General features: G+C 55.4%; 53 protein-coding genes (1 of these 53 running past the window's edge). 24 read left to right on the top strand and 29 right to left on the bottom strand.

Annotation, left to right across the window (positions count from 1 at the left end; genetic code table 11):
- The 8 genes from HZB34_08660 to HZB34_08625 all read right to left on the bottom strand — a co-directional run.
- Positions 1 to 454, bottom strand: partial view of a glycosyltransferase gene (locus HZB34_08660; protein MBI5316028.1) — the 5' portion only. The gene continues 83 nt to the left of window position 1, outside the view; only the first 454 of its 537 coding nucleotides appear in the window; the start codon lies at positions 452 to 454; its stop codon lies off the left edge, out of view.
- A 135-nt stretch (positions 455 to 589) separates the two neighbouring features.
- Positions 590 to 1,075 carry a hypothetical protein gene (locus HZB34_08655; protein MBI5316027.1) on the bottom strand — a complete coding sequence of 162 codons (486 nt, stop codon included), beginning with the start codon at positions 1,073 to 1,075 and terminating at the stop codon, positions 590 to 592.
- A 166-nt stretch (positions 1,076 to 1,241) separates the two neighbouring features.
- Positions 1,242 to 2,405 (bottom strand): glycosyltransferase family 4 protein, encoded by a 1,164-nt coding sequence (locus HZB34_08650; GenBank protein MBI5316026.1) that lies wholly within the window; start codon positions 2,403 to 2,405, stop codon positions 1,242 to 1,244.
- Between the two features lie 35 nt (positions 2,406 to 2,440).
- Entirely contained in the window at positions 2,441 to 3,835 is a 1,395-nt protein-coding gene (locus HZB34_08645) for a polysaccharide biosynthesis C-terminal domain-containing protein (GenBank protein MBI5316025.1), read from the bottom strand.
- Between the two features lie 92 nt (positions 3,836 to 3,927).
- Positions 3,928 to 6,222 carry a polysaccharide biosynthesis tyrosine autokinase gene (locus HZB34_08640; protein MBI5316024.1) on the bottom strand — a complete coding sequence of 765 codons (2,295 nt, stop codon included), beginning with the start codon at positions 6,220 to 6,222 and terminating at the stop codon, positions 3,928 to 3,930.
- A 211-nt stretch (positions 6,223 to 6,433) separates the two neighbouring features.
- Complete coding sequence (locus HZB34_08635) at positions 6,434 to 7,846, bottom strand: outer membrane beta-barrel protein (GenBank protein ID MBI5316023.1); 1,413 nt, start codon at positions 7,844 to 7,846, stop codon at positions 6,434 to 6,436.
- A gap of 156 nt (positions 7,847 to 8,002) precedes the next feature.
- Complete coding sequence (locus HZB34_08630) at positions 8,003 to 8,338, bottom strand: transposase (GenBank protein ID MBI5316022.1); 336 nt, start codon at positions 8,336 to 8,338, stop codon at positions 8,003 to 8,005.
- Between the two features lie 151 nt (positions 8,339 to 8,489).
- Positions 8,490 to 9,197, bottom strand: coding sequence for a UpxY family transcription antiterminator (locus tag HZB34_08625; protein MBI5316021.1), 708 nt, complete (start codon positions 9,195 to 9,197; stop codon positions 8,490 to 8,492).
- 588 nt (positions 9,198 to 9,785) lie between these two features.
- On the opposite strand from HZB34_08625, the gene HZB34_08620 reads away from it, so the two are divergent.
- The 5 genes from HZB34_08620 (at position 9,786) to HZB34_08600 (ending at position 14,102) form a co-directional block, all read left to right on the top strand.
- Positions 9,786 to 10,418, top strand: a complete 633-nt coding sequence (locus HZB34_08620) for a response regulator transcription factor (protein MBI5316020.1) — start codon at positions 9,786 to 9,788, stop codon at positions 10,416 to 10,418.
- A 135-nt stretch (positions 10,419 to 10,553) separates the two neighbouring features.
- Complete coding sequence (locus HZB34_08615; GenBank protein ID MBI5316019.1) at positions 10,554 to 11,483, top strand: zinc ABC transporter substrate-binding protein; 930 nt, start codon at positions 10,554 to 10,556, stop codon at positions 11,481 to 11,483.
- 50 nt (positions 11,484 to 11,533) lie between these two features.
- Entirely contained in the window at positions 11,534 to 12,325 is a 792-nt protein-coding gene (locus tag HZB34_08610; GenBank protein ID MBI5316018.1) for a metal ABC transporter ATP-binding protein, read from the top strand.
- A gap of 12 nt (positions 12,326 to 12,337) precedes the next feature.
- Complete coding sequence (locus HZB34_08605) at positions 12,338 to 13,162, top strand: metal ABC transporter permease (protein ID MBI5316017.1); 825 nt, start codon at positions 12,338 to 12,340, stop codon at positions 13,160 to 13,162.
- Between the two features lie 307 nt (positions 13,163 to 13,469).
- Complete coding sequence (locus HZB34_08600) at positions 13,470 to 14,102, top strand: outer membrane beta-barrel protein (protein MBI5316016.1); 633 nt, start codon at positions 13,470 to 13,472, stop codon at positions 14,100 to 14,102.
- Positions 14,103 to 14,390: 288 nt separating this feature from the next.
- Here HZB34_08600 and HZB34_08595 read toward each other — a convergent pair whose 3' ends face one another.
- Positions 14,391 to 15,242, bottom strand: coding sequence for a uroporphyrinogen-III synthase (locus HZB34_08595; GenBank protein MBI5316015.1), 852 nt, complete (start codon positions 15,240 to 15,242; stop codon positions 14,391 to 14,393).
- A gap of 542 nt (positions 15,243 to 15,784) precedes the next feature.
- Between HZB34_08595 and HZB34_08590 the strand changes: the two genes are divergently transcribed.
- The 3 genes from HZB34_08590 (at position 15,785) to HZB34_08580 (ending at position 19,000) form a co-directional block, all read left to right on the top strand.
- The gene (locus HZB34_08590) at positions 15,785 to 16,222 is read left to right on the top strand and encodes a VOC family protein (GenBank protein MBI5316014.1); all 438 of its coding nucleotides are present in this window, start codon (positions 15,785 to 15,787) and stop codon (positions 16,220 to 16,222) included.
- Positions 16,223 to 16,311: 89 nt separating this feature from the next.
- The gene (locus tag HZB34_08585) at positions 16,312 to 17,949 is read left to right on the top strand and encodes an MBL fold metallo-hydrolase (GenBank protein ID MBI5316013.1); all 1,638 of its coding nucleotides are present in this window, start codon (positions 16,312 to 16,314) and stop codon (positions 17,947 to 17,949) included.
- A 34-nt stretch (positions 17,950 to 17,983) separates the two neighbouring features.
- Entirely contained in the window at positions 17,984 to 19,000 is a 1,017-nt protein-coding gene (locus HZB34_08580; protein MBI5316012.1) for an NAD-dependent epimerase, read from the top strand.
- A 66-nt stretch (positions 19,001 to 19,066) separates the two neighbouring features.
- Here the strand turns inward: HZB34_08580 and HZB34_08575 are convergent, their stop codons facing one another.
- Complete coding sequence (locus HZB34_08575) at positions 19,067 to 19,639, bottom strand: hypothetical protein (protein MBI5316011.1); 573 nt, start codon at positions 19,637 to 19,639, stop codon at positions 19,067 to 19,069.
- A gap of 393 nt (positions 19,640 to 20,032) precedes the next feature.
- Between HZB34_08575 and HZB34_08570 the strand changes: the two genes are divergently transcribed.
- Entirely contained in the window at positions 20,033 to 22,039 is a 2,007-nt protein-coding gene (locus HZB34_08570; GenBank protein ID MBI5316010.1) for a cation:proton antiporter, read from the top strand.
- A gap of 4 nt (positions 22,040 to 22,043) precedes the next feature.
- Here HZB34_08570 and HZB34_08565 read toward each other — a convergent pair whose 3' ends face one another.
- Together HZB34_08565 and HZB34_08560 are read right to left on the bottom strand one after the other, a co-directional pair.
- On the bottom strand, positions 22,044 to 22,724 hold the full coding sequence (locus HZB34_08565; GenBank protein MBI5316009.1) for a hypothetical protein: 681 nt from the start codon (positions 22,722 to 22,724) through the stop codon (positions 22,044 to 22,046).
- A 29-nt stretch (positions 22,725 to 22,753) separates the two neighbouring features.
- Positions 22,754 to 23,080, bottom strand: coding sequence for a hypothetical protein (locus tag HZB34_08560; protein ID MBI5316008.1), 327 nt, complete (start codon positions 23,078 to 23,080; stop codon positions 22,754 to 22,756).
- 580 nt (positions 23,081 to 23,660) lie between these two features.
- Between HZB34_08560 and HZB34_08555 the strand changes: the two genes are divergently transcribed.
- The 5 genes from HZB34_08555 to HZB34_08535 all read left to right on the top strand — a co-directional run bounded on the left by HZB34_08555 (position 23,661) and on the right by HZB34_08535 (position 27,368).
- Positions 23,661 to 24,191 (top strand): DsrE/DsrF/DrsH-like family protein, encoded by a 531-nt coding sequence (locus HZB34_08555; protein ID MBI5316007.1) that lies wholly within the window; start codon positions 23,661 to 23,663, stop codon positions 24,189 to 24,191.
- Positions 24,192 to 24,260: 69 nt separating this feature from the next.
- A complete protein-coding gene (locus tag HZB34_08550; protein MBI5316006.1) occupies positions 24,261 to 24,506 on the top strand; it encodes a sulfurtransferase TusA family protein in 246 nt (81 codons plus the stop codon).
- 349 nt (positions 24,507 to 24,855) lie between these two features.
- Positions 24,856 to 26,535, top strand: a complete 1,680-nt coding sequence (gene ftcD / locus HZB34_08545) for a glutamate formimidoyltransferase (GenBank protein MBI5316005.1) — start codon at positions 24,856 to 24,858, stop codon at positions 26,533 to 26,535.
- The gene (locus HZB34_08540; protein ID MBI5316004.1) at positions 26,445 to 26,639 is read left to right on the top strand and encodes a 30S ribosomal protein S21; all 195 of its coding nucleotides are present in this window, start codon (positions 26,445 to 26,447) and stop codon (positions 26,637 to 26,639) included. The genes ftcD and HZB34_08540 overlap by 91 nt, the downstream gene beginning before the upstream one ends.
- Before the next feature lie 69 nt (positions 26,640 to 26,708).
- On the top strand, positions 26,709 to 27,368 hold the full coding sequence (locus HZB34_08535) for an endonuclease III (GenBank protein ID MBI5316003.1): 660 nt from the start codon (positions 26,709 to 26,711) through the stop codon (positions 27,366 to 27,368).
- 70 nt (positions 27,369 to 27,438) lie between these two features.
- On the opposite strand, the gene HZB34_08530 is transcribed toward HZB34_08535, so the two are convergent.
- Complete coding sequence (locus HZB34_08530; protein MBI5316002.1) at positions 27,439 to 27,795, bottom strand: hypothetical protein; 357 nt, start codon at positions 27,793 to 27,795, stop codon at positions 27,439 to 27,441.
- Between the two features lie 101 nt (positions 27,796 to 27,896).
- Between HZB34_08530 and HZB34_08525 the strand changes: the two genes are divergently transcribed.
- The 6 genes from HZB34_08525 to HZB34_08500 all read left to right on the top strand — a co-directional run bounded on the left by HZB34_08525 (position 27,897) and on the right by HZB34_08500 (position 34,056).
- The gene (locus HZB34_08525; protein MBI5316001.1) at positions 27,897 to 28,328 is read left to right on the top strand and encodes a hypothetical protein; all 432 of its coding nucleotides are present in this window, start codon (positions 27,897 to 27,899) and stop codon (positions 28,326 to 28,328) included.
- Positions 28,329 to 28,573: 245 nt separating this feature from the next.
- Complete coding sequence (gene polA, locus HZB34_08520; GenBank protein ID MBI5316000.1) at positions 28,574 to 31,219, top strand: DNA polymerase I; 2,646 nt, start codon at positions 28,574 to 28,576, stop codon at positions 31,217 to 31,219.
- Positions 31,220 to 31,413: 194 nt separating this feature from the next.
- Positions 31,414 to 31,671: a hypothetical protein gene (locus tag HZB34_08515; GenBank protein ID MBI5315999.1), complete on the top strand. Its 258-nt coding sequence runs from the start codon at positions 31,414 to 31,416 to the stop codon at positions 31,669 to 31,671.
- Positions 31,672 to 31,855: 184 nt separating this feature from the next.
- Positions 31,856 to 32,560 (top strand): hypothetical protein, encoded by a 705-nt coding sequence (locus HZB34_08510; GenBank protein MBI5315998.1) that lies wholly within the window; start codon positions 31,856 to 31,858, stop codon positions 32,558 to 32,560.
- Between the two features lie 159 nt (positions 32,561 to 32,719).
- On the top strand, positions 32,720 to 33,643 hold the full coding sequence (locus tag HZB34_08505) for a hypothetical protein (GenBank protein MBI5315997.1): 924 nt from the start codon (positions 32,720 to 32,722) through the stop codon (positions 33,641 to 33,643).
- Entirely contained in the window at positions 33,640 to 34,056 is a 417-nt protein-coding gene (locus tag HZB34_08500) for a type II toxin-antitoxin system VapC family toxin (GenBank protein MBI5315996.1), read from the top strand. Before HZB34_08505 ends, HZB34_08500 begins: the two co-directional genes overlap by 4 nt.
- A 193-nt stretch (positions 34,057 to 34,249) precedes the next feature.
- Here HZB34_08500 and HZB34_08495 read toward each other — a convergent pair whose 3' ends face one another.
- Both HZB34_08495 and HZB34_08490 read right to left on the bottom strand, forming a co-directional pair.
- Positions 34,250 to 34,774 carry a PilZ domain-containing protein gene (locus HZB34_08495; protein MBI5315995.1) on the bottom strand — a complete coding sequence of 175 codons (525 nt, stop codon included), beginning with the start codon at positions 34,772 to 34,774 and terminating at the stop codon, positions 34,250 to 34,252.
- Positions 34,775 to 34,933: 159 nt separating this feature from the next.
- Positions 34,934 to 36,415 (bottom strand): SAM-dependent methyltransferase, encoded by a 1,482-nt coding sequence (locus HZB34_08490; protein ID MBI5315994.1) that lies wholly within the window; start codon positions 36,413 to 36,415, stop codon positions 34,934 to 34,936.
- A gap of 155 nt (positions 36,416 to 36,570) precedes the next feature.
- Between HZB34_08490 and HZB34_08485 the strand changes: the two genes are divergently transcribed.
- The 4 genes from HZB34_08485 to HZB34_08470 all read left to right on the top strand — a co-directional run bounded on the left by HZB34_08485 (position 36,571) and on the right by HZB34_08470 (position 40,327).
- A complete protein-coding gene (locus tag HZB34_08485) occupies positions 36,571 to 37,122 on the top strand; it encodes a hypothetical protein (GenBank protein MBI5315993.1) in 552 nt (183 codons plus the stop codon).
- A gap of 118 nt (positions 37,123 to 37,240) precedes the next feature.
- The gene (locus tag HZB34_08480) at positions 37,241 to 37,978 is read left to right on the top strand and encodes a glycosyltransferase family 2 protein (protein ID MBI5315992.1); all 738 of its coding nucleotides are present in this window, start codon (positions 37,241 to 37,243) and stop codon (positions 37,976 to 37,978) included.
- A gap of 57 nt (positions 37,979 to 38,035) precedes the next feature.
- The gene (locus tag HZB34_08475; protein MBI5315991.1) at positions 38,036 to 38,341 is read left to right on the top strand and encodes a lipid-A-disaccharide synthase N-terminal domain-containing protein; all 306 of its coding nucleotides are present in this window, start codon (positions 38,036 to 38,038) and stop codon (positions 38,339 to 38,341) included.
- 219 nt (positions 38,342 to 38,560) lie between these two features.
- On the top strand, positions 38,561 to 40,327 hold the full coding sequence (locus tag HZB34_08470; protein ID MBI5315990.1) for a glycosyltransferase family 39 protein: 1,767 nt from the start codon (positions 38,561 to 38,563) through the stop codon (positions 40,325 to 40,327).
- A 4-nt stretch (positions 40,328 to 40,331) separates the two neighbouring features.
- On the opposite strand, the gene HZB34_08465 is transcribed toward HZB34_08470, so the two are convergent.
- The 14 genes from HZB34_08465 to HZB34_08400 form a co-directional block, all read right to left on the bottom strand.
- Positions 40,332 to 41,465 carry a phosphatase PAP2 family protein gene (locus tag HZB34_08465; protein ID MBI5315989.1) on the bottom strand — a complete coding sequence of 378 codons (1,134 nt, stop codon included), beginning with the start codon at positions 41,463 to 41,465 and terminating at the stop codon, positions 40,332 to 40,334.
- On the bottom strand, positions 41,462 to 42,592 hold the full coding sequence (locus HZB34_08460) for a PD40 domain-containing protein (protein MBI5315988.1): 1,131 nt from the start codon (positions 42,590 to 42,592) through the stop codon (positions 41,462 to 41,464). Before HZB34_08460 ends, HZB34_08465 begins: the two co-directional genes overlap by 4 nt.
- Complete coding sequence (locus tag HZB34_08455) at positions 42,567 to 44,825, bottom strand: hypothetical protein (protein MBI5315987.1); 2,259 nt, start codon at positions 44,823 to 44,825, stop codon at positions 42,567 to 42,569. The genes HZB34_08460 and HZB34_08455 overlap by 26 nt, the downstream gene beginning before the upstream one ends.
- 10 nt (positions 44,826 to 44,835) lie before the next feature.
- A complete protein-coding gene (locus tag HZB34_08450; protein ID MBI5315986.1) occupies positions 44,836 to 45,609 on the bottom strand; it encodes a response regulator in 774 nt (257 codons plus the stop codon).
- A gap of 214 nt (positions 45,610 to 45,823) precedes the next feature.
- Positions 45,824 to 46,759: a signal recognition particle-docking protein FtsY gene (gene ftsY / locus HZB34_08445; GenBank protein ID MBI5315985.1), complete on the bottom strand. Its 936-nt coding sequence runs from the start codon at positions 46,757 to 46,759 to the stop codon at positions 45,824 to 45,826.
- 47 nt (positions 46,760 to 46,806) lie between these two features.
- Positions 46,807 to 47,295: an rRNA maturation RNase YbeY gene (gene ybeY, locus HZB34_08440; protein ID MBI5315984.1), complete on the bottom strand. Its 489-nt coding sequence runs from the start codon at positions 47,293 to 47,295 to the stop codon at positions 46,807 to 46,809.
- Positions 47,295 to 48,359, bottom strand: coding sequence for a PhoH family protein (locus HZB34_08435; GenBank protein MBI5315983.1), 1,065 nt, complete (start codon positions 48,357 to 48,359; stop codon positions 47,295 to 47,297). Before HZB34_08435 ends, ybeY begins: the two co-directional genes overlap by 1 nt.
- A gap of 104 nt (positions 48,360 to 48,463) precedes the next feature.
- Positions 48,464 to 49,141, bottom strand: coding sequence for a hypothetical protein (locus HZB34_08430; protein MBI5315982.1), 678 nt, complete (start codon positions 49,139 to 49,141; stop codon positions 48,464 to 48,466).
- Between the two features lie 391 nt (positions 49,142 to 49,532).
- Complete coding sequence (locus tag HZB34_08425; GenBank protein ID MBI5315981.1) at positions 49,533 to 53,918, bottom strand: hypothetical protein; 4,386 nt, start codon at positions 53,916 to 53,918, stop codon at positions 49,533 to 49,535.
- A 49-nt stretch (positions 53,919 to 53,967) separates the two neighbouring features.
- Positions 53,968 to 54,360: a hypothetical protein gene (locus HZB34_08420; GenBank protein MBI5315980.1), complete on the bottom strand. Its 393-nt coding sequence runs from the start codon at positions 54,358 to 54,360 to the stop codon at positions 53,968 to 53,970.
- A 30-nt stretch (positions 54,361 to 54,390) separates the two neighbouring features.
- Positions 54,391 to 54,987 carry a hypothetical protein gene (locus HZB34_08415; GenBank protein MBI5315979.1) on the bottom strand — a complete coding sequence of 199 codons (597 nt, stop codon included), beginning with the start codon at positions 54,985 to 54,987 and terminating at the stop codon, positions 54,391 to 54,393.
- 19 nt (positions 54,988 to 55,006) lie between these two features.
- Positions 55,007 to 56,230: a prepilin-type N-terminal cleavage/methylation domain-containing protein gene (locus tag HZB34_08410; GenBank protein ID MBI5315978.1), complete on the bottom strand. Its 1,224-nt coding sequence runs from the start codon at positions 56,228 to 56,230 to the stop codon at positions 55,007 to 55,009.
- Positions 56,231 to 56,262: 32 nt separating this feature from the next.
- On the bottom strand, positions 56,263 to 56,793 hold the full coding sequence (locus HZB34_08405; protein ID MBI5315977.1) for a prepilin-type N-terminal cleavage/methylation domain-containing protein: 531 nt from the start codon (positions 56,791 to 56,793) through the stop codon (positions 56,263 to 56,265).
- 22 nt (positions 56,794 to 56,815) lie between these two features.
- Positions 56,816 to 57,331 (bottom strand): prepilin-type N-terminal cleavage/methylation domain-containing protein, encoded by a 516-nt coding sequence (locus HZB34_08400; GenBank protein ID MBI5315976.1) that lies wholly within the window; start codon positions 57,329 to 57,331, stop codon positions 56,816 to 56,818.
- Between the last annotated feature and the right edge of the window lie 340 nt (positions 57,332 to 57,671).

The raw sequence follows: 57,671 nt of genomic DNA, 5'->3' as shown, positions 1-57,671 counted from the left end.
TTTGTCCCACGATAAGAGCGGAATCCCCTACATCGGTTGTCACGCAGGGCACACCACAACTCATGGCCTCGCCGAGAACATTTGGAAACCCCTCACCAAAGGAAGAAGAGGAAGAGGCAATGTCGAAGGAGGCGGTCAGCCTGGGAATATCATTACGCCTTCCCAGCAGGTAAACCTGCTTTCTAACACCTCCCTCCTCGATCCACCTGACCAGGGCCTGATTGTCCCAACTCACTTCAGCCCCGCAAAGCACGAAACGCACGTCCGGTCTGTCGTTGTGGAGCAATCTCGCAGCCTGGATAAAGGTGCGATGGTCTTTCTGAGGGTTAAAGCGTGCTACCAAGCCGATGACTGGAGCATCCTCGGGGATTTGTAATTCGTTCCGGACTGACTCGCGTGCCGCTGAATCCGGCCTGCATGTTTCAAGATCAAATCCGTTGGGAATGACCACCATTTTCTCGGCTGCATATCCAAGTGCCGTATGGACTTGTCGCGAAGCCTAAACGAACAACAAATAATTCGGTCCGGCAACCAGCGTGACAACAATGCACAGGCTTTCATTGTAAGAACAGTAAGGCGGCTGCTTTCTTCAGGATTGAGATTGCTGTGCCGGATTCCCCAGGCCACGGGGATACCTCCCGCCAATAGAGCCGCCAAGCCACCGATCAGGTCGGAGTGGTACATCCACAATCAGATCCGGCGGGTCTTTTTTTAGCCAACGAATCAGCCGTGCCAAAGAGGTAGGGTTTGGCCTTCCTTGTCGCATTTTTAAGTAGCGTATCGGGATCCCTAGCTTGAGGATTTTCTCAGTAACAGCATTGGGACCCAGATCGACGAGAGAAATGACCTGGGCTGTGAATCTTGTCCGGTTCAGGCGCGAGAGGAGTTTGTACAGCATCGTCTCAGCGCCGCCGGGGCCGATGCATGTGATCAAGCACAGGACGGTAATTGGGGCTTTCACTTTCGCTTTGCTCAACATGTTCATTTCTTTATGGTCGACGACATAGGAGGTTGTTGCCGGGTCGGTCAATCTCTCGTCGTTGGAGAATTGCGAGCGTCTGTATGCCTTGTCCATATGATTGGGGTTTCCGGTGCTGCCGAAATGATACAGAAACGGTGGCGAGAAGGGTTCTTGGCTCTACGTCGAAGATCGAACAGCTTGGATGCTGACGGAAGCCCGCCTATTGTTGATACTCATGCCTCTCCGACACTAGTTCAGTGACCGAAGAAGGAAAACGATTTCAGGGGGTCGTCTCAGGCTGGTAATCTTTGGCAAAAAATCTGACCGGCCCCATGATCGGTTCGTCGCGCGATATGCGCGACAATAACTCGTCCCACAAGCTCATAATTTTGTCTCTGCTGAACCGTTCAACGACTTCGGGTGCACGCGCACCAAACCGTTGGCGTTCCGTTGGATCTGCCATCAAGCGATCCATTGCTCCTGCCAGGGCAGGTACATCATTGGGAGAGACCAAGAGACCGTCAACGCCGTCACGGATAATTTCCCTTGGTCCACTGGGACAGTCAGTACTGATCGCTGGAAGTCCGCAGGCCATCGCCTCCATCAGAGCATTCGGGAACCCTTCATAATTAGATGACAGGACGAACAGATCGGTCCCACACAGGGTCCTCCAGGGATAGCGCATTCGCCCCGGCATACTCACACGATTCGCTATGCCCAACTCAATGGCCAATGCCTCCAGCCGCTTCCGCTCTCCACCTTCCCCGACAATGATTAAGGACCAATCGGAGTGTTTCCTGGCGCATTGAGCAAAGGCCTTCAGCAGGATGTCAAGTCCCTTCTGAGGCTGAAGCCGTGCCATGGCCGCAACCCTCCATCCCGGGGGCTTTATCTCAGTACGACCCTTGCGCACTCCGTCCGGAACAGACACGGCATTCGGGATGACATGGACCCTATGACTCTTCAGAAACCGTTCGGCCCAAATCCGAACTCCATCGGTCTGTACTACCACTGCCGTGGCTTGTGGGTAGAGCAAGCGCCGCAGCCTAGCCCAGACGGTTCCGATGTCATGGTGACGGGGGTCATTGCGTTCGGACACGATGACGGGTATCCCTAACCCAAGGCTCGCCGCCAATGTAAGGACATTCGTTTTATCGATAAAACTCAGGACCACGTCCGGGTGACTTACCTTGATCGCTTGACGCAAGCGCGTGAGCCTCCGGAAATTGTTCCACCCAGCCGCAACAACATGGGAAGAGTCTCCCATGAGCCTCAGGCCGATTCGACGGATGCCAGGATGAAGCGGGAAGATGTCGTGTTTTGCTGAAGTAACTGTGATGAGCGTCACTTCATGCGACCGTTCGGCCCAGTAATTGGCCATGCCGGCCAGTACCGCTTCTGCTCCGCCACCGGAAACAGACGAAACCACCAGTGTTATGCGCATGCTCCCCTACCCATCACACTCTATGTTTCTCAGCCTTATCGCCGCTCACCCGTCTTCTCCTTTATCAGTCGCAATGAAACAAGAACCAGAAAGCCACATGACATGATGTACATGATACTTGTAGCCAATGCGACACCCACCACGCCGAACCACTGCATAAAGACATAGGTCAGGGCAATACACAGGCAGAGGTTGATGACGTTGCCCCACAGCATCCAATGATTGGCCTTGAAGGCAGAAATCAGTCTCACGAATAACATGCTCACCATGTACAAGGGAACTTGTAACAACAACATTGCCTGCACTCGGCCCACCAAGTTGGTATCCGCTTCCGTAAATGCGCCCCGCTGGAACAGCACCGCCACAATGGACTCAGAGAAGTAGATCAGAGCCAGCGTCACAGGGAGTGTCACGATGAGGAGCCACCGAGAGTACATGAGGAGGGTGTGCCGGAGCCCATCCCAATCCATTGCGATGACCATACGGGAAAAATGGGGAAGGACTGCTCTACTCACAGCAACCGCGCCAATGCCAATAATAAGGCTCGTAACCTTGTTCCCATAGGCCAATGCAGACACGCTGCCTGAATCAAGCATTGCGGCCATGGATTGGCTCACGACGGCAGCGCCGCCCATTAAGAAGCCAGCGGCGACCATTGGGGCATATTGCCGTAATACTTCTTTGACGGCAGGAGAGATTCCGCTCCACCGGGGAATCAGCGATACCCCTTCTTGTGCAAGCGCCCACCCCAGCATGACTGTTTCAATCAGCACTCCTCCGACAACCCCTAAGACAAGGGCATGACCGCCCCACTGTTTTGCGATGCCTATGACCACAAGCACTGTGAGAATCGAGGTGGCCACCGGTGCCGCAGCCGGTAGGGCAAAGCGGTTCTCTGCGTTAAGAATGGCTCCCCAGGTTGTGGCCAACCCACTCAAGACCAGCGTGGCCAGCAACCCATAGTACAATGATCGGGCAAGGGCCAGCTTTTCGGGGGAAAATCCAGACGCCACCAGTGGAAGGATGTACGAGGCAGTGACCGCTAGCACCACGGACAGGCCGACTAGAAAGCCGACGCTCAAGACCATGACGCCCGATAATAGACGCTGGGCCGCCTCCTTCCCCTGTTGTTCCCGCACCTGAAGGTAAGTTGGGATAAGCGCAGCATTTAAGGACCCCCCGATCAAATTTATGGCGAATTGCGGCAGCAGGAACGCGATCAGGAATGCATCTAATTCGTCGCTCGTGCCGAATTGGGAGGCTACGACGATCTCTTTGGCAGCCGCAGCCAGCTTGACGACAACGGTCACCCCACCGACCGTGAGCATGGCGGCAAAGATCCGACGGTTGATCGATTGTTCCCGCCAGGTGTTCCACCAGTTCAGGCCGACTTGCACGGCGCTCTTCATAATCCCAATGTTTCCAACCATCTACTAGTCTCTTCTGCATGGTGCGATCGAGGGCCCGTGTGGAAGGGCCCTGCCCGTAGAATTGTCACGCAGTCCCACCTACCTGTAGTGATTTAGAACTTCGAAGAGGAACTCCATTGATCGGCTTCAGAAACCAATCCATTATCATCAGCTTCGTCACCTTCCTCAGGCACATGACAGAAGTACGAGTTATCCGGGACATGGACTTTCTGTAGGACGATTCCCAATATGTTCCCTCCCGCCCCCGTCAGTCGTTGGATCGCCAAGCGACAGGCTTCCCTGGTTGTCTGACCGACACTGGCCACCATGAGCACGCCATCGACCTGGCGTGCGAGGATCACAGGGTCGGTGACAGGGAGGACCGGTGGAGCATCCAGAATGACGTGATACCCCTCCTCTCGACATCGATTCAGCAGCAGTCTCATCTGCTTGGAGTGGAACAGTTCCGAAGGATTGGATGGTCGCTTCCCTCGAGGAATCACGGAGAGGTTTGGAATGTCGGTTTGATGAATAACTTCTTCCAGTTTCATGCTTCCAGACAGGAAACCGGCGAGTCCTTTCGTCTGATTTCCGTTGCGTTGGATCCCGTGGATGTACCGGTGAGGTGGTTTCCGGAAGTCCGCATCAATCAGCAAGACTCGCGCGTTTTTCAACTGAGCCAGCGCGATCGCCAGGCTCACTGCAAGCGTGGTCTTCCCCTCGTTTTCTCCGGGGCTCGTGATAAGAACACAGGCCGGCAACTCGTTGGGACTGGAGAGCAATACACTGGTCCTGATAATGCGGATACTTTCAGCCGTGGCGCCGGAGGATTGGTCGGTGAGGAGACGTGTGCTCTCTCCGGTCCCGGCTTTCGGCAAGAGTGGTAACACACCCAGCAAGGAGACCTTGGGCAGATAGCGCTCCAAATCTTTTGGCCCCTTCAGGGTCCGGTCGCGGGCTTCAAGGACGAGCGCGAGTCCGACCCCCGTCATGAGTCCCAGTAGAAGACCCAAAAGAGTGTTGAGCTGCTTCCTGGGTTTTACTGGAATGGAACTTGGCACTGCGGCGTCGGCGAGATACACATTGGCAGCTCCCAATCCCACCGGGAGATCGGCTTCTTTCGTCTGTTTCAGAAAGACATCATATATATGCTGCGTGCTTTCTGCCTCCCGTTCGAGGATTCCGTACTCGACTTCATGCTGCTCAAGCTGGATTTTCTCTTGTCTATGTCGACCCGCTGCTTCCTTCATGACGCGTACCCGGCTGGATGCCGCGTTATATTCGTGTTTCACAGAGTCGAAAATTTTCTGCGCCTCTTGCCGGATCCGCTCACGAAGATCCTGCATCTCCGCCTGTGCGCGACCCAGTTTCGGATGAAGCGGGCCATACTTTTCCGCCAGCTCGGCAACCTGTCCTGACGCCCTGATCTCCTGCGCCCGCAGCGTCTGAATCAGCGGCGAGTTCAGCACTTCGGTCAAGGCATCCAAGCTCGACCAGTCGATTTCGGTCACGCCATTCTGACCGGTTCGGTTACGCAAGACCGATTGAAGTTGCTCCATCCGCGATTGGGCCTCGACTCGCTTCATTTCCGCCCTGACAAGCTCCGAGTCCAATTCGCTGTTCGCTTGCGTGGCCGCCGATTGTCGATCCTTCCCTCCCAACAACCCATGCTTCACACGAAAACGATACAGCGCCTGTTGAGCCGCTTCGGCTTTCTTCCGCAGGCCATCGAGATTGTTGGTAAACCACTGAGCGGCTTTTTCCTTCGACACTGCGTTCAGCTCTTGGGTGCGTTCGATGTAGACCGACGCCAGGGTATTGGCGATCAGAGCGGCAAATTGTGGATCCTCAGAGGTTGCGATCACATGAGCCAGTCTTGCGCCCCGAATCGGCACGATCTCGACAGTTTCAGCAAAACGCTTGAGTAATCGATCGTCAATTTCTTCTTCTTCCAATGACGGTCCACCCGCTCCATTTTTCCGCTCGACAGCATCCATGCTTGGCGGGCCGGGAAATATGCTACCCCATAGTGATTTCAGTGCTGAGGGGTTAGGTTTGTACTCCGGCCGCTCGGACAGATGAAGGAGCTGTGCAGTTCGTTGAAATATATGATGGCTTTTCATCAGTTCAAACTGAGTCTGGAAGTATTCCGGGGTAAGGTCCTGACGGTATTCCCGGTCTCTTTCCAGACCGCTCGGTCCTGCTTTGTCGACGACCACCGTGGCTTTCGCCTGATAGAGCGGCGTCTGCATGAGTGACCAGACCGCCGCAACCGCTGCAAACCCCACCGTACACCCGACGATAAGCCATATCCGCCGCCGACAGGCGCCGGCATAGTCCGCGAGGGCGTTCTCAGAGTCATCACTTTGGGGTGATTGGAATGGAATAAAATCCGTATTGCGATCCATGATAGACAGGTCTCCCTGTAAACAGGTTGAGGAAGAACTCTGAGGTAATTCAAGAAGCAGGTGTCATCTTCTGCGTAGTGAGGGAGCCGGAACGGCGGAGGATGCTCAATAAGGCCGTCCAGTGCGGCCGGAGTGAGAGTCGAGATCTTGCAATCTCATCCTTGGCCTGAACCTCAGCCTTTCAGAATGCTGACAATGTTTGAGCGTGCGACTAGAGGAGCACCTGAGCAGATAACATCACAGTGTTTGCTTGGTAGGTAAACTGACTCTGATTGGAGTTCCGGTCCTCAAAAATGTATTGGATACCCAGTCCCACCCATTTGACAGCTCGGTAATTCATTCCGATAGCGACGTTCTTTAATTGGTCGGTTCTGTCGGAGCCGCCGGAACCAGAACTTTGAAAATTATCCTCCTCGAACCCCAGATTGAGATTTATGGTCGTGCTGTCGGTCAATTCATGCCTTCCTGTAAGATTCACACCGGTTGCTGTATAGAACAGAGACCCGTTTGTTACGATCTGTTGGACCGTCCTATAGGGCTGCAAAGTGATCCTCAGCAGAGGTGTCGCCTGCCAATTGAGCCTCCCCATGAAATAGGAATTGGAGTAGTTATCTTTGTCCCTCGAAAATTGGCTCAACGGAGGAGGCTGATTGACCTCCGCATTGGAAAATTGCACGATCTGATATCCGACCAGAATCTCTCCGGAAGTCAGATCGGTGATATTCCATGTCCCTCCGCCGCTGAAGGTATATATGACATTATCAAGATTCTTATTCTGGTCATAAATTGATTGAAGCGCGCCAACGTTGACCAGCAGAGACGTTTTGCCTGTGACGTTGCGAGAGAACGTCAGGCCGGCACGATTCGTCAGCCGATCTCGACTGGGGCTCTGGTTATTGTTCAGATAGTCCCAGCGAATCGTTTGCACGTTCAGGCTCACACTTGACTGCGCTCCAAGGTATTCAGCCTGGCCGGTGAAACCATTGGCTGTCCATTTGTTCACCTCGAGACCCTGCGTATTCACATCATCCACGGCAGAACCTCTGGGGTCATGTCCGAGCTTATGGTGGCCCTGGAGGTCGATATTGAGGCCGCCGGGGAAATTGAATTTGAATCCTCCTGTTGCGGTCTGATCCTGGACATCGTTCGACGGAGTCCGTGAATAGTATTGAATATTGGTGCGATAATCGATCATGAAGCTATGAAAACCTCCGAACGGCAATTGTGCCTGGATACCCGGTGCAAGGGTCGTCACATAGTCGCTGATTTTGTTGCTGTTGGTCCTGAACGCATTATCGGTGTACATTTGGGCCACCCCCATGTGGGGACGCAGCCGGAGCGGCCCCACCGAAACCCCATCGGTGCGAAGAGGTTGAGCGAAGCCTCCAGGAAATAGGGGATAATAACCGGTCATGGGCCACTGTGGGGTCAAATACAAGGATCCCCGGAGCGCCGGGTTGGCGAACTGAGACAAGAAAGTATCCCCCGATGCACTCTGGATGGACGCCGCGGTTTGAGAAGGGTCGCCCGGTACGACGGGTTGTTGTGCCAATGTCAGTTCGGTCGTCACTAAAATGGCAAGAACACCTATGACGCATGCGCCTGCCTGAAGAGAACGAATCATGGATACCCTTGGAGGGTCCGCTGCTGGAATCCGCGTAGCGGCAAGCCTACAACCCAACATTCCTTGATTTGAGCATATCAACAATGAATGGGCCAATGAATAAGATCTTTGGGCGTTTGCTCCGGTGTTACTTCAGAGTTCTGAACAGCTCTGACGTCAGTGAAGACTTTTGGAAATCGCGACTTTCAGCGTGCGTATATCGAGAGAAAGCTCCGCCACAGTTTGCTTAAGACGACGATTCTCCAATTCAAGATTGCGCAATCGCACGATGATCATCCCACTGTGGTTTCCGAACAGTGTTTTCCACCGGTAGAAAGTTTGCACGGAAATCCCGTGTGATTGGCACACGACGCTTGGCCTCAGACCTCCGTCAGCCTCTCTCAATATGCTTCTTATTTCATCATCGGAAAAGTTTGAGCGTCTCATGAATTGGACCGCCTGGTTGAGTTCGGTGCGCTTGCCTTGCCCCATCCGCCGACGCTTCCACGCCATCGGCACATCTCGGAACATCCCGCAGTCGCACCCACTGGCGTTCTGAGTGGTTGCCTTCTAGTTTCAGGTTTGCATTAGGAGTTTAAGCGATCCGAATCGAATAACATGAAACGAGAAACTCAAAGCCAGAAACGTTCGGACGAGATCTGTATCACGAGGAATATGCGTTAGTGGGATTTCGGAAGAAACTGTTACGAACATCGCGGGCTGGAGGGAGGTCGTTTGCATTGCGCACCGGTCTGATATTACTGCGCACAACCTCTACCGATGCAGATTGTTGGATCAGACGCACCCGGACCACAACATGATCACGGCCGGCTTTCCGAATAAGAGTGCCCCTCACTCCTGCGAGCGGGCCCCCTATCACCTCGACAATCATTCCTTCTTCACAATACTCATGCCGCTCGTAATCTAGTCCACTGACAGCCAGCTTCTGAAGGGACAGCATTTCTTCATCCGGGATGGCTTCAGGGCCTTTGCATCCCACGATTCTCACAACGCCGGGGACTGTGAGCACCGACAACTGGTTCTCGAGCGAAAATCTCCCGAAACAAAAACCGGAGAATAACGGCACCTCAATCCACTTTTTCCGATCCGACCACTGGCTCAGACGCCTGGTCAGGGGCAGGAGTTGCTCGATCTCTCTGTCGGCAAGACCATCACGAACCAATTTTTCCTGCCGCGAACGTGTTGTAAGAGCGTACCAAGAAGCGGCTGGGTATTCTTGCAATATCATGGGTGCATGATCCTTTCCTGATAGAGCTTCGCCCATCCACTCCCAGTCTTTATTAGAAGCGCCTACATTCTTATTAAGATTAAGAACGCGTGCTTTATAACCTATGTTTGCAAGTTCCCACATCGTCGTATCCTCCCATTTCTCATAACGGCCAATACCTCTAAAGAACTACGACATTCATACCCCCTCTTTTGTAGGGCCTACCTGCCCGTAGGCATAAGGCGGCAACGCATCCGCCAAACCAGCAGCTGTGGCATTTCAACCAGTTGCATGGGTGACGAGAAAACCAAATTCTATTATTGGAGTGCGAATTTCCCCGGATATCACTGCATGGTTGAGTTGTGTCCATACACCTTTTGTTGTATTGCGCCTTCGTCGGCATGTCGGTATATAAATACAGCTGATATCTCGGTAATCATTGGCTGGAGCCGATTCCGCTGGATATAAAGGAATACATACTGTGTTCGGCGCGAGCCGGACCGGAGACATGCAGAGGGCACACGCAGGATGCTTAGCGTTGAATTCCTGAAGCTTTCTCATCATACAGGTCCATGGCCGGAGTATCTCTCGTCGGTCTGGCCACGGATTTGAAACACACTACGGTTCTTTCAAATGAACACGACGAAGGCGTTGCCCATCCAAGAATCGAATGCTCGCTTTCTTAGAATAGCGCTCATTAGCAGCAATGCTGCCATACGCATGGGGTTGCGTATGATCTTGAACACCCATTCGCTCGTTTCCGAAGTTGACGACATACCCCTGGGCGCTACCGCGGTGGAGATCATTGCTCTGAAAAGGCCGCAGGTCATCATCGTCGATCTGGAATTGGCCGATGTACACACGTCTGAGCTCATCAGAAAATTGCGCGCGGCATCCGCTGATTCGAATATTTTGGTCCTGAGCGGATTGGACGACACGAAGCTGACACGCGAGGCCTTAGCAGCAGGCGCAGACGGAGTCGTGCTCACCATTCAACCGCCTGCCGTACTCTTTGCCGCCATTGATTCACTCCGCGGCTTTGCGGCAGGATCCGTGGACAATCGACCGGCGCACCCCCCCCTAGGCCTGACCCACGATAGGTCTTCGGACAGAAACAAGGATCGAACTCAGGCAGGGTTTATTGAGAGCCTCACCTCTCGAGAACTTGAGATCGTCCATTTCCTCGCGAAGGGTTTAAAGAACAAACAGATCGCAGACAGGCTATACATTTCAGAAACGACGGTCCGCCATCACTTTACCGCGATCTTTAGTAAGCTGCATGTCTCCAATCGGCAACAGTTGCTCATTGCAGCTCACCAGCAGGGGCTCATTGAATTCGGCGCCGTTGATGCCTTGCCCACATAACGGTCGTCCTCTTTTTGTGTGTGGTATGTCCGCTTCATCGGGTTCTTCCATCTGCCCGGTTCAACCAAACTGACGTGACAGACTCGCCACCGGTTGCGTTGACAACGAAGATACCCAATGTTAGCGTCCTCACCCATGCCACGTTTCCAATTGGTGCGCCTTCTTGGGGCAATCCTGATTAGCTATGGCCCCCTCGCCACACCGCCGGCCCTTGCCGGCTCCCCTACTGAACCTCTCAATATCGTGGTCACGATTCCAGTTTTAAAGGATCTGACTGAACAAGTCGGCAGACCCTATGTGCGCGTCACATCCCTGCTGAGCGGGTATGAAAACGAACATACCTATTCTCCCAAACCAAGCGATCTCGTCGCCGTCCGGAAAGCCCGGTTGCTGTTCGAAGTCGGTATCGGTCTCGAGGTATGGGTCTCCTCGTTGGTGAAGAACGCCGGCAGCTCCTCACTCCGGGTCATCACCACCTCCAAGGGCATCGCACTGCTTCGCGACAGACCGGACCATGGCAGCACAGCTCATGCCGCCAAAGAGCCTGACCACGGGAATCCTCACGTATGGATGGATCCTGAGAATGCGGCGACCATGATGCGGCATATCACGGAAGCGCTCATTCAGGCGGATCCGGCCCATGCGAATGAATATCGGGCCAATCAGGCCTCCTACCTTCGAAAGTTGGACCAGCTTCGAGGGGACCTGAACGATCGAATCAAACGGCTCTCTGATCGGCGATTCATCTCCCATCACCCGGCCTGGCCGTACTTCGCGAGGCGATTCGGATTCCAAGTAGTCGGGACGATCCAACCCCAGTCCGGGAGCGAACCATCGGCGCTCCATCTTCACAACCTCATCGCGATGATCAAGAAGAACCGGATCAAGGTCGTGGTCTCGGAAGTTCAGCTCAGCCAAAAGATTCCCGACCTGTTGGCCAAAGAGACCGGCGCGCGAGTGGTGGTGCTCACCACACTCCCGGGAGGACTCCCGCACACAGAGACCTATCTCGACATGCTCCGTTATAATGTGCTCCAATTGGCCAACGCACTGGAGACAACCTAGCTGTTGCTAGAGCGCCTCCAGCGGCCTGTTCCGATAGGAGTCTTACCGACGTGGCCATTCAGCCTCCTCCTTTCATTCACTTCGACCATGCCACCTTTGGATTCCCCGGGGTGGTTGCGCTCGAAGATATTTCACTCGAGATTCAACCTGGCGAGTTCGTAGGGGTTATTGGACCCAACGGGTCAGGGAAGACAACACTCTGCCGCGCAGTTCTCGGGTTGATGGCTCCACTGAAGGGGCACCTGAGAATCTTCGATTGTGCCTGTGATGAGTTGCGCTGTCATCACAGGGCCAAGATCGGCTACCTTCCACAGAAGGGAGTCGTGGACCGTAATTTTCCTGTGACGGTGCTTGAGACAGTGACAATGGGCCGGTATGGGGCCTTAGGCCTGTTCAAACGCCCGGGGCGGAAGGATCGCGAGATCGCGATGGAAGCACTGGCTCACGTCGGGATGGATATGCACAAGGACACAGCGCTGGGCCTGCTCTCCGGAGGACAACAGCAGCGGGTCTTCATCGCCCGAGCGTTAGCGCAGCAGCCACAGATCTTGCTACTTGACGAGCCAACGACCGGACTGGATATCACGACGCAGCACAACGTCGTGGAGTTGGTGCAACATCTGCACGAAGAGTTGGGCCTGACTGTTCTGTTGATCACCCATGACATCAACATGATCCGTTCGCGGGTAGACCGGCTCGTGCTTCTCAAAACACGCCTCTATGCCGCAGGACCGCCTGCCGATGTCCTGAAACCGGACATCCTCAGCCAAGTCTATGGGAAAGACCTTGTTATTACAGACAAAGATCTCGTCATCGTTGAGGATTATCACCACCATCATTGATCAGAACGTACGATGCTTGAACTATTCACCTACGACTTCATGCAACGCTCGCTACTGGCTGCTGCGCTGGTCGGCGCCTTGTGCTCGACGATCGGGGTCTTCGTCGTGCTCCGTGGACTGGCGTTTATGGGAGCCGGTACGGCACATGCGGCGTTTGCCGGGGTTGCGCTCGGCTATCTCATGGGCTGGCCGCCACTACTGATGGCCTTGCTGTTCGGCCTTGCCACGGTTTGGGTCACGGGATGGGTCGAAGAAAAAGGCCGCATGAAGCTGGATGTCTCCATCGGCATCCTCTACACCGCTACCATGGCCCTGGCCATTCTCTTCATCGGCCTGATGAAGACCTATAATGCCGAAGTCTATGGCTACCTCTTCGGAAACGTGCTCGCAGTAACCAATGAAGAGCTACTCACGATTGCCGTATTGAGCATCATCGTCATCGGAGCACTTGTGCTCTTCTCGAAGGAACTCTACTTCATCGCGTTCGACCAAGAAATGGCGGAAGCCTCCGGAATACCGGCCAGGCGCATATACTTCATCTTACTGACCCTGATCGCACTCACAGTGGTGATATCGCTCAAGACCGTCGGCGGGATCCTGGTCTTTGCGATGATCCTGATTCCAGCGTCCACCGCTTACCAACTGACGCATAGCCTCTCGACGCTGACCTGGTACTCCATCATCATTGGAGTCTCCTGTTCAGTCGGAGGAGTCCTCATCTCTTCTTACTGGGATATCCCATCCGGTCCTGCCATTGTGCTGCTTGCCACGTTGCTCTTCTTTATCGCAGTCTTGCTTTCTCCCAAGAGACAACGGCGGTCTCTTGCCCTCAATTGATTTCAACTCCCTCTCACGTGTGCTATCTGAGTCCTCGCACATTTCTTGAGGCGCTCCCCCCTGTAGGGCTACGGATACACCCTGTGTCGGCAATGAGCCATTAATCCCGAAGTAAAACGGGATCAAGGCTGCCCATGAATCACTCGCAACCATAATCTGGTTATGATTTCCTACTTATTGAGCAATTTTGTTTACCAGACCACAATCGACTCAGTGGATATCCAGGCATCGAACTTGCTATCTTGACGCAGGCTGAACGGGAGCCTGTGGCCAATTTACATCATCACCTCACGGAGGTTTAATTATTATGGGTGTCGTCATGGTTCGGTGGGGGTTGGTAGGTTTCATGCTGCTTAGCTCGCTTGCCCTGGGCAGCCACGCAAGCGCAGAAGCCTGGAAGATGGAGCAGGGCGGGATAGAACCGGGTAAGGTCGTGCTCGGCATGCGCGCAGGATTTGCGCCGTTGACCCAATCGTTGACTGATAATACCTCAACCGAAGTGGGCTCCTTAGTCAATTTTCAAGGGATGTATAGCCTCAACAAGTGGCTCTTGCTCGGGATGATGTTGGAGTGGGAACGCCATTCCGTAAATGTAGAACAGACCGACGGGGACTTGGGCCATCAAGACACAGTCTCTGTGCTTCCGACGGTGGAAGTCCGTCCGGTCAAATTCGGCCCGGTCATTCCTTACGCGAACATGAGCTTTGGCGTGAACGTCAACAGCTTTGGTGAAGACGTCGGAACTACCATTTCACCCAGCAACAACTTTGCCTGGCGACTCGGCTGGGGCGCCGACTACATGTTCACCAGACAGTTCGCGCTGAACACGGAAATGGCCTACAAGCGCAACGATGGTCACGCCACGATCGGCGGGGCTCGTGTGGACGACTGGAACGCCTCGTCCTTTGGCTTTCTCTTCGGCGCCAAACTCTTCTTTTAGCAGGCTGTTGACAACGTCCGCCAGCGGCGTTCTCGCCGCGCGCTGAGGCTCAACGTACTACAGAGAGTACGCTTCGCCTCGTCGCTTGCTGCGGCCTTGCTGGACGGCCTTTCTGAACAGCCTGCAATGGCTTCTGAACTGGCCTGCAAGTATCCGGACATTGCGTGTCTGTTCTGCGCAAGTGGTTTGTCAAAGCCCTTTTGGTTTTTGAATATTTGAGTCGGATTTTCTGATATGGAACCCCTCGAGGTTGCGGGGTTCTATGTCAGAAACGGCCTTATGGGCAGACTACAGTTGCTTCGCTATTTTTGCTTCACGCAGAGAGTAAATCTGTTCGGAGATTTCTTTGACCAGGATGCCCATCTTTGGGTGGGACGGTTCGAAGTCGATAGGGAGACCGTGATGACGGAGTCGTTCACTGGCTGTGGGGCCGATGGACGCGACGACCATCTTCTTGCATGCCAGCTTGAACTGCGCGGTCGCGTCTTCCTCTTCGAGTAATTGCATGACATGATCGATCTGCGCAGCGTTGGTGACCAGCATTACCTCTATCCCCCCAGCCATGATCCTTCCGAGCACCTGTTCCAACGGGCCCTTGTCTTCGGGAAGCGCCCAACGGTAAATGGGCACGGGAAAGACCTCGGCGCCACGTTGTCTCATGGCATTCAAGAGATCCGGATTGGATACGCCGTATTCTTGGACAGCGACGCGGAGGCCTCTGACAGGCCGATATTCATCAAGCGTCGCGACGACCTCTGTCCACGTGTTCGGTTCCGGCACAGTGAGTGTCGGGATGATGCCAAGGGCCTTGAGTGCTGCAACCGGCTTCGGGCCACGAGTGACTATCGCCGTCCGATTGAGCCCCTCCATGATCGATGGCATGCGGTGGTGCGAACGTAGAATTTCGAAGAGAGTCGTCGTGCCGATGCCAGTCATGAGGATGAGAATGTCGACCTGCCCGTCAATCAGTCTGGCGCCGAACTGCAGCACAGTGGGATTGTCCTGAATGGGGATTTCCCGGAGGGCAGGAGCCACAAAGGGTCGGCCGCCGTACCGTTCGATCAATCGAGCCATCTCCGTTGCCATACGGCTTTCGAACGCGGCCACCGCCAATCCTCTAAAACTCTGATTTTGTGTCATGGCCCTGAATGAAAAACTCAAATTTACATCGGAAGTGTGGGCATCCTCACCATACCATAAGCCGAGATTGGAGACGCAGCCATCGATCTGGCACCAGAAGTACAGGACATAGGATGCTCAAAAAGCCTGAACTTCTCCCCCCCTGACCCTGGCGCGCCGAGAGGCGCCTCGTCCCAAGCAAGGCCGCAGCGAGCAATGAAATAGTTCTTCCAAGCTTGCTCATTGATGTTGTCCCGGGATGGCCCGGATGGTCCCCCACTGCGCGCGTCCATTCAATCCTCCCATTACATGTTCGAGGGTAGCCTGGTCGTTCCTCGATTGCGCGCGTCGAACGAGCACATTCTTATCGTGCGCGTTCCGCGAGCAGGAGGACGGCCAGGCTGCCCTTCCCATCCTTCCGAGGGCGCGCGTTGCGCGAGCACAGGGGACTCATCGGGGCCATCCCTCTCCCTGCTGGCGGGCTCTTACAGCTTCCTGCTTGGGATTTTCGATTGACGGAGTCATAGTCGCTCCCTACTATACGGTCACGATTGAGGATAGCTATGACTGTTCCACTCCATCGAGGATTACGCCATGTGGCGTTGCGCGTCAGAAACCTGGCTCGTTCTCGCACATTCTATGAAGAGTTGTTGGGAATGAAGGTGGTATGGGAGCCGGATGCGGACAATGTGTATTTCAGCTCCGGTTCGGATAATTTCGCGTTACATCAGATTCCTCCCTCCGAGCTTCCATCCTATCAACCCTTGACTGGGCAACTGTTGGATCATATCGGCGTGATTCTTGAGAGTCCTGAGGCAGTCGACCGGATGTATCGGGAGATTGAACCTCGCCTCGCGCAGCTGGGCGGGAAAATTTTGAAGCAGCCGAAACAGCACCGCGATGGCAGTTACTCTTTTTACTTTTGCGATCCGGACGGAACGGTCATTCAGGCACTGTACGAACCCTCCATCAGCAAACTGGAATTCACACGAAATGGGTAAGGCGTGAGGGGTGAGGTGATGGTTGAGAAAAACACGGTCGGAGACGGAGGGGTGATCCCCTTACGCCTCACGCCTTACACCTTACGATCATGAAGATCTGGGACAGCCTGCCCAAACATCACTATCTCAGCCTCGCTCCCTGGGCCTGGGTCCAATTGGAGAGCGCCGAGCCTCCCGGCCCCTTCCCCTTTGTCGCAGGAGTGGCGCCCGAGGTCGTCGCAAGTCTCCATGAGGCCCATAATCTCCTCTCCAGCGCGATCGATACGGCCATCAGCGATGTCTTTTCCAAACGGGCCCCGCTCGACGACCCCGATCGACAGAGGCGATTGGAAGATGCCTATACGGAACTGATCAGCGCCCGCCCCTATCTGCAGCAGCACATTCGGTGTGGACGGATGGCAGACGGCACGTTTCAATGGGAGTTCCCAACCGACCCGACCAAATCCGCCAGGGTCACAAACGGCGGGCTCCGGATCTACAATTCCGTGAAACGGCAGGCCATTCCGATTGGGTTCGATCAGCGACGGTTAGGACCGCTGGTGGGAAAGGTCCTGGGGTTTTTGGACGGCACGCATCAGGCCGGCGAAATCAGAACGGTGGTGGCAACCTCGGGGCGAGACGGAGAGCGCCTTCTGACCCGATTGATCGAATCGCTTCACCAACATGAGTGTTTCGTCAGCTCGAATACTTCCTCCATCAGATCCCATTGGTTCGAGGCGCTACAAGATACGGACACGGTCCATCTCGGCCATGCCGCGCTTCTATATCGGCAGCGGGACCAAGTGCTGCTGTTCGATCCCTGGCTCCTTCCATGGTTTGCCGAATCCTCTATCCCGTCCTTGTGGGGATCGCTGCTGCCCAAACCTGGCGCTGTCTTCTTGACCCATGATCACGACGATCATGTCGATCCACGCACACTCTTACATTTGCCCAAAGACACGCCGATCATCGTGCCAAGCCGGAGGAACCGGCGTAATCTCTACTACGACTATCTATCGCTTTTACGGGAACTGGGATTCGGGCAGGTGATCGAATTGGCGCACGGAGAAAGCTGGGCGTTCGAAGGAGGGGCTGTCTACTCCGTGCCGTTCTACGGCGAAGACCCCTGCGATCTGGAGATGCCCCGCAACTGCTATCTCATCGCCGATCGCGGCTATAACATGCTCGTGCATGCGGACAGCGGGCCGACGAACAGCGGCAAATCCGTTCTCACGGACAGGGTGATTCAGGCCCTCGTGCAGAGGCATGGGCCGATCCCGTTGGTCTTCGCTTCGCAACAACAACTGCTCGAAGTTCGTGGCCATGCAGCCCATGCGCCCTTGTCTCATCCCGGAAGATGGCTCGATGTGGGAGAAAACGGCTATCTCACACATGCCTATCTAGCCGAGGTCTGCGCGGCGGCGCAGGCGACGTTGTTCGTGTCCTATGCCACCGGCGGCGCAGATTGGTATCCCGACCATCTCTCTTTCATGTTCAGCCGACGGAACCAGGCCAGGACCTCGCTGCTCACTGCCCACTGGGAACAGCCGGAAACTCTCAAAGAACTTCTCGCCGGGCAGAGATGCGGGTATCATTACGCTCATGCGTTGGATCTATTTCGTCGCACGACCGACGGGTCGGTGCAACCAGTGACAACCGGGGCATCTCTGGCGCCTCTGTCGCTCTATCGCCTTGACCACAGCGATCCTCCGTTTATGAAATCTAGTAATCACACCGTGCCATCTTGAAAGGTTATAAGGACCGACTATGACTCTGCGAAAAATACAGCAGGCCCCGATTCTTGTCACCGGTGTCGCCGGATTCATCGGCTTTCATACGGCAATCAGATTGCTGGAGCGGGGCGAGCGGGTGATCGGGCTCGATAACATCAACGACTACTACGACGTGCGGTTGAAAAAGGCGAGACTGGCTAGACTGAAACCCTTCAAGGAGTTCACCTTCACCAAAACCGATCTGGCCGACCGGGTGAAAATGCGCAGGCTCTTCGCTACACAATCGATCACGAAGGTGGTCCATCTGGCGGCGCAAGCCGGTGTGCGCTATTCGCTGGTGAATCCCCATGCCTATACCGACAGCAACATCGAAGGGTTTCTGAACATTCTGGAAGGTTGCCGACAGGCAAAGGTTGAACACCTGGTCTATGCCTCGTCGAGTTCCGTCTACGGCGGCAATACCCACATGCCGTTTTCGATTCATGACAACGTCGACCATCCGGTCTCTCTCTATGCAGCCAGCAAAAAGGCCAATGAACTTATGGCCCATTGCTATGCGCACCTCTATCGAATCCCCTGCACTGGCCTGAGGTTTTTTACGGTCTATGGGCCCTGGGGGAGACCCGATATGGCACTCTTCATTTTCACAAAAGCGATTCTGGAAGGAAAACCGATCGAGGTCTACAACCACGGAAAGATGCGGCGAGACTTTACCTATGTCGATGACATCGTCGAAGGGGTGATCCGGACCCTCGACCATCCAGCCAAGCCGAACCAAGCCTGGTCCGGCGACAGACCGGACCCCGGAACCAGCTCAGCACCGGCCCGGATCTACAATATCGGGAATCATCAGCCAGTCGAACTCTTGCGCTTTATCGAGGTATTGGAACAGGCGATCGGAAAACAGGCGAAGAAGAAATTGTTGCCCATCCAGCCAGGTGACGTTCCTGCCACCTATGCCGACATCGAAGATCTCTCACAGGATGTCGGATTCAAGCCGGCTACCCCCATCGAAGTGGGAATCCCCCGTTTCGTCGAGTGGTATCGGCAGTTCTATAAAAAATAAGGGGGCCTGGCCCTCTCGAAAGAGCCTGGCCCCCCTTCCAATCAATCGTTCGCCTGAACCGTCTTGTTACGGACAGCCGATCGGCACAAATCCAGGCCCGAACAGCTTAGACAGCGCGATGTATCGCGCGTTGTCGTAGAACGAATAGCTGGGACCCCGCTGATTTCTCCCAGAAAGATCTCCGCCGTAGGAAGGATCTGCCCCGTAAAAGAACCCTCCGCGAGTTTTCTGAACGAGATTGATCCATTCTCCGTACATGGAGCAGACTTCAGCTTGAACGGACCCGGACGAGGCGATACTGGCATGCCAATCTTTGGCCCAATCAGGGACAGTCTGTCGCCCGCCGGCCATACCGGTCTGATTACGGTCGGGATACGGAGGAATGTCGTAGCGCGGAGCCGCCGTCACAGCGGGGCGATAGGTCGGCATGTCCTCCAGGGATGGTACGCTCGACAGTTCTTTTAACTTCATCAGTTTACAGCCGGGCAAATCCTTGTTCGTGTAGAGGATGCTCCCATCGGCTTGGGTACATTCCCGCATGAGGTACGGGTCGAAGGAGATCGTCGTATCGGAAAATGCCGATGCTGAAGACAGGGTGAGGACCGTTGCGGCAATCATGAGCACGCGAGCAGGCCGCATAGAGCACCTCCCTTGAGATAGTGAACCAGCCAAGACTTGCATCATTGTTTGTCCTTCGTACATGTACTCGCCGATGATGCTTACAAACTATTATACTGGACAGAATGCCGTCTATTCATCTTTCGAGGGGAGGCGAGCTACCGACGGGGGGCTGGCAAGCCGTCTCTGCTAGCCGATTTGCCGAGACCACCCGAGCCTGTGTCCAGGCTCGGGTTTCTTCCACCAGCAGCCCTCGCGCGGAAATCAACAGATTTTCTTGCATAAATAAGCAGGTTGGCCTTGTTACCTTCTGACTACTAGGGTATTCTACGCCCTCAATCCGTGAAACGTGAGGCGATTGACGAGTCTCTTTCGCCCTCCCATGTCACTCCCCACGTCCGACCAATTTCTTGCATGACTGACTACGGCGTACTTGCAAATCTGCTGGTAATCTTCTTGGCATCGATCGTCGTCGTCTTCGTATTCCACAAATTGCGACTTCCCTCGATCGCAGGATTCTTGGTCGCCGGCTCACTCATCGGCCCCCATGGGCTGAACCTCATCGCGGATGTCGGTACCGTCGAGGTGTTGGCCGAGGTCGGAATCGTTCTGCTTCTCTTCACCATCGGCATCGAATTTTCAATTGCGCAATTACTTTCCATGCGCCGCCTCATGTTTGTGGGTGCGCCAGTCCAGATCGCCGGCGTGCTGGTGATTGCGTTTCTCGGGGCGATGCTCGTCGGATTGTCCTGGCGGGAAGGGTTGTTCTGGGGATTTCTCTTCGCCCTCAGCAGCACGGCGATCGTATTGAAGACCCTAGCGGAACGGGGGGAGAGCGACTCGATCCATGGCCGAGCCACGATCGGCATTCTTATCTGTCAGGATCTGGCGGTCGTACCGATGATGCTGCTGATGCCGATCCTAGCCGGCAAATCGGAGGGAGGCGGGGTGGCGATTCTGATCACCTTGGGGGAATCGGTCCTCGTTGTCCTGCTTGTCATTGGAGCCTCCTGGTATCTGCTCCCCAAACTCTTGGGATATATCGTCCGAAGCCGCAGCCGGGAGCTGTTCTTGCTGACGATCATCGTCTCCTGTATCGGTATCGCCTGGCTCACGTCCCTCGGCGGTCTCTCGTTGGCATTAGGGGCATTCATCGCCGGGTTGGTCATTTCCGAATCGGAGTACAGCCATCAGGCTATAGCCGAAGTGTTGCCGTTCCGCGACAGTTTCACCAGTCTCTTCTTTGTGTCGATCGGCATCCTCTTGGACTGGCAGGTGTTGCTCGCCCATCCAGGACTGGTATTCGGACTTCTCGTGGCAATTCTGCTGGTAAAGTTTTTCTCCGGGGCCGTGGCGGTCCTGCTGTCGGGAACCCCCCCGCGTTCGGCGATTCTGGTGGGCGTCGCCTTGGCTCAGGTCGGAGAGTTTAGTTTCTTGCTGGCACAGCAGGGGGAGGCAAGTGGTTATTTCCATGGTGATCCGTATCAAGTCTTTCTTGCGGTCTCGGTGCTGTCCATGATTGTGACCCCTTTTCTCATACAGTGGTCGCCGAACCTGGCCCGTCGCGCTGAGGCGTGGCAGCGGGTCCATCATTGGCTGCCGAAGCACACCCTCGCCCATGCCGAACAGACCGAAGGGAAGCATATTCGGATGAAGGGCCACGTCATTATTGCAGGGTATGGATTAAACGGGAGGAATCTCGCCCGCGTTCTCGGCGAAACGGAGATCCCCTACCTGGGATTGGATCTCGACGGCGATATCGTCAGCCGCGAATCGAAACACGGGCTGCCGGTCTACTATGGCGATGCCACGAATTCGCATGTGCTGCGGCATATGAGAGTCGAGGATGCCAAGGTATTGGTGATCGCGATATCTGATCCATTCACCACCCGGCGGGTCGTGCAGATTGCCAAGGGAATCAACCCCAAGCTCCATGTTGTCGTGCGGACCCGCTATCTCCGCGAATTGGAGGAGCTACATAATCTCGGCGCGGATGACGTGGTGCCGGAAGAATTCGAAACCTCCATCGAAATATTTTCCTTGATACTCCGCACCTACAAGATGCCGCAGGACTTTGTGATGCGGAAGGCTACACAAGTTCGCCGTGAAGGGTACGCGTTGCTTCGTCGCAGCGAATCACCGGAACTCCCGCATCATCTTCATGATGGGACCCTGGCGGATACGGAAGTCGAAACGTGTCGCATCGACGACGATTCCCCTGCTCTGGGGAAAACATTGGCTGAGATTGCTCTCCCCGCCAAGACGGGTGTTTCGGTGATTGCCTGGACACGTGCTGGAACAACGCAAGCAAATCCGCCTGAGCATACCCGGTTGATGGCGGGCGATATCGTGGTCCTGCTCGGTTCGCGCTCCCAGATTCAAAACGCGATGGAGCATTTAGTGCAGATGGGCGAGAAATGAGCTGCTAGCGTTTTGCCGTCGTCATGAGCTGATAGGCCTCTTCCAGCGTCGCCACTTCGATGACGTTGATATTCCATCGGGCGGCCAGTTGGAAGAAATCCTTGTCAACAGTGGCTGGTTGCCCTCGAGGCACCAGTATGGTTGAAAACTGCGCGCGGGCTGCCGCTTCAGTTTTAATGAGCAGGGCACCGACCGGCTCGATCCTACCGTCCGGTAGGATTTTTCCGGTCAGCGCGACATCCGGCTTGACGTTGCCGCCTCGCCAGGCTGCAACAAGCCCGACTGCCACGGCAGCGCTCGCGCTCACTCCTTCAGTCATGGCATTGTATGACCGGTTCTTGATCGTGATCACCCAATCTCGCCCCTCCTCCCCTACTGCCTGCGTGGCAGCCGCAACCGCTTGCCTGATGCCCTCTTTCCAATCGTCGCTGACTATTGACCCGCCACCCAGGTTAATCTCATTGAATTGGACTGTCGGTCCTTCTTGTCGAGGGCCCTTGTCGATTTCGAGCACGATATAGTGCACGACCCCCGTCTGCCCGTCAGCGCGCACTCCCAATGCCGGTACCGTTGCGACTAGACGGCTCTCCGCCGGCCAGACCGGAAAGGCTTGCGCACAAAGCATTATCGAGGAGAGGAGGAGAACAAGGTGTGGTAATTTTCGAGTCGCATCCTTGCCCGACATAAGACCTCGCCAATATGACTCATACGGATTCAGCTCTTCCAGCGAAGCGTGACTCTTTCTTTCAGCTGGTGGTCGAGGAGTTGTCCAGTTTGCGCCGACATCAGATACGCGGCTTTCAACTTGTAGTACCATTTCGCCGGCGTATCGGCATCATCGATAAGCATCAGGGCTGGTTTGTAGCGTGATCCCACCGCCTGGCGTTCCATCGCTTCTCGATCCTGCGTCATGAAAATGTTTGCGAAGTAGCGAAAGATGGTCTTGGAAAATGGAACCCGGCTGAGGCAATTCCGCGCTGCAGTAAAGTCGATGCGGCATTGCTGTTCACTGATCGGCGTCACCGCGGCTCGGCTCGACACGAAGAGCGATCCGCACTGGACGAATTCGAATCGCTGGCAGGGCAGCGAGCATCTGCTGGAAGTACCAACTTAGACTTTGTAAATATAGCGAGTGGGTCACGGAACGTCAAGCCACTTGGCGCCGAATGATCCTCCCGGCTATAAACGGAACAGCTGGACCCACCTTCCTTCCGCGTTTCGCTGAGGGTTTTCTTCGGTATGCGTTTTCGAGCTCTAAGAAGAGAGCGGCCAGACTGTCCTTCACTGCGCGCATTGAGCGACTGCATCTTCGCATTCTTTTCTGCCACAACCCAGTACTTCCTATAACGGGGTAACCTGCTCGGTCTCCCACTACGCGCGTCCAACGATATAACTGCTCCCTCCAGGCTTGCTTGTTCTCTTTCCCTTGGAATGGCACCTGTGTTGATCCCCCTGCGGCCGTCGAGCGAGCACATTCTGATCGTGCGCGCTCCGGGAGCAAGGGATCAGCACGGGTGTCATTCCATCCTCCCCTTCCTTGACAAGAAAATTGAGCGGAGACTATAGTCAAATTCCTATTGAAATCGCCAAATTCATGCGGACATGAGAGGATAGAGGACGCATGACAATTGCTCAGATGGATCCAGCAGTCACGTTGGGAGACCTCCAGGCTTCTAAGCCTGAGAAGGTGACGATCGTGCTGCTAAGCGGCGACATGGACCGGGCGATGGCGGCGTTCATCATTGCCACCGGGGCTGCTGCCATGGGAATGCAGGTCACAGTATTTTTCACCTTCTGGGGTCTCAACGCCATCCGCCGGAAAGGAGCAACCAGCTCAGCCAAGGACTGGCTTCGTCAACTGTTCGGCCTGCTCAATAAAGGAGGCGCGGACAGCCTTCCTCTCTCGCGGTTCCACTTCTGGGGGTTGGGCACAAAGATGATGCAACAGGTCATGAGGCAAAACCGGATGCCTGGTGTGCCGGAACTGATGGAAACAGCCCTGGGCCTCGGTGTTCACTTCATTGCCTGTACGACCACCATGGGGTTGATGGGGATCACGAAGGATACGCTCATTGAGGGTATCGATCAGTTCGCAGGGGTGACCACCTATCTTGCAGAAGCCAAACAAGGCAGTGTGAATTTGTTTATTTAGTTCATCCGGTTTGTTTGGTGCGTGGGTTCATAACCAAAGAAACTAAACAAACCATACAAACGAGACGCTATGCTGCATGCCGACGTGAAACTCGATACGCTTGGCTACTTCTGCCCGATGCCGATTATTATGACCTTGAAAAAGATCAAGGAACTGAAGCTGGGCCAGGTTCTTGAAGTCGTCTCAGACGACGAGGGCATCAAGAAGGACATGCCTGCCTGGTGCGACACGACCGGCCATCAGATGGTCGGGCTCGAAGAAGAACAGACCAAAGCGGGAACGGTCTATAAAGCATTTGTGAAAAAGACAAAGTAACCGTACGGACAGAGCTTTCACAGGCTGGAACCTTCCATAAACAGTCTCAATGTCAACATAGCCCCAGGATGCTCAAAAAGGCCGTTCAGCAAGGCCGCAGCGAGTGAAAGCCCGGAGGAGGTACCCACCGCACTTCGTGGAGCCGTTTGCCCATTTCATGGATCTTGGCGAACGGAAAGACCCCTCCAGTACTTCTGATCTCTTAGAGTCTCTCTCGTACGTTGAGGGCTTGAACGATGCGAGAACGCCGCTGGCGGTCTTTTTCAGCATCCTGTTAGTGGAGAGAGAAGCCGGAGGGCTGACGGTCAGACCTCCGGCTTCGTTGTGTTGATATGTGATGAGGTGGGGCGTGGATCGCATCGTCGAATGTGTGCCGAATTTCAGCGAGGGACGAAACCAGACAACGGTGCATGCGCTGGCACGTGCTGTGGAATCTGTTCCTGGGGTCTGGCTGTTGGACCAGACAATGGATCGAGACCACCATCGCTCAGTCTTGAGCTTTGCCGGTGAACCGGACGCCGTCGCTGAAGCCGCTTTTCGCGCGATTCGCGTGGCGACCGATCTCATCGATCTTCGAGAGCATAGAGGTGTCCATCCGCGGGTGGGGGCGACAGATGTCGTGCCCTTTGTCCCACTGCGCGGGGCAACGATGCAGGACTGTATCCATCTGGCAAGGCGATTGGGGAAGCAGGTCGGGGCAGAGCTGGAGATCCCCGTCTTCCTCTACGAACAAGCGGCCTTGCACCGCGATCATGCCCCACTCGAATCGGTCCGCCGAGGGGGGCTTCAAGGCCTCGCCTTCCGCATGGCCTCCGATCCTGACTGGACACCGGATTTTGGCCCGCCCCACCTCCACAAGACAGCCGGCGCCATCGTCATCGGCGCGCGCGCTCCCTTGATCGCATTCAACGTGAATCTCCGCTCGACCGACCTGGGGTTGGCTCGATCCATTGCGAAAGACATTCGCCAATCGAACGGAGGACTGCCCCATCTCAAAGCAATCGGCGTGGAGTTAGCCAGCCGACGGTTGGTTCAGGTGGCCATCAATCTCACCGATTATGTCATCACCCCTATCCATGTCGCCTTTGAAGCGGTCCGTACCAGCGCAGCCGCACAGGGCGTGGCAGTAGCTGGGAGCGAAGTAATCGGCCTTGTCCCACAAGCGGCACTGCTTCAAGCTGCTGCACATGGCCTTGCGCTCGAACAGTTCGATGAATTACAGGTATTGGAAACGAGACTGGAGATGCGGCTATTCGGTGAGCCGGCCCGAGAGGCCTCTTCTCATAAGGGAGACCCTGTTGATTTGCAGACACAATCCCTCGCAGACTTTCTGGACTCAGTGGGCGCAGCCACCCCGACTCCAGCCGGTGGCACAGTCGCGGCTTTGGTGGGCGCTCTCGCGGCTTCGTTGGGAATCATGGGAGCGCGGCTCAGCCGGCAAAAGAGGGTGGAGTATCGGCTGAGTGAGAGTAGCCGAAGGCTTCGCGATCTCATGCAAGCAGATGGCGATGCCTACCGCCGATTTATCCAGGCAACGAAACTCCCAAAAACAGACAGGGCCCGTCCTGCTCTCTTGTCATCTGCATTACATCTGGCAACCGAAATTCCGCTTGAAATCGCCGAACAGGCGACAGAGGCCGGCGCTATTCTTCATGCCTGCTCGGCTGGGGTAAAACCACGCGTCAGGTCGGATTTGACCGTTGGAATGCTCCTGGCACTCGCTGCAGCAGATGCGGGACGTCACACGGTCGCTGAAAACATAAAACTTCAATATAATCCATTGCTTAAATCATCGCTCTTCGATCGGATTGAGCAGCTGACGATCCGCCTTGAGGAACTCAGGGGGCTATGTTACACTGCGCCCCCTGGTCGAGGCCAGGCCGACTCAAGAAAAAAACCTGTACAGGCATTGCCTGGGAAAGTAGACAAACGGGAAGAATGGAAATCAAAGTCTTCAATAATAACGTTGAAAAAGCCCTCAAGGTTGCCAAAAAGAAACTCGCGGGGGAAGGGCTCTTCCGCGAACTGAAGCGCAGACGGTTTTACGAGAAGCCGAGTGTCCGAAAGAAAGCCAAGCAGCGCGAAGCGCAGCGGCGGCGTCAAAAGTGGTTGTCGAAGCGTAAACCGGAATAAACATTTCCCCGCGGCTTGCCCGTTCGGTTGACACATCCCTCTCAAGGCCTTTACATTCTTGCCTCGTCCATGCGCCAGGATCAAATCACTGCTGCGCTTCGAATCGTTCAACGCGAGATTCGCCAGTGGGAAGAACCAGTCGTCGGCGTGGTCGCAAGCCTGTCGAACCGAGACCCCTTCCGCATCCTCATATCCTGTCTCCTCAGTCTCCGGACAAAAGACAAGACGACACATGAAGCCAGTGCCAGGCTGTTTGCGCTGGCACATCAGCCTGCCTCCATGCTCACCCTCCCACTCAAGAAGATCGAACGAGCCATCTATCCTGTTGGATTCTACCGGACAAAAGCCAAGTCCATTCATGCCATCTGCCGTCGCCTTCTGGACGTCTATGGAGGAACAGTTCCCGATTCCATCGAAGAGCTGGTGACTCTGTCAGGAGTCGGTCGGAAAACTGCGAATTTGGTGGTCACGGTCGGCTATGGCAAACCCGGCATCTGCGTGGATATCCACGTGCATCGGATCAGCAACCGCTGGGGCTATGTGAAGACGAAGACTCCGGAGGAAACTGAACAGGCCCTACGCCGGAAACTGCCGAGGCCCCATTGGATTACCTTCAACGACTTGCTCGTTCCCTATGGACAGAACCTATGCCAGCCCGTCTCACCCTTCTGTAGCAGATGCAAACTGGCGAAACACTGTGACCGTGTCGGGGTGACGCGCTCCCGATGAGCGAGTCCATCTGGCCAACTTTCCTTGGGCGAAGATGACGAATTTGGGGTAGCGGGAGCATCGGCAGTGGCTATTTCATTGTGGCGCGCGCCTTGACACTATTCACATAATCAGCAAGGGCCGCATCGACTTCCCCCGTGGTCATGGGCCGGTCATGTGTCTCACTTTCGTCCACAAGGTATTTGTCATGCTCTTTTTCCTGCCGCAGGACTATGGAATTCTCCTGCGTCACCTCGATCAGCATAAACCACTCGCGTGCCCCCTGGGTAATCACGACTTCCTTGCCCAGGCCTTTCTTCGTGATCTCGACATGAAGCTCTTCCGATGCCCAGACAGAAACAGGATTCGTAAGCAATCCCACCCCAGAGACCGCGACCCCAAGTAACAGGCTGATCCGGAATGTCTGGAGGAAACGATTCGAGATCATGCAAAGATTATAGCCGGTTGAGAAATCAACCGTAAACCGTCGTTGCTGCTCGCTCGTCGCCTTGAGTGGTCCCAGGTCACATGCTAGGATGCCTCGTCTAAATGGATAGCCTACTTGCAACATTCCAGGAATGGATTCCAGTCGATGTGCTCATCGGTCTCACGGTGGCTTCAGCTATCGGTTTTGTCGCGTCCCTGATCGCTATCCCGATGATTTTGGTGCGTTTGCCGGCCGACTATTTTGACACGCGCATTCCTCGCCATTGGATGAAAGACCATCATCCAGCGTTGCGCCTGTTGGGGCTGGTCGTCAAGAACGTTGTCGGAGTCGTGTTCCTGTTGGCCGGCTTCGCCATGCTCTTTTTGCCGGGCCAGGGCGTGCTGACAATGCTGATCGGGATCTCGCTCATGGATTTCCCACAAAAGCGTGCACTGGAGGCCAGAATGGTCGGGCAACCGACTGTGCTGGGCGTTATTAATTCCATGCGCCAGAAATTTGGCAAGCCGCCCTTGACCCTGGCCCCCGGCCCTTAGCAGGATGCTGAAAAAGTCCGCCAGCGGCGTTCCCTGCCTCCGCCGAAGCGCTTCGCGCAGGCAGGTCGCATCGCTCAGAGGCTCAACGTACCGCAAGGGTACGCCCTCGCCTCTTCGCTCGCTGCGGCCTTGCTGGACGGCCTTTTTGAGCATCCCGCGGCTGTTTTGAAATCTGTGCCATCTGGAAGATTCCCGTGGTGGTTTATGAATAAACCGATTTTTTCCGCAGCCTGCTAGGCCGCATCATGCCGAGCACAGAGCCCAGCCGCAAGACGCTCTACCTGATCGACGGGAGCGCCTATATCTATCGTGCCTTCTTTGCCCTGCCGGCCCTGAATAATTCCCAAGGCCTCCAGACCAACGCCATCCTCGGTTTCACCACGATGTTGCTGAAAATTCTTCGCGAACGGAAGCCTGACGGCCTTGTCGTGGCGTTTGATGAAAAGGGGCCGACGTTGCGCCATGCTGAGTTCAAGGCCTACAAGGCCCAGAGGCCGCCGATGCCGGAAGGCATGAGTGCCCAGATTCCCTACATCCATCGCGTAGTGGATGCCCTCAACATCCCCTCGGTCCGGCAAGCCGGATATGAGGCGGATGATCTGATCGGCTCACTCGCGCACCAAGCCGAACTGGCAGGCTTCGACGTCATCATCGTCACCGGCGACAAGGACATGTTCCAACTCCTGACCCCCCATGTGCGCATCTATGATCCGGTAAAGGACAAATGGTTAGGCGAAACGGAATGCCGAGAACGTTTCGGCGTGGAGCCGGCGCGCGTCGTGGAAATTATGGGTCTCATGGGCGATGCAACGGACAATATTCCCGGGGTGAAGGGCATCGGTGAGAAGACGGCGATGAAGCTGATCGCCCAATTCGGCACGATAGAGGAACTCTTGCATCGTGTAGAGGAAGTTACGCCGCCTCGGATCAAAACCCTGTTGATCGAACAGGCGGACAATGCCCGCCTCAGCCGACGCCTGGCGACCATCCAGTTGGATAGTCCCGTCACCTTCGATCCCACGACCTATCACATCAAGCCCCCACATCAGGACCAGCTCACCGATCTGTTGCGCGAACTGGGGTTCACCTCGCTCCTCAAATCCTTTCAGCCGGCGTTTCACCCAACCAAGACACAAGAAATACAGACCGCGCTGATTCAGGATGAACCGTCCGCACAGAAATTTGTGGAGGGATTGCCGAAGGGAAGTGCCCTCGGACTGCACTGTCTACTCTCCGCCGGGTCGAATGTGCTGGGAATGGCCCTGTCGACCGGGGACAGGACTGCGTTCATTCCTCTCGACGTCCGAACCTACATGAGGCCCATCACAGCCTTGCTGCACGACCCCACGAGAACGAAGGTTGTTCATGACTTGAAGGCAACGCTGCTGGTGTTCCACCGCATGGGGCTCACCCTTGCCGGCCCCTATCTGGATACCATGGTTGCGGACTATCTGCTCAATCCCAACCGCCGAGATCACCAACTTGAGACCATCGCGTTCGAAATGCTGGACCACCGGCTTGGGCCAGGTCATAAAGAGAACGCAGCCCCGCAATCCCTGTTCGAGGAGGACACAGGGTCACGAGAGGAGGCAGCGGAGTCCGCGTCTGTGCTGGCCAAACTCGCCCAGCCCGTCATGGAACGACTCTCGGCACAGGGGAGCCTCTCCCTCTTCACCGAGGTGGAAATGCCACTGGTGCCGGTGCTGGCCGAGATCGAGCGGAACGGCTTCTTACTGGATGTCGAAGGCCTGCGGCGGCTCAGCAAAGAATTGGAACGGGATCTCGACAAAATGATCGAGACGATCGAAGGATTGGCCGGCGGCGCATTCAACATCAATTCCCCGAAGCAGCTGGCTACGGTGCTCTTCGAGAAGTTGGGGCTCAAGCCGATCAGGAAAACCAAAACCGGCTACTCAACCGATGAAGACACACTGACACAGCTCGCGACACAACATGAATTGCCGGCGCAGATTGTGAACTATCGGAGTCTCAGCAAACTCAAGTCCACCTACGTGGATGCGCTACCAGAATTGGTCAACCCGGAAACCAAACGGCTCCATACATCACTCAATCAAACCGTCGCGGCGACCGGACGACTCTCCTCCACCGAGCCGAATTTGCAAAATATCCCGGTGAAGGGCGATTACGGATTACGAATCAGAGAAGCCTTTATCGCACCGGCCGGCCACACGCTGCTCTGCGCCGACTACAGCCAAATCGAGCCGCGCATCCTCGCGCATCTGTCGCGAGATCCCCGTTTGCTTGCCGTGTTTGCGAAGGGAGAGGATATCCACATGGCGACGGCCATGGAGATTTTCAGCCTGCCCTCCAGTCAAATCACGAGAGACATGCGACGCGTGGCCAAGACGGTCGTCTTCGGCATTGTCTATGGCATCAGCCCCTTCGGTCTGGCCTCGAATATCGGGGTGTCACAGGCGGACGCGAAGAAATACATCGAGACGTTCTTCGAAAAGTTTTCGGCGGTGCGCGCGCTGATGGACCGGAATATCGAAGAGGGCAAAACGAAAGGCTACACGACGACAATCCTCGGTCGGCGGCGCCCGATCCCCGAGTTGCAGAGCGGGGATCCAGTCCAGCGTGGATTCGGCGAACGAATCGCCGTGAATAGCCCGATTCAGGGCTCAGCCGCAGATCTCATCAAGGTGGCGATGATCGACGTGAACAATGCCCTCCATCATGAGCTGCCGCACACGAAGATGATTCTTCAAGTCCACGACGAGTTGATCTTCGAAGTGCCGGAGAAGGAATTGGAAGAGGCAAAGCGCCTCGTGAAGACGGTAATGGAAGCGACGGGGGAGAAGCTGGGATTGTCGGTACCGCTGAAAGTGGATTTGGGTACCGGACATAATTGGCGAGTGGCGCATCCGTAGTGGAGGAGGGGATGGAGGCTGACGATCTTCTGTGCTCGCGCAACGCGCGGCCTGAGAAGGCCCTCGTTGGACGCGCGCAGTAGAAGATCAATCAGCCCCCATCCCTGAGAGAGAACGAGCAAGCTCGGAGGGAGCATTTATTCAGCACCCGTCCCCGAAGTTATGAATAACAGCCACATCATATGAGGTGACCTATGCAGACCGTGCGTCTCTCAGCCGCTTGGGTGATTACGGGCGTTTGTCTTGGTGCGTTGGGACTCCTGCTTCTCATGGGACAGCCGTTTGCAGCGAAGGCGCAAGAGCCGAAACGGTTTCAGTACAAAATCATCGAGGTGCTTCCCGACACTCAGAATATGCAAACCAAGCTGAATGAGTTTGGGGCAAGCGGGTGGGAGTTGGTGGCGGTCTCGATGGGGGATATGACGGAGCCGAGGTTGATCTTTAAGAAGTGAGAGAAGGGGGTAGCTGCGACGATCCCTTTGCTCGCGGAACGCGCACGATAAGAATGTGCTCGTCCGACGCGCGCAGTTGGAATCATCCCAGCCACCCCCAGTGAGAAGGATGGTAGTAAGGAGTTAGTTTGGTCCCGCTGATAGTAAATTTGAGAGTGGGCTACAATTGGAGACTGGTGCATCCATGAATGATGTGATGCCAGATCAACCAACAGATAAGATTTTCACCAGATACAAATGTGAACCTCCTAGCTCAATAAGGATACCCGCGTTTGGCAAACGCCCGCCTGACTTATATGCATACCCGAAGGCAGAACGTAAAGTTCAATTGTTGTTTGTCGGATGGAATCCGCCAAAGCCGTTCGGAGGATTCTGGTCGATTAAATTCGATGACAACTTGCGGTCCGAGCTTCATAGAGTTCTTGTCGAACTAAAGAAAATAAAGGCGAGCACGCCGGACGCTACTTTTCTTGATGAATTCTTGAAAACGGGCTTCTATTTTATCCACGCGGTTAAATGCTGGTGTTGTGCAAAATATCCAGGTTTTGGTCGAGGCGCAAAAGGAATGGATCGGAAGCATGTAGGGCTTCCGCTGCTTCGCGCTTGTGTTGACGCACATCTCAGGGATGAGTTAAGGGACCTTTCTCCGGAAAAAGTGTGTCTGCTTGGGCAACTACCATATACTGCCTTATCTTGTATTTCAGAGAGACTGGGCAGAATGAAAGTAACCCCTACTGAGGGAAAGATACTTGAACCTCAAGATTCTGGATTCGACTGGCCAATCCTTTACAGTTGCTTTCCGGGTAGCCAAAAACCACCCAAAAGCATTCTTAATCAGCGCGAACTTCTACGGCGCGACTTGGAAAGATTCTTGAGATTGTCCCATTGAAGGTGCAGGCAAGGTTCTTTGAACCCTGTTACCAAAGCGTTCCATTGCGCCGTGGAATACAAGCATGTGGTCGAAGATTCACCAGTCACGATTCTTTAGGCCCTTTGATATCCAACCTCTTTAGAGGTAGCATCTCATTACGTTGTGGAGGAGTTTGAAGTGGGACAATGGAAAGAACTCATACGTCTAGCCTTCAAAGGGAGACGTTTCGAGGGCCATGCCCTCGACCTAAGCGCGCTCGATGAGTTGGTCAATTTCCAGAAAATTGTCACCGAGACTGCTAAAGCGCTCTGGAGAGAAGCCAATCCAGACCGTGAACGTCTGCCCCCGCACTTCGAAGATAAGATCCGACTATGTCTACGAAGGATAGAGGAGGGGAGTGCCGTAGCACCACTAGAGGTTTATATCGATGATACCAAGCAGGAATATCTGTATGGCCAAAGCGAAATGCAAGAACCGGAAGAAATTAGACAGGCTCTTTCGCTTGCCTGTGATTCGTTTGGATCAATCGAGCGCGATCAGCCTTTGCCGAGCACCTTTCCCAAAGCCCTGATTTCTGAATATGCGAGATGGGGGAGGCAACTAAGTGAAAATGAAAGTATAGAAATCGTTCGAAAGGGCAAGAAGCCAGTTAAGGTCAGTGGTGTGACGCAATCGCGGTGGTCTGAGCTCTCGGAGACTCCTCACGAAAACTTAGCTGAGGTAACTGGAACAATTCTGGAGGTAGATGTTCGATTGGGCCACTTCCAGGTTTGGACGAATGATAGGACATACGCAACTGTTTCGTTCAACTCTCAGCAAGAAGAACTAGTTATGGATGCCTTAAAGTATCACGGGAAATGCAAGATCTATGTTAAGGGACGTGGAGAGTTTTCACCTGACGGCAAGCTGATTCGAATTACAAATGTCGAAGATCTTTCCCTAATTTCAATAGAGGCTCCCCAGCCGAGCTTGTATGAGCGGTCAATTGAGGATGTGCTAGGAGAAATATCGAGCGAAATTCCGGCGGAAGAGTGGAGAAAGTTGCCGACAGATCTTTCAGACAACTTAGATCATTATATTTATGGTTGGCCCAAAAAATGAAGGAGGTTTTTGTCGATACTCATTATTGGGTTGCGATTGCCAATCCAAATGACCAATGGCATGAAGCGGCCATGTTGGCAAAGAGAGCATTGGGCAATGTAAAGCTGGTTACCACAGATGAAGTGCTGATTGAGTTTTTGAGTTTCCTAAGTAGATATGGCGAGCTTCTTCGGGTACAAGGGGCAAAAATAGTTAGAGCAATTCTGAATAATGCATCTGTTTCTGTAGTGCCGCAGTCGAGACAATCATTTCTAACTGCCCTCGAGTTCTATGAAAACCGAAAAGACAAACAATACAGCTTGGTTGATTGCATTTCGATGATGACGATGAAAAACCGGCTGATCACAGATGTGTTGACTAACGATGAACATTTTTCCCAAGAGGGATTCAAGATTTTGATCGCCAAGCAGTAGCTAATTTCCTTACTCGCCTCAAACGTCCATTTTCATAGGTTGCGATTCTCTTAATAGCCTCTTTGACAGCCCGTACTGCGACATATGACATTTTGTGACATGCCGGCTAAATAGTTTAAACGGGCGTGGGTTCAGTTGTCGGTTGCATGGCGTTGGACAAGTTCGGGCCTCGAGCACCGTCACGAGGAGAAGCTCACTTTCCCTGGCGCGCGTGATCGAGAGACTTGACCATGCTCAACAGGCGTTCCCGCCCTGCCTCGGAAATTTCGGTGAACTGGACCCCCATCCCAGGGAAAAACACATAACGCTCCTCATTCGGCCTGATCCAGGCTACTTTGCCTTGTGCGTTGATCGGTGTGGTCGGATCATCAGGCAGGATGAGTGCCAGCGAAAGGGTCGTCCCTAACCGTGGCGGCAGTTGAGTCTCGATGAAGATTCCACCTCCACCGATCTCGCAGGTCACACCGTCGAATTGCCTGTCGTCCGGTGTCGCGTAGCGGACCTTCGCCGCGAGACGACTGCGGGGATAATCCCGCGCTGCTCGTTGGGGGCGGGTTTCTTTGACAGAGGCCTGAACGAAATCTACCACTGCTTCCCAGGACACAGCGCCCAGCGACTTGCCTGCCGGACTGAACAGCGTCATCGTTTCCGTCTCGCTGTCCAGCGCAAGAATGTTTCCCCGGTGCCGCGATGAGGTTTTGATGGGGAACTTCATCATGATGCCTCCTCTCGGTGGCAATTGTTCCTGGGTCGGCTTCCAGGATATGTTAAATCCCTCAAGAAATCGACTGTGCGTTGGAACGCTCTAGCTTGTTGCAAAGAAGCCGCTAGCCTGCTTTAACAAAACAAACCAAATAAACAAAATGAACTGTATAAGTCAGCGAGGTTGGATCAGAGCGTGGAAGTAATCCACAGGGCTTGGTGGTGCGGTCAAGGCAATCATGAATGACTGAGGATCGTAACCGATGTCTTCGAGATCTTTCGAAGCGAATGTCAGCTCTTCCTCCGTGAGATAGGCGACTGTATCCGGAACACCTGTCGGCGTAAGCGAACGCACAAGGGCTTGGAGGGTTTCACGTTCCTCCGGCGGCATCTCTAATGGAATTGGAAAGTTCAGAGGGCGCGCATAGGGGCTTCGATAGGTTTCGTTCAATGCTCGGAGGGTCTTGAGCATCAACCGGTCCTGTTCCCACGGCGACATTCTTGTGCCGGCGGAAGGGTGAGTGGCGATGAGATCCATGAGAGTCACGACGTTGGTTCCCAGGCTACGCCCTACGAACTCACGCTGGCTCTCGAGTCTCATTGGGCCGGCCTCTAATTGCTTAGTGACCGCTTCAGCCAATGCAAAGTTAACCATGAAACTCTGTTGCCCCCCAAATTGCCCGTAGCAGGGCTTCTCCGGATCGTTTAGCACTTTCATATCCGCCGTACCAGCGTCGAAACTGCTGAACCCGATCGCATCGGGAGCCAACAGGCGTTTGGCTTCCTTGATCGTGGCGTAGGCCCCCAGATTGACGGGAACCACGACTTTTTCATCGATACGTTTGAGAAAGTCTGTGATCGTCTTCCGGTAGGGAACCGCTTTCCACTCCACCGCCCGATATTCACGCTCCCACACCAGATCATCGAGGAAGGGAGGAAAGCGCTTGAGCGCCTCCATGTCCATGGCATCGAACGCCCGGACAAAGGCCGCCCAGTCTGAAATTTTTGCATGCAAAGCTTCGCTCAGGTTCGGTCGAAGGAACTCCTCTTCGATATCATTCCCCTGCCGCGACATCAATTTAGTCGGAAGATCGTTCCACAATTCGTTACAGATAATGCGGTCGACACTGCCGTCTGCCACACCGTCCAGCCGGTCCACAGTGCAGAGATGTGTCGCAAGCCGGTCCCGGTGGGACGCGAGGTCCGGATGGGCCAGAGCTGCATCGAGCACCGCTTGCTCCCAATCAACCAGTATATAGCGGACGCGGGGGTAGACCACTCCATTCTTGTCGAGGGTCTTCAGATGGCTCAAGAAACAGGCGGCGAGATTGCCATTGCCCGGGCCCAGTTCCAAAATCGTGAGGGGTGAGGCGTGAACGGTGAGGTGTGAATCGGACGCATTTTCACCTGACGCCTGACGCCTGACGCCTGACGTTTTTGCGCGCTTCACTGCTTTTTCGAAATAGTCCGCTGCCAGAGCATGGGCGAGCCGATGGTCCGCCGAGGCAAAGGTTTGGTAGAAGCTGCGGATCTGATCGCCACGGAAGCGGTAGAAGAGGGTATTGATGTGGACTTGCCACTGATCGACTGGCTTATAGTCGCCAATGAGCTGTGGTAAGGCGTCTGCGTCCTGCAGCATCATAACAACCTGGTTCAAAGCTATGGTTCGGAGACTGCGAACAACGTTGGATGTTATCAGATGGCAGGAAACAGCTGCAACGGCGCTTCCTTCAGTTGTCAGCTGCCTATATCCTTGACAGCCCCCGCCGATGAGTGTACCAAGACGCTATGGTAGAAAGAACGAGACACGCGGTGCGCCGGCCGATCGCAGTGGTCTTTGCCATGGTCTTGTCGGCACCGATCGTACTCCCCGCAGCGGAGCTGCCGATCACCAAGAATTCTTCTATTTCGGATTTTCAGAACCGTGTAGAGGACGTCACGCCCTACAATTTCGACGCCCCACCACAAGGCCTGTTTCGTACCATCACAACAGCAGAAGGATTCGATGAGCAACTAGGCTTTCAACGAACGCATGAGATCGTGCCGGTGAAACCAACCGACCAATTCCGTCCAGATGCCCAGTCAGTTTTTATTGTGTTCCATCTCCACCAGCATTACCAGGGGTTCAAGGTGTTGGGACGCTGTTATCCTGAGGCGGTGGCCGGCCTCGATCCCACGCTGTTGATTGGACAAGATGCCATGCACATTGCACTCGAAGACGACAGCGGCTACCTCGCCCTCTCCCCTCCACAAACCACGTGGAAGCCCGGCCGATATAAAGTGGAAATTCATGTGGGAGAGCAGGTCAACGAGATGAGTCTGATGGGTACGATGCGCTTCACCGTGCTGAAGGAAACCCAGTAGCGGAACGAGCGAGAAGGGCGCGCCGACCACGCCACATGGTTTGACGCTCCCTTTAGCGTTCTGTAGAATGCCAAAGGACACACGTAGCCCCCTTCTGCATTAGGACTATCTACCCTGCATGACCGTGCCATCCCACCCATGGGCTTCCGTCATCATCCCTATTAAGGACGAGCGAGACAATCTCACTCCACTGATTGAGGGGCTACGAAAAGTAATGGACTCGCACGAGGCTTCACGGTCGCGTCCCTATGAGATTATCCTCGTGGACGATGGCAGCAGCGACGGCAGTAGCGAAGATCTAGACCGTCTGGCTGTTCAGCACCGGCAGGTGCAGGTCCTCCACCTCGACCGGAACCACGGCAAGACATGCGCGCTCGACGCGGGCTTTACGCGGTCAGCCGGTGAAATCATCATCCACATTGACGGCGATCTGCAACAAGATAGCGAGGACATCTTGAAACTCCTCCCCTATACTGCCACCTACGATCTCGTCTGTGGATGGAGACAGCAACGGCAGGATGGCCTGGTAAAAAAACTGTCCTCCCGGATCGCCAATCGGGTGCGGAATTTCTTTACGCGCGACGGCGTTCACGACACCGGTTGCCCGCTCAAGATATTCCGGCGTCCCGTGCTGGAACGGATCACGCTGTTCGAGGGCATGCACCGATTTTTCCCAACGCTTGCGCTCATGCATGGGTTCACGGTCACCGAAGTGCCCGTGCGACACCACCCGCGCATTCACGGTGTCTCGAAATATGGCATGGGCAACCGGCTATTCAAATCACTCTACGATTTGATTGCCGTGCGGTGGATGCAGACCAGAGTATTGAGATATACATTCCGCGACAAGCGATGAGCAGGCGGGACGGGCGAGAACAGCGAGAAATGTGGGGCAAACAAGATTCAACAGGTGATGACTATCACGATTGAACATATCTGGCTCGCCATCGGATTTCTTGGCCAAGGGCTGTTTTTCGGGCGCTGGGTAGTCCAATGGATTGCCTCTGAAAAAAAGGCGGAGAGTCAGGTCCCGATCTCGTTTTGGTACATGAGCCTGATAGGCGGGCTCATCACGCTCGCCTATGCGATCTATCGAGAGGATCCCGTCTTCATCGCAGGACAGAGCATCGGGGCCATCGTCTATATTCGCAACCTGATGCTGATCTCTCGCTCGAACCAGGCAAACCAGCCGATCGGCCCCTCCTCTCCACGAACCTAGCCCCCATTATTCATGAACACTTCTGCTGCAATCGCCGGTCCGCTGCTACGACAAGCCTTCGGCCGGCAGGCTCGCCCCTCAAACCCTCAACGTACTGCACGAGTACGCATCGGGTCATCAGGGCTCCGCGCGCCGGTCTCGCGACGCGGCTCAGCGATTTCGCGACGAACTGTCATGAATAATGGGGGCTAACTCTTTGAGACCCAACATTCTCAACGTATGCGGCCATTACACAATCCAACCGATTCCATGACCACGACCGACCGTTCGCACCACGCACTGATCCTCCTGGCCCTCCTCCTGCTATCTGGCCTGTTGTTCTTCCTGGGACTCGGCGACATGGGCCTGACCGACCAGGACGAGGGGCGAAATGCAGAAGCCGGGCGCGAGATGTTCGAGTCGGGGGATCGCCTGACACCCACGTTCAATGGTGAACTGCGCGTCGCAAAACCAGTCTTTATCTATTGGTTGATGGAGCAGTCCTATCGCCTGTTCGGTGTCAATACGTTCGCTGCACGATTTCCCTCAGCCCTCTTTGGCGTGGGATTGATTCTCATCCATTACCTGTTTCTCGTACACCAGCGCGACCGGACCATTGCACTCTTTGGCGGCTTGATGCTCTTGCTCAACCTGGAAATCCTTGGGCTCGGACGCATGGCACTGACAGACAGCGTCCTGATTTTTTTCACCACGGCGTCGCTCTACGGATTCTGGCTGGGGCTGCATGGAAGAGGCATCGTCCGCCAGTGGATCTGGATGTTCTATATCGGCATGGCCGTCGCCACGCTGACCAAGGGACCGGTCGGATTCGCCGTGCCCCTTATCGCAGCGGTACTCTACCTCACCTGGACACGTCGCTGGTCCGAGTATTGGCAGAAAGGGTTTCCCCTGGTAGGCCTGCTGTTGTTCTTTCTGATTGCTGCGCCCTGGTATGCAGCCATGTTCATCGTGCATGGCGACGCCTATGCCTCAGGCGCAAAGGTCCACACGATCGGCCGATTCCTCAGCCCGATGGAAGGTCATTATGGAACCCTCTTCTTCTATTTCCCGGTCCTACTCATCGGCTTCTTTCCCTGGAGCGCATTGCTGCCTATCCCGCTCTATCGGACTCTCAAGGACTGGTATCTGATACGCCGCGCGCGTATCCATGCAAATTCCGCCGAAACATCCGAACTTGACCTCTTTGCGGCTCTATGGCTCGTCGGCGTCTTCCTATTTTTCACCGCTTCTTCGACCCGTTTGCCTCACTACATTGGCCCATTGTTTCCTGCCGCCGCCATCGTGACCGCCTCCTATTGGTCGCGCTGCCTCCAAGATCCGGTGACGAAAGGAATTCGTGGCTCAATTCACCTCATGATGGGAGTGGGGTATCTCTTGGCCATCGCCTTTGCCCTCCTTCCAACGGTCTATACAACCTACGCCTCCAAGATGGTGAAGGAATTCCCCCTGGCAGGACAAGTCGATCTCGGCATCGGCCCCTATCTGCTTGCGACTCTGTTGTTAATCGGTATGGCGTTAGTGGGATATCTTGGGTTGAACGATGAACGGCGTGGAGGAGCCTTCTGGGCCGCAGGGGGGACTCTGGCCGGCCTCGTCCTCATCGTTATCATCCTCGTCATCCCTCACGTCAATCGATATATGGTCGCGCCCCCTCAGGAACTCGCCTACGCGGCAGGATTGAACCTCGCCCCCCAGGATCAATTTATCTCCTATGGCATAACACGAGCATCATCCGTATTTTATGCAAGACGCAAGACACTCTTCGTACATAGGGGGGAAGAGGACAAGATACGGACAGCTCTGAAGGAGTCGAAGAGAGTCATGATCCTCCTACCGGAGAACGCACAGTCGAAATTGCCGGCAGAGGCAGTCACCCTGGTCCCGATTCTCAAACGGTACGGCTATGTGCTGCTCGCGAACCAGTCGATGGTGACGGTGCCGGAGACCACGAGTCAATCTCCTCCACCAACGATTCTCGGGCATTGATCCGCTACAACATCGGCAGCGCCCCTCTTAGGTCCACAACCAGCAGAAGCCCGAACAGCACGGCGAGCACAAGTGCCGCTTCCTTGATCAACAAACCATATCGAGCAGGCTCGCTTGCAGCAGCCGCCTCTACACCCCAACCGCTTCGCAACCAGTGCGCGAGACAGACACATAAGATTGTCGCCATCACCCAGAGCGATCCCGTCGCCATACCGAGCCCGAGACCGATGAAGCTCTGTGTCGCACTCATCGAGAGCCACGGCGGGGCCTTCGCAGCCTTGACTACCAACAGCACATGCCCGGAGAGCCCAAACATGGTGAAGACCACGCCGGCGCCGATCCAATGGGCGACCGCCCAGGCATCGGAAGACTGATATCCGATGGTCCAGACAACGGCGAGGACTGCCGCCAAGAGCGGCGTTACCTCGAACAGAGCCGACTCGATGGACCCACGCCACTCTCGCCATGGCCGAGCCACGACCGAACCGATTACATGCCCCATAACCGCGCCTCCCGCCACATCTGTGACAAAATGTGACCCGCGCACAATGCGGCTCGCCGCAATGGCAATTGCCAGGGAAAGAAACACCCAGCGCCAGCGGGGGAACTTTTCGGACAATACTGTGGCAACCGCAAACGACGCTGTGGCGTGGCCCGACGGAAACGAGTCCCACCCGCTTCCTGCTACCGGAGATAATTCGAGATTCCCCGCATGCATGAACTTTGGACGAGGCCGTCCGATTGCATGCTTGACAAGATTGCTGACGCCTGCGGCAACTCCGTGTCCCAGCAAGCTCCGCCAACCGGCGGCTTTCCATGATTCGTACTTCAGCCCAAATCCGACTGCAAGGATGAGGACGCTGATGATCACCAACGACTCGCCCCGGCCCAGACGGTCCCCAACGTCGCTGAGCTGGGCCAGCCAGGGATTGGCCAGATGGTCCCTTTGAATATCGTTGAGCGAACGGACAAATCGGGTAAGGGGGACATCCCACTCGAACAATCCAAGAAACGCGAGAACGAGCGCGATGCAGGAGAAGGCGATAGACAAGAAGCGAGCGACAAGAGGCTGCGGGGATAGGGGTCGTCTTATTGACTCTTGTTCTCCCGTCTGTCGCTCTTGGCCCGAAGCGGTCACGGCACCCAATCCGCTAAGAAGATATTGAACTCGCCGGGAGCCTTAGCCGATCGATCCGATACCCACACTAATCGTGTGCCGTCCGGCGAGAACATGGGGAAACTGTTGAAATGGCCCTCAAAGGTCAGCTGTTCGAGACCTTGGCCATCCTCACCGATCGCGTAGAGATGAAAGCTTGGCCGGCCTCCTTTCCCCTTTGTTTCAATGTTCGATGAGAAAATGATTCTCTTGCCGTCGGGAAAATAGAATGGCGAAAAATTCGAAGCGCCGTTCGATGTGACCGGTCGCTGGCCGCTCCCATCAGCATTCATCACAAAGATTTCTAGTTGTCCAGGCTCCACCAACCCTTGGCTGAGCAGGTCCTTATACTTGTCAATCTCTGCCTGATCAGTGGGATGGGCGGCCCGGTAGACGATACGCCGACTGTCTGGTGAAAAGAACGCCCCTCCGTCGTAGCCAAGCGTACTTGTCAACCGGCGGGGATTCGAGCCATCGAGATTCATGGCATAGAGATCCAAGTCCCCGTCTTTGACGGACGTCCAGACGATCGTCTTGCCGTCAGGTGACACAGTCGCTTCAGCATCGTAGCCTGGCGTAGATGTCAACCGCTGCATCTGCTGACCATCGATACGTACGGCATAGATGTCGTAGTCGTCCAAGGCCCACCGGTAGGCTCCGTCCCTCTTCGGCTTCGGCGGACAGTTTGGGCCAGACCCGTGGGTCGAGGAATAGAGTATGCGGCGATCACCCGGGAAAAAATATCCGCACGTCGTGGCGCCCATGCCGGTGCTCACCAATCGAACTGTGTCGCTGCTCAGATCCATCACGTACATCTGGTAACAACCCAGTCCGGCGTCGGCCGGTGTGAGCGAGGCCGCGTATGTATCTTTCATCCAATTGTTCGTGGATTGGAAAATCAATTTGTCCCCACTGAAGGAAAAATAGGCTTCGGCGTTCTGTCTGCCCACCGTCAGCTGGCGAATATTCTTGAGATGCCGCTCAGCCTGATGGGCAGAAATCGCCTGAGTCTCAGATGCAGGGGTCTCCGCCCGCCCCGCCTGGTCAGCCACCAGTAAACAGACGAGCCCGATTATGCAGCACTTACCGAATTGGGCTGATCGCATCAAGACGCACCTCCGTACGATCGTTTGCAAGTGTCCAGTCCCCGCGCGTCATCACTGCTCCATCCTTGAACAACACAAAACTATTCCACCCGTAAAAAAAGAGCAGCCGTGCCACCTTCGCCACGGCCTGAGGAGTAGCTGCATACAGCACCGTCACAACACTGCCTGGGCGATCAACCCGATGACAAGTAGCCAACAAAGCCAGGCCAGGCCCTTCGTACACTGTGCCCATCACAGTGACAGCTTGGTCGCTCAGAGACAGGCGCTCGCCGCAGTGATCGGCCAGGATCGATTGGATACCAGAATAGGATTCTGAGCCACCCAATACTAACACCGAACCTTCCTGAGGCAATAGGCCACCCCGCGCGATCGAGACTATCGCTGTGCGATTACCGATCGGCTTCTGCTGTTCCTGAGCTTCGATACGTGCGACGACATCCCGAAACGGCGATGGCTGGCCCGGCTCATCCGTAAACGCCATCAGGACAGACCGGCGCCGGTCTGTGACATAGTGATTGAGCACTGGCGACAACGATCGCCGTGGGATCCGTCGAAAGGTCATGAACTCGGGATCGAGATCGATCGTAACCGGCCGAGCAGGCAAGGTCACAGAGACCCTCTCGTCCAACGACCGAAGCGATAGCGTCAGACGATGCTCGCTGCCACCTTCCATACGAATCAGCAACTGCAGGGGTAGGCGAAAGGGCTTCTTTGATTGAATGATCGTGGCTTCCAGCTGGAAGGTCTGCGTTGGCTCCCCTCCCACCCGACGGGCCACTGCCTCCGATAACGACAGCTCCGGCGCCCCATCCTGCTCCAGCCACTGTGCGAAGAACCATCGGAGATCCCGCCGGCTCTCTTCTGCAAAGACCTGCTCGAGGTCATGCCATTCCGCATACCTGCCACGATATCTTGCGATCAAGCTCGTGAGGGCTCGCCAGAAGATCTCCTCTCCCACCTCCTGGCGCAGGAGGTGGAATACCATGGCGGACTTTTGATAGCCGATGGCATTGTCACGCTCATTTTCTTTCTGCGTGAACTGCGAAACTGGATAGTCCCGCTCAGGCGGCACATGGAGATTGTACCCCTGTACCATTAGACGGCGCTGATCCCGCGCCTGCGCGCGATCCCCCATCAGTTCGTGCCAATAATAATTGGCCAGGTAGGTCGTCAGGCCCTCCACCCAATTCCCGCGATCGGCGCGATTGAAGACCCCATTGCCGATCCACGAATGCACGATCTCGTGGCCGAGCGCGTAGGGTTGCACATAATGGCGTTTGATGATGCCACTCCCCAGTAGGGTGAACGAGGGCATGCCGAGCCCGCTCGCAAAGAAATTTTCAACCACGGCGAACTTTTCGAACGGATAGGGGCCCAATAGAGGGATATAGGCGTCGAGATAGCGAGCTGTGGCATCGAGGTATTCCTCGGCCAGATGTGCATCATCGGGGAAGAGATAGGTCGAAAGCTGAATCCTCTGACCGGTCTTGGCGATCCAGTCGCGGGACGATGTGACAAAGGTATTGGCGACGAGCGTGAGAGCCTCGCTCGGCTGCGTCACAGCCCATTCCGTCATCACCATCTGCTCGTCTCGACAAAGCCTGATTGGACAGGTCTGAGATTCACCGGCCTTCCCCTGGGTGACGACAGCCCATCCCCTGGGCACGGCGACGACCACTGCATAAGTACTGAGTGACTCAGAGATATCGGGATACCAGTGGCTCTCACTGCTCACGTACACGCCTTCCGGCCCGATATGCCCGGCAGTTTCGCTGGGCGTCACAAAACGAAGATGCCGCGCGTCTCGCGGCGGATCGTTGATGACGCCATGGTAGTACACATCGAGCGTCACCAATCCAGCCTCCACCGCCTCAGATGGAATACTCACCTCCTGAGCCGACTCCGGTGCAGCACCATACTTGAGTTCAAACGGCACATCGGAAATGGCATCCTCCGCCCCGGTCGATCTGTGCACGAGGGCAATGTGGTCGATCTGCAATGTGCGGGCAAGGGAGAAGCGAATCGAAGCCTTCGGCTGCGGCACCTCAAGGGTCAGCCGGTCCCTTGCGGCGAGGGCATGCTCTTCAGGGACGATCTGGACGAAAAGCTCATGATGACGAATGGTGACTCGCGGCAGCAGCGGGTCAGCTGCGTAGGCAATGCCGAGCGCCCCATGGCCGAGGAGCACGACAAGGATGAGACGGGAAATAGAGACTACCCTGCTTCCGATTGGCATCGGAAGAGTTTTAGCATTCGCGACAGACGAGCACAAGCTGGATAGACATCAGTAACTGCTCCAGATCGATCGGCTTTCCGATGACTTCTTGCGGCTCCAAAGCCCAGGCTTGCTCCTTACCGTAACTCCCGGTGATGATGATCACCGCGCCGGGATATTCTTGTTGACGGAGTTGCCGAAGCACCTCGACGCCATCCATGCCGGGCATGAACAGATCAAGGAGAATCAGGTCGGGGGGCGCTTGCTTCACCATCGAGAGGGCCTCGGGGCCGTCTTTCACGCCAAGCGCTCGATAACCTCGGAGACTGAGGAACTGAACGAGCAGGTCCCGAACCAAGGGTTCATCATCGACGACGAGGATTGTTTCCCCCGTATCGACCATGGCTGCACTGCCTGCTTCAGGTGGAGGCGATATGGACTTTTCCGGTAACTGCACGATCCGGCTGATACATTCGACCAGTACATCAAGCGACAGGCCCTTGCGGATAAAATCCGTGACACGTAATCCCCGCGCTTGATTTTCCTGCTCTTCGGTCGCCCCACCGCCCAGGATGATCACCGGCGCATGGGGATCGTAGGCACGGATTTCTTTGAGCACGGTCAGTCCGTCCATTTCAGGCATGTGAAGATCGAGAATAGTGACACGAGGAGCCTGCTGGCGGAAAATGCCCAAGCCTTCAACTCCACTTGTCGCCGACAGTACCTGATAGCCATGCCGGGTAAGAACGGACTGGATCAGCTCGCAGCTCATGCGGTCGTTATCAATAACCAAGATCTTGGTCATAGTCCAGTCTCAGGGACGGAAAGCGTGGGGTAGCACTTCAGGTAATTCGCAAGCTTAGCCTAACACAGGCGGGGGCGGCGGAGAAGAAAATGACGGGATCCCACCGGGATTGTGAGAAAGCTGCACGCGACGGGTGTGGTCTGTTTCGTCGGTGTGGTCTATTTGGTTGGTAAACCCGGAAAACTAAAGACACAAGAAAGACCAGATAGACCTGCTAGGAGGGCGGCGTCGATATCCCCAGGAGTGCGTCCACAAAATCGGTGCTGTGAAAATCCTGTAGATCCTCAACCGACTCCCCGACTCCGATCAGCCTCACAGGCAACTTTAGCTCCTCAGCAATCGCAACGACGATCCCGCCGCGAGCGGTGCCGTCGAGCTTCGTCAGGACCAAGCCTGTGACGCCGACCGCTTGATGGAACTGCCGGGCTTGGGACAGTGCGTTCTGCCCAACCGTCGCGTCCAGCACGAGAAGCACCTCGTGCGGAGCGCCAGGGCATTCCCCTCCGATCACACGAGTGATTTTGCGAAGTTCATCCATGAGATTTGACTTCGTGTGCAGCCGGCCTGCCGTATCGATTAGGACCACATCCACCCGCCGGGCTTTTGCGGCAGCGACCCCATCGAATGCAACAGCCGCGGGATCGGCTCCATGGCGGTGACGGATCACATCAACGCCGACCCTGTCGGCCCAGACTTGTAGTTGATCGATCGCCGCTGCGCGAAAGGTATCGGCTGCCACCAGCAACGGAACCTTCCCGGCCGACACAAGCCGTTGCGCAATCTTGGCAATCGTGGTTGTCTTACCCACCCCGTTCACGCCCACTGCCAGGATGACGAAGGGCTTGGGACCTTTCTCAAGCAGGGACTCCAACGACAGCCCTTGCGCTGGGGCCAGCACCTCCAGCAGTGTATCCCGCAATCCCGAACATACCCGACTTGGCTGTGAGGCATCAGCCCCTTGAAGCTGTTGTTTGAGGCGCTTCATCACGCGATCCACGACAGGGGCGCCGAGATCGGAGGCAATGAGGGCCGCTTCGAATTCCTCCAAGAGGGCAGGGTCCGCCGCACGGCCAAGCAGGCGATCCATAGACCCGCGAACAACATTGCGCGTTTTGGTAAGCCCGTCGCTTAGCCGCTGCAGCCATCCCATAGATCTATCCGTAAAGCCGATTCATTGAATCTTGCTTCTTTCACCTTTCACGCTTGTCTCGCGCGTGCCCCTCTCTCCACTAGTTTCGGCCACCGCACAAGCGACTGCAAAATCATCCGTTCACGACGATGCATCCGACGCGCTTCTTTTTCATTCTGCTCATGATCGTAGCCGCAGAGATGCAGAATGCCGTGGATCAAAAGAACCGTCAGCTCTTCATCCAGCGATCGTTGGTCCTGCTTGGCTTGGCGGGTTGCCGTCGGCACAGCAATTACTACGTCACCCAATGGCCCAGGCGTGAGGCGTGAGGCGTGAGGCGAACGAGCGTTTCGCATCGAAAAAGCCAACACGTCGGTGGTGCAATCTTTGCCACGATACCGACGGTTGAGACCCCGCATCCGCCGATCCCCTACGAGCAGGATACCCAGTTCACCCGAGGCTGCCCCAACAGCGGAAAGAATCGCCCGCGCCAACTGATCCAAGCGCGCCTGGTTAAACGTCACCTGGCGGACATGGCTCTGCACATGGACCGGCATTAATGCGACTGGCCCCAAGGGTCCACAAGCGGTGAAGCAGGGAGGACAGGCTTCTGCTGTTTATTGTGCGACGACGGTCGACGAGCCGTCGCGCCGGATGACGGGCTGGAAGACTGAGTGGGGCTCAGATGCTGATCATAGGCTTTGATAATGTCCTGCACCAACTTATGGCGGACTACGTCCCGCTCGTCGAAATAGATGAATTCGATGCCTTCGACATCTCGCAGAATTTCCCGCACCTCGATCAGGCCGGAGACCCGTTCGGGCGGCAGATCCACCTGGGTAATATCGCCTGTGACAACCACCTTGGAATGGAAGCCGAGCCTCGTGAGAAACATCTTCATTTGCTCTGCCGTGGCATTCTGCGCTTCGTCGAGAATGACGAAGGAATCGTTCAAGGTGCGGCCCCGCATAAAGCCGAGTGGAGCAATTTCAATATCACCCCGCTCGATTGCCCGAGTCGCCCGTTCCATATCCATCATGTCGAAGAGCGCGTCATAGAGAGGGCGAAGGTAGGGATTAACCTTCGCAATCATGTCGCCCGGCAAGAACCCGAGCTTCTCACCTGCTTCAACAGCTGGACGCGCGAGAATAATTCGACTCACCTCTTTCTTCAGCAACGAACTCACCGCCATCGCCATCGCCAAATAGGTTTTTCCCGTTCCAGCCGGGCCGATGCCGATCACGATGTCGTGCGTCTCAATGGCTTCGATATAGGCTTTTTGCGTCGGCGTCTTCGGCGCGACAAAACGTTTCTTCGTGACGATGGTCGCCGCATTCGAGAGGAGTTCTTTGATCGGACACTCAGGACTATTCCGGAGTGCGCTCAAGGCGTGGGTGATGTCATCGGGCTGAAGGACCATCCCGTCGTTGGCGAGAATGGCAAGTTCCGTGAGGATACGTTCCGCGTGGCGAACAGCCTCTGGAGCACCATCGAGTGTGAGTTCTTCGCCGCGCGCCGAGAGGCGCACACCGAGGTCCTCTTCGATCAGCTTGAGGTGCCGGTCGTGGTGACCGAACAGAACGGAGGTGTTCGTGCCTTCTCGCAGTTTGAGTTTACGCACAAGCGCTAAGGTATGCTCCCTCCCTACGGCGAACGCGGAGTGATTCTAGCAAACCGGCGATTGGGGTGACAAGCGGAGAAAATGACAAAGCTGCGCGGGCACATTCACGCCCCTTCCGGCTTAGCAGGCTTGCCCGAAACAGGGAGAGTAAAGTCGAATTCCTGAAAGGCTTTTCCCCCTTGCCCGTCTTCAGCGATGATGCGAACTCGATGGCTGCCATGTTGCTCCGGGGGGATCTGCCAGACAAGCTGCCCTGTTTCTTTGTCAATCACCATCCCTGGAGGCGCCACTTCCAGGAGAAAGCTGAGGGAGTCTCCGTCCGCATCGACCGCCTTCACTCGATATTCGTACCGTTCGCGGCCAATGAGGTCCACCGGGACAGAGACGATCTTCGGAGGACTATTTCCAACGTAGACCGCTTCAGAACGAACCGACTTCCCAACAGACGATTGGTCCCTCGGAGTCACTTCCACCTCGAGCGTATCTTTGGTCTGAAATCCTGTCGTATCCAATGTGGTGTCCGGCCCCTGTTTCACAACCTTGCCATTGCGCCACCAGCGAAGATCGAACTGCATCTCGTCCCGATCTGCATCGGAAGCATCCATCTTCGCAAAGACCGGTGCATGCGGATCGACCGGCCGCTCGATATAGAGGTTGGTGACGACCGGGGGGGTGTTGCCGACAATCACGGGAGCAGCCTTGTAATGAGCTCCTTGAGCTGTGCCTCTTGTCGGCACCAGATCGACCGTCACCCGGTCTCCGCGCTGTAACATACTCGGCATCAAGGTCGGTCCTGTCTGACCTTGAAGGGGGTAACCGTTTGCCATCCATTGGTACTGAATTCCAGCCCTATCCGAAGAATCACCATCCGTCTCGATCATCACCTTGACCGTCTCGTTCAACGTGATGGGATCTGGGGTGATCGTCGCTAAACTGATGGTCGCAAGGTTCTGTGAGGAGGCAGCATTTGGAGAAGAAGATCCATCGCCTGTATGGGAGTTCTGATTGCACCCGACGAACAGGAGAGAACCAATAACACAGAGCGATGGAAAGAATCTTATGTACAGCACTTGTTATCTACAGTCTCGTTGGTTGCTAGACGTTGCTCTGCTCTGCTACTTGAGCCGGGAGGAACCATGATACTAGGTCCCTCCAGGCCCTTTTACCCTTTACTCAAGCTCGCTGACGTATCCACGTCAGATACCGGCTCCAGGGAGGGTTCGGCCCACTTGCATCCTTACACTCGCTGCTCCCTGTGCTCATCTGACTACAGAACTTGATCGGCGGCTTGCCTCCGGTCCCACCTCCGTTGGAGGAGCCGTTAGACGTCCCAGGCCCATCGATATGGACGGCGACTTGAGAGGCCACCCCCTCGCCCATCAAGACCCTGGTGTCGCTGTTCGTATTCGCACCGGAGGCACTGGTCCCGATAATCGGCGACGAATAGGCCGACCCAGTCTTGTAATACAGGGCATAGAGATAGCTCGTCCCGGTGGAGGAGCAGAAATCATTCGTCGGTATGAGTGTCGGAAAGAACACCGCTCCGGCAAGTACGACCGGGCTGGAGACAGACCGTTCCGCCGACGTGCCGGCTGCAGTCACCAGCTTGACGTACCATCCATCCTTGCTCTGGACTAACCCCACCATCGAGTTGGTCCCCGTGGTCACATCCGTGAGAGTAGGATTGTTGGGATCGGTCATTTGGTTTGTCCCGGTCGCACAGACGACACAGACCACCGCACTCGTGGTGTTCACCAGAGCCTTAGCACTAGTATCGTCGATTACACAGTTTGTGGTACTCGTCTGGGTGCAACCTCCGTTCATCACGTTGTCTTTAATTCCGAATAGGTACTGTTGCGCAGTATCGGTCTTGTCGGAGTTACTCAAGTAGCGGCCGGTGCCGAAAAAGACCCAGACCTTATTCGCATCGTCGATCGTCACCGACGGTGCAGTCGTAATAGGCCCCACTTCCACCGTGGCTCCGGTCAACGCATTGTAGTCATAGAAGTCATCGATGATTTCCGTGGCTGATCGATTGCCCCCGTTGGCGACACCCCAGGTCGAGGTGCTGCAAGGAGCATTCACGCAACCGCTGGTGGTCAACCGATACATTTTACCCCTCCAGGGCAAGGATCCGTCGTGGATCGTGCGACCGAAGTAGGCGACATCGTGGCGGTAATCGAAATTCCGATCTAGCGCGACAATGTTACTGAGAAATGACCGCCAGGAGCCGATCGGCATCGTGGTCACCTGAGAATTGCCGGCACCAGGCCCAACCTTCAAATCCACTGCATACACCTTGGCTGTTTGTGTTGAAGCGGCTGACAAGTCTGCCGCATAGCCGTTAGGCCCGGAAGGGAACAGGGCCATCCACTTCGCATTGGTATTGTCGATCTTCGAATCAGCCGTCGGACTTACTCGTGCCACTGTCGGAAGGGCTGTCGTAAGCCCCAACCCGGCATCGCTGAAACTCCAGAGGAGCTTGGGATTGACATCCGGATTGGTAATATCGAGCACAAAGTAGGCACTGTAGAAATTACGGTTTGTCCCGCTGATATTGACCGTCATCGTAGGGGCGCCTGTGCCGGAAGCACAGCTTCCGCAGCTCCCCCCCATGCGGAAACCTCCAATCAGAATGGTGCCCCAGCCGTTTGGATGGTCCGCGTCAGGCGTGAAAATCCTCACGTCCGCAACCGTCGGTTTAAGGTCCACATAGTAGACATGGCTGTAATCTGCTCTCGTCAACCATTGCAACTGCGGCAGGAGCTGGTAGGGGATGTAGCCCCAGAGCTCGTCCCCGAGAGGGCGGCCGCTGCTGTTGTCGGTTGGGTTTTTCGTATACCACCCATGCTCGACCACGCCAGCCGTCGTCACATCATCGCTCTTGTGGTAGAAGCCGCCGTTGAACGCATGCAGCATTCCGTCGTTCGCGCCGACATAGATGACCTCACGGCGATCTTTCCAACGGGTAAAGAAATCCGTGTAGCTGGAATCTCCATAAATCAGATCGTAGTTCGCGCGCGGCGCTGTCACGATGGTGGGAGTAGAGTGGATCGGATCGCCCAGTTTCCACACCTTGTAGGTGCCGCTGCCGATCGGCACTTCCACCATGCGAGTGCGAAGCCCGGCGATTTCGTCCCCGCGGACGAAATCGATGATGTTGTCCGCCGTATAGGGGGCGGCGCCGGCCCTAAGATATTGACTCAACGTCGCAGAATTCGCAGTGCTGAATTGCATCTCCTCGCCGGCATCCACCAGGCCGTCATTGTCGATATCCACCCAGGTCAACAGATTTCTCGACGAGGAGGCGAGGTTGGCCAACTGTTTGCCGCCTTCCCAGAACGGAAGGATATCTTTCAGCGCCAGACCTGAGATCGTCGGCGTCGTACTGTCATCTGCGAACCCATCCGCATTGGAATCCTTGTACTTGTCGACCAACACAGTCCCATAGGTAAGACTGTTCGGGTTGTTATCGTACCTAGTCTTCACGATGTAATCGTTTTCATAGACGAGTCTTCCATCCTGATCCGTATCTTCCCGAAAGTTCCCGACGTGATCGATGAACAGGCCCTGCGTATACCCGGTCCATCTCACATTGACTCCAGCCTGCCCGACGGTGCTGGTGTAGAAGTAGGCCTGATACACACTCCCCTCACCGCTGGCGGAAGTGGCCAATACGGAAATGGCCGTTCCGGATGAACTCTTCCGCAAGATTGCCGTGATGGTCGCCATCAGCCTATCTTGTAGGTCGTCCACGTTGGAGGACTCGAAATAGTTATCGGGAATTCCGTCGGTTCCCGGCGCGCCGGTCGCATTGACGACCTTGTCCCACTCAGTCACCAGGTCCGGAAGGTTATTGTTATTGCTGTCTTCGAACCCGCCCAGCTTGGCTGTGTGCATCAAGATTTCTCTGCCTGCGATGTTGCCGAACGCGAAAAATGTGTAGATAGAAATGCTCTGCAGCCCCTGCAGACAATGACCGGTCACGTTGAGCACCGCTATCGTGCCATCCGTCCCAGCAGCGGTACAGGGCCGCAGGTCATTCGTATGGGCCCAGTAGGCTACGTCATCTAGATAGTGGTTTCCGCTCGATGCGTAATCGGTCTTGTGTTCCCCCAAAAGAAAAGGAGCGGTGGTTAACGGGTGGGCATTACATGTTCCATCAAGGGGAGGTGTGGGGCTGCTCGTGTCCGCACCGACACAGTGGGTTCCATGTTGTCCATGGCCGTAATCCTGGGCCCCTACCGGGATATTGGTATCCTGCGTCGGTTCCCCGTCTGTCACGAGGATGACGAAGGTCTTGCAGCAGCGGACCTGCGTGGAGGTCGTGGCCCAAGGTGGTGTGTGATTGCTTCCGAAAAAGTACGGATCTCGCCCACAGGCATTGGCAATATAACCGGCCCCAGTCGTACAGGTTTCGCTGCCGGTCAGGGCGGTGAGTTCAGACCCCCCTATTGAACCAACACCTGTCGCCCCAAATGCCACGCCGTTCGAGATGCCTCCGGCATAGGCAATGGGATAGACATAGGCGTTCGTTAGGTACGTGGAATTGATCTGGGCAATATAGCGGGCAGTTTCATAGAGGGACTCAGCAAGAGGAGTCCAGGTCGAAGGAAAGGACTCCTGAACCGCATCCACCATGGCTGCTGTATTAGAGATGAAGGTCTCCACGGTCGACCCTGAAAAATCGATCGATTGGCGAGAACCGACCCCCACCAACATCCTGGCTCCGTCGCCGGTCGGTTTGAATTCAAACAGCCCGAACCGGGCCTGGGCCCCAATCTGCTGAATCACCCCGGTCGGCTCAGTGCTGTATCCGATCTTGAGTTGAAATCTCTTATTTGTGTTGTAATCACCATCTCCGCAATTGCTATTAAACGAGTTGTCGTTGTCGACACAGAAATAGGCGTCGGCAACACCGATCCAGAGAGTCGCGGGGGTGCCCGATCTCTCGGCCAACGGAATTCTTCCAATGTATGATGTTGGTCCTGCCGCAGATTGAACATCTACTAACTCGACATTCACCCCTGTCGCTTGCGCCCGCACCGTCTTGAGTGCCGGGGTCCCATTGGTGGGACAGGTTCCGTCCGCTGCCCGCGCGACAAAACAATCGCCGCCGATCATCGCTTTCTTGAGGGCATCGAACCGCCGGAAGGTGGCAAAATTTAAAAAGTTTCCATCCCATTCAGTGTCGGAACAGGGCGTCGCCAAGCCCGCCTTTACTGTCGCTGGCTCGAAGCGCGCGTCGGCACCGTTGTCGTAGGTGTAACAGCGTAGAGAGTCGAAGTAGCCGGAGAAATTGAATGTGTTGGTGAAAGGCCTATCGCCTGCATCGTTGCAGTCCCCATCGGCTGGAGTAGAGAGGTCGCAAGCCAGACCGCTCATACTGCCGGAATTGTCTAGCAGCAGGATGATATTGGGCGCGACTTGGTCGTTGACGAAGGGCGGAACTCCGTAGTACTGGTCCATCGTTTGGGCCTGGACCGCCCCAGGCCCGATGAGACAACCAATCAATGCGAGCATGACGGTTCCACGAGTGGCGATATTCCGGCTCTTCATGGCACCCTCCATTCTTGTTGCACCAACCATCCTGTCTACCGTTTCTCTATTAAAAGGGGAGAGTCACAATCATCTGGTCGATCATGTTGCTTTGCTCTTTCTTGACGTGAAACTTTACTTCGGCACTCACCATCAGACGACCGAGATCCATCGCTTCTCCATGTTGATCAAGCATGACGACATCCGGCATCACACCATAGTTCCGTCCATCGATGTCTAGCGTCTTCTCATAGATGGCGGTAATCGTGCCGTTCTGATAGTTGATCGTCTTAGAAGGAATGGGCTGCTCGTCGGCCTGCGTGATGCCAAAACTCACGACAGAGAAGACTGCCACTGACAACATCACGATCCCAACGCTCAGAAACAATCGGCTCTGTCCACCCATCCGGCCGCCTGGATACAGACCCTTTCTTCCCCTCTGTCGGCGAACATTGTCTTTCATGGCGATCCTCCTTATCCAGCTGTCGCTAGTCTAGTAGGGCCTTGGCTGACAAAAAGATCCCGGGTTATTACAGACATATAAGGCCCCGACTTGACTCGTGATTCCAGTAGTCAAATTTTGCGCAACACAAGTGATTTGATAGAAAGTATCCGTCAACGGAGTCGAACTGCCGGAAGCGCTCTCACTCCCCGCGGCATATTTGATGTACATCCGATCAATGTCGCCAAATACCTGGTAGTTACCGATCGTCATGGCCAGGTTTGGCGCAGAGCCAGCTCCAACCGGGAAATCCACATTGCCTCCGTCATTGATGAGCTCCCCGGCCAACACGGCGGCATTCGCGAGCGGTACAGGACCAGGAGGAACCGCGTTGTCGAGCAACGCCGGCGGCAGGACATGATTTACCCAAAACTGTTGGAGCACGTTCGCTCCGGTGCTCACACAGGACTCAGCCGCTGCCACTGAAGCTTCATTGGCACTGACGGAACCGGCAATTTGCCGCTCAGATCCAGTGACGGCAAGGATTGAGATCCCCATCAGGGTCATGATCAGGATCACCATCATGACGGTGATCAGACTCACCCCCCCTTCGTCCCATACATATGACCTCTTATACTGCTCACTCATTGTCATCTTCCTTCCCAATTCAGGACCAAGGTCTCGCATTTCTCGTCTCTACTGTTCTCGTCACCACACGCCGGCGCACCGATGCATAAGGAGGAACCTGCGCTGCAGCATCGCCTGCCACGAAGACTCCGCCTGCATGGGGATGGTCATCGACTGTGAGAAAGGTACTGGATAAGACTCCCGGTCCTGCCTGTGAATTTCCTTCCCCGAGCCCTGTATCCATCGATTGTTGCCGGGCGACGATCGACACTTGAACCATTTTGATGGCGGAGGGAGTCATGGGCGGATTGTTCCAGATCTGGTTCGAGGTGTAATCCGGTTGATCGAAGATAAGGTTCAGGCTCACGTCATCGATCCGACCATTCGGCTCGGAGAGACCGGCGGCCGGCAACACGCAGCCGTCGCAAGCATAGGCGAGCTGCATATCCTCAATCCCGTTGACGATCGGCAAACAAGGACTCGCCGCGACATTGCAATTCGGCAGAGTACGACCAAAAGAATTGACCGTGGCATTGGCAATCCCGCGAACCAGGCAGGGGGCATTACCGCCACAGATATTGTTGGCATCTGCGCCGGGAGTACCACCGGCAAGCTGAGGAATGACCTGATAGGTGATGCATTGAAGGATGAATACTTGGGTCCCGCTGGGAATCACCGTTGGGCCAGGATCGGGGACCGTCAGCAAGATGGGAGCGGCAGCGCCTTGCACCTGAGCCATGACGATGCCGCCGAGCGAAATAAAGGAGTTGGCGCCGAACCCCGCTGCAGTCATAGCAGGTAGGATGGCTGCGTTGATCGGCACATTTGGAAAGCCCACAGCTCCTAAACCAAGTGCTGCTGTGGTCTGCCAGGCCGTAATCCCCGGCGCAGCGTACACCGTGAGGGGCACCACGAGCGATATTTGATCCGGCCCCGTATCGTTAACCCCGACAGTCGGATTGTTATCCCCAGGAAGAATCGGCACGGGAATCCCGCCGATTCCGCAGTTTCCAACCGGGGGTGGATTTCTCGATGGATCGATAGGAGGCCCAAACCCAGCCATTTTAATATCGTGGGTAATAATCTCCATTGCCATACGCGCGTTCTGTTGAGCGTCGGAAGTTTGCTCATTGGCCCGTACTGCCTTGCCTGTCATCGTCAGGGCAGCCATGCCGGCCAATACGATGACAGAGGTCACGGCAGTCGCCACCATGATCTCGACCAATGTGAATCCCTGCTCAGCTTGCTTGTCTCGCGATCTCATTCCATCCCTCCGCCCCTTTCTCCTTCGGCTATTCATTCCGGCGCGATGATCGTGTTCACCGTGACCCTCTTGGTTCCAGGAACCCAGGCTGCCGAACCCCCAGCAATGGTATTTTGACTTGATCCGATCCAAGTGACTGTCACGCCAATGTTGTTTTGATTGAGCCCCACAGGTCCTGCGGCCGCCACCGCCACCTGGGCTTGAACCCCTATTAATCCCGACGCGAACAGGCGGGTTTGCCATTGGAGACAATCCCCTCGCGCCACAGGCTGCGTCAGTGCATTCTGGGTGCAGAGCGCTGGATTCGCCGAGGCCAGATTGATTCCGTTATAGCCATTCACGAGGTTCCTTCGATTGAATTGCATCCGTTCGACGAGTTCCGTCGCAAGGTTTGTGGCAACCATCACTTCATTGCTGTCGCTGTTGCGCGTGAACGACAAGGTCGTCATCCCAGCCAAGCCGAGCAACCCAACTGCTAGAATTGCCGACGACAGCATGGCCTCAATGAGCGTAAACCCCTGTTCCCGATGAATCCTGTTTGTCCTCACGTTCCTATCGTGCATGCAATCACTCATCACCGAACCCTCACAGCCTGACAAGTCCACTGGTTCCGCTCGGCGCAATGTTAATGCGATATTGCGTGGTTGGAGTTCCTCCGAGAGTCCCGCCAACCTGGATCGTCTGCACCCCTGTGCCAGGCACACTCGTCCTGATCCCATAGGAATTAAACTGGACTACTCCACCGTTCGGAATGCCACCGTTATTGAAGACTAATGGCGCCATATGCCTCGCCGTAATCCCGTTGAGGCCTTGAAGAGCAGGAGCGCCAGCCAAGTTGGTAGTTGTCATCTGGATATCCCCATTCACCATTACGATTTGGACATTCAGAGTTTGGTTCGTGGTCATCGCCCTCGTACGAACCAGCACGAGGTGGCGAGCGATTTCTGAGGCTATGGCCTTCGCTTCATAGTCGTAGTACATCCGCGTGAAACTCGGGGTAGCGATCGCGGCAGCGATCCCGATAATCGCCACTGCAATCATGAGCTCGATAAAGGAAAATCCTGTCTCACGAGACAGAACCTTATCGCACTGTGTCTTCATACATACACCCATGGCTGGCCGCCAATTGAGCAATTGGCATGCCGACCGTTTCGATTGCTATTCGAGTCTCAACTCGTGGATTTTAAATCTCTTTATTGGCTTACGATGGAGGAAGAATTAGGCGGATTTCTGGAGAAGATCGACAATTTGTGTCATAGCAGGTGCACATTTTGTGCCGCCCTGCCGAGGAGGAAGGCTACTGTGCGGGTTCAAGATCCTAGTGCAACACCTGTATCCTGGGAATTCCAGGAGCGAAGGAGTTGCACATGGGACAATATCAACGGTTAACCCTGATGGAGCGTGAAGAACTCAGTCGTATGTTGGCCGCCGGGTATAGTCT

This window comes from Nitrospirota bacterium (assembly GCA_016219645.1).
Classification (GTDB): Bacteria; Nitrospirota; Nitrospiria; order Nitrospirales; family Nitrospiraceae; genus Palsa-1315.
The sequence above is the reverse complement of the archived record's forward strand: the minus strand, read 5'-3'. Positions and strand labels throughout refer to the sequence as shown.

Coding starts and splice junctions, on each gene's coding strand:
- HZB34_08645 (MBI5316025.1), bottom strand. CDS start 3,835: ATGGTTGGAAACATTGGGATTATGAAGAGCGCCGTGCAAGTCGGCCTG.
- HZB34_08640 (MBI5316024.1), bottom strand. CDS start 6,222: ATGGATCGCAATACGGATTTTATTCCATTCCAATCACCCCAAAGTGAT.
- HZB34_08625 (MBI5316021.1), bottom strand. CDS start 9,197: ATGTGGGAACTTGCAAACATAGGTTATAAAGCACGCGTTCTTAATCTT.
- HZB34_08540 (MBI5316004.1), top strand. CDS start 26,445: ATGGAAATCAAAGTCTTCAATAATAACGTTGAAAAAGCCCTCAAGGTT.
- HZB34_08650 (MBI5316026.1), bottom strand. CDS start 2,405: ATGCGCATAACACTGGTGGTTTCGTCTGTTTCCGGTGGCGGAGCAGAA.
- HZB34_08575 (MBI5316011.1), bottom strand. CDS start 19,639: ATGCGGCCTGCTCGCGTGCTCATGATTGCCGCAACGGTCCTCACCCTG.
- HZB34_08600 (MBI5316016.1), top strand. CDS start 13,470: ATGGGTGTCGTCATGGTTCGGTGGGGGTTGGTAGGTTTCATGCTGCTT.
- HZB34_08535 (MBI5316003.1), top strand. CDS start 26,709: ATGCGCCAGGATCAAATCACTGCTGCGCTTCGAATCGTTCAACGCGAG.
- HZB34_08420 (MBI5315980.1), bottom strand. CDS start 54,360: ATGAAAGACAATGTTCGCCGACAGAGGGGAAGAAAGGGTCTGTATCCA.
- HZB34_08570 (MBI5316010.1), top strand. CDS start 20,033: ATGACTGACTACGGCGTACTTGCAAATCTGCTGGTAATCTTCTTGGCA.
- HZB34_08425 (MBI5315981.1), bottom strand. CDS start 53,918: ATGAAGAGCCGGAATATCGCCACTCGTGGAACCGTCATGCTCGCATTG.
- HZB34_08410 (MBI5315978.1), bottom strand. CDS start 56,230: ATGAGATCGCGAGACAAGCAAGCTGAGCAGGGATTCACATTGGTCGAG.
- ybeY (MBI5315984.1), bottom strand. CDS start 47,295: ATGCCGGTCCATGTGCAGAGCCATGTCCGCCAGGTGACGTTTAACCAG.
- HZB34_08590 (MBI5316014.1), top strand. CDS start 15,785: ATGACTGTTCCACTCCATCGAGGATTACGCCATGTGGCGTTGCGCGTC.
- HZB34_08595 (MBI5316015.1), bottom strand. CDS start 15,242: ATGACACAAAATCAGAGTTTTAGAGGATTGGCGGTGGCCGCGTTCGAA.
- ftsY (MBI5315985.1), bottom strand. CDS start 46,759: ATGGGATGGCTGCAGCGGCTAAGCGACGGGCTTACCAAAACGCGCAAT.
- HZB34_08510 (MBI5315998.1), top strand. CDS start 31,856: ATGAATGATGTGATGCCAGATCAACCAACAGATAAGATTTTCACCAGA.
- HZB34_08455 (MBI5315987.1), bottom strand. CDS start 44,825: ATGCCAATCGGAAGCAGGGTAGTCTCTATTTCCCGTCTCATCCTTGTC.
- HZB34_08550 (MBI5316006.1), top strand. CDS start 24,261: ATGCTGCATGCCGACGTGAAACTCGATACGCTTGGCTACTTCTGCCCG.
- HZB34_08415 (MBI5315979.1), bottom strand. CDS start 54,987: ATGAGTGAGCAGTATAAGAGGTCATATGTATGGGACGAAGGGGGGGTG.
- HZB34_08565 (MBI5316009.1), bottom strand. CDS start 22,724: ATGTCGGGCAAGGATGCGACTCGAAAATTACCACACCTTGTTCTCCTC.
- HZB34_08495 (MBI5315995.1), bottom strand. CDS start 34,774: ATGATGAAGTTCCCCATCAAAACCTCATCGCGGCACCGGGGAAACATT.
- HZB34_08450 (MBI5315986.1), bottom strand. CDS start 45,609: ATGACCAAGATCTTGGTTATTGATAACGACCGCATGAGCTGCGAGCTG.
- HZB34_08470 (MBI5315990.1), top strand. CDS start 38,561: ATGCGGCCATTACACAATCCAACCGATTCCATGACCACGACCGACCGT.
- HZB34_08655 (MBI5316027.1), bottom strand. CDS start 1,075: ATGGACAAGGCATACAGACGCTCGCAATTCTCCAACGACGAGAGATTG.
- HZB34_08635 (MBI5316023.1), bottom strand. CDS start 7,846: ATGATTCGTTCTCTTCAGGCAGGCGCATGCGTCATAGGTGTTCTTGCC.
- HZB34_08500 (MBI5315996.1), top strand. CDS start 33,640: ATGAAGGAGGTTTTTGTCGATACTCATTATTGGGTTGCGATTGCCAAT.
- HZB34_08555 (MBI5316007.1), top strand. CDS start 23,661: ATGACAATTGCTCAGATGGATCCAGCAGTCACGTTGGGAGACCTCCAG.
- HZB34_08630 (MBI5316022.1), bottom strand. CDS start 8,338: ATGGCGTGGAAGCGTCGGCGGATGGGGCAAGGCAAGCGCACCGAACTC.
- HZB34_08585 (MBI5316013.1), top strand. CDS start 16,312: ATGAAGATCTGGGACAGCCTGCCCAAACATCACTATCTCAGCCTCGCT.
- HZB34_08515 (MBI5315999.1), top strand. CDS start 31,414: ATGCAGACCGTGCGTCTCTCAGCCGCTTGGGTGATTACGGGCGTTTGT.
- HZB34_08400 (MBI5315976.1), bottom strand. CDS start 57,331: ATGAAGACACAGTGCGATAAGGTTCTGTCTCGTGAGACAGGATTTTCC.
- HZB34_08480 (MBI5315992.1), top strand. CDS start 37,241: ATGACCGTGCCATCCCACCCATGGGCTTCCGTCATCATCCCTATTAAG.
- HZB34_08530 (MBI5316002.1), bottom strand. CDS start 27,795: ATGATCTCGAATCGTTTCCTCCAGACATTCCGGATCAGCCTGTTACTT.
- HZB34_08405 (MBI5315977.1), bottom strand. CDS start 56,793: ATGCACGATAGGAACGTGAGGACAAACAGGATTCATCGGGAACAGGGG.
- HZB34_08605 (MBI5316017.1), top strand. CDS start 12,338: ATGCTTGAACTATTCACCTACGACTTCATGCAACGCTCGCTACTGGCT.
- polA (MBI5316000.1), top strand. CDS start 28,574: ATGCCGAGCACAGAGCCCAGCCGCAAGACGCTCTACCTGATCGACGGG.
- HZB34_08620 (MBI5316020.1), top strand. CDS start 9,786: ATGATCTTGAACACCCATTCGCTCGTTTCCGAAGTTGACGACATACCC.
- HZB34_08615 (MBI5316019.1), top strand. CDS start 10,554: ATGCCACGTTTCCAATTGGTGCGCCTTCTTGGGGCAATCCTGATTAGC.
- HZB34_08525 (MBI5316001.1), top strand. CDS start 27,897: ATGGATAGCCTACTTGCAACATTCCAGGAATGGATTCCAGTCGATGTG.
- HZB34_08475 (MBI5315991.1), top strand. CDS start 38,036: ATGACTATCACGATTGAACATATCTGGCTCGCCATCGGATTTCTTGGC.
- HZB34_08430 (MBI5315982.1), bottom strand. CDS start 49,141: ATGCCGAGTATGTTACAGCGCGGAGACCGGGTGACGGTCGATCTGGTG.